This window comes from Streptomyces tendae, from assembly GCF_014650435.1.
GTDB classification, from domain to species: domain Bacteria; phylum Actinomycetota; class Actinomycetes; order Streptomycetales; family Streptomycetaceae; genus Streptomyces; species Streptomyces tendae.
On the sequence record NZ_BMUY01000011.1, the window covers coordinates 1 to 57,671 of the forward strand.

Below are 57,671 nucleotides of genomic sequence, written 5' to 3' on the forward strand. Positions count from 1 at the left end.
ACCACCCCTCACCACCGTCCGCCAACCCATCGAAGCCATGGGACGCGCCGCCGTCGACCTCCTCTGCGCCCAGATCCAGGGCACCGAAGTCCCGCACAGGGAGCTGCTCTTCGAACCGGAACTCGTCGTCCGCGGCTCCACCGCACAGGTTTCCGCCCGATAAGAGGCCGCAGTATCTACGTTCCGCTGTCAAATAATTACAGAATTTACGCGAGATACTGCGTTCACTTGTTTATGGTACTTGCGGGTCGCCGCTGAGCCCGGCCGCTCCGGGGGTACCGCCGTCGCCGGTCGTTCCGCGGCAGGGCAGAATCAGGACAGGAGCCCTTGGGAGGAGGCGACGCGTGCGGGAACGGCCGTGGCTGGGCGGGCTGCGCCGCCCTCCGAATCCCCTCGTGAGCGGACAGCGGGCGGCGCGCGGCGCGCTGCGGTCGATGTCCGAGGCGCTGGGCGCGCGACGGCGGCTGGCCTGGCTGAACGCGGCGGACCTGAGCATCGGCACCACGCTCGACGTGCGGCGGACGGCGGAGGAGCTGGCCGGCTTCACCGTGCCCGAGCTGGCCGACGGCGCCGCGGTGGACCTGCTCGACTCGGTGCTGCGCTTCCAGGACGGCGACCGGGCCACGGGAGGGGAGGCGCCGCGGCTGAGGGCCATGGCGGTCTCGGAGATCGAGGGTCTGAACCTGGCGCCGGATCCCGTGGGCGAGCTGTCCGTGCACACCGCCGACCGGCTGGGGCAGCGGTGCCTGACCACCCGCCGGCCGGTGCTGGTGTCCCGGATGACGCGCGCGGACTTCGCCGTGATCGCCCCCTCGCGCGAGTCGTCGGACATCATGCGCCGGGCGGGTGTCCACTCCTACCTGGCGGTGCCGCTGATCGCCCGTGGAGTGCTGCTGGGGCTGGCCGACTTCGTCCGGGCCGGCCACCGTGCACCGTTCAACCGGACCGACGTGGCGCTCGCCATGGAGCTGGCGTCCAAGGCCGCCGTGTACATCGACAACGCCCGGCTCTACGGGCGCGAGCGCGACCACGTGGTCACCCTGCAGCGGGCGCTGCTCCCCCGGTCCAGCCCGAGCACCCCCGGCCTGGACGTGTCCTCGTGCTACGACCCGGCCGCCGATCCGGCCGCCGTGGGCGGCGACTGGTTCGACGTGGTCGCACTGCCCAGCGGGCGTACCGCGCTGATGGTGGGCGACGTCATGGGGCGCGGTCTGGCGGCCGCCGCGACCATGGGGCGGCTGCGCACGGTGGCCCGGACCCTGATGGCGCTGGACATCGCGCCCGAGCGGCTGCTGGCCCGGCTGGACCTGGCCGCCCGCGACCTGGAGGAGGACCAGGTCGCCACCTGCCTGTGCGCGGTCTACGACCCGTACGGCGGCACCTTCCGCATCGCCAGCGCCGGGCACCCGCCACCGCTGCTGACCGGCCCCGACGGAACCGTCTCGTTCCTGGAGGTGCCCGCGGGGGCGCCACTGGGGACGGGGGTGATCCCGTACGACCCGGTCGAGCGGCCGGTGCCCGAGCGGAGCCGGCTGACGCTGTACACGGACGGGTTGATCAGGTCGCGCACGGCTGACCTGGGCACCCAGTTGGAGCGGCTGCGCGAGGCGCTCGGCGACGGTCTGCCCGAGGACGCCGCCGCCTGCCGGGCGGTGGCCGAGCGGGTCGGCGACGACCGGTCGGACGACGCGATCGTGCTGGCCGCCTTCGCCCGGCCGCTCGGCCCCGACTGCGACGTGTACGTGCGGGCGCTGCCGCCGGACGGCAAGGCCGCCGGGCAGGCCCGGGCGGCGGTGCGGGAGCAGTTGGAGCGGTGGGGGCTCCAGGAGCTGGTCGACACCACGGAGCTGGTGGTCAGCGAGCTGGTCGGCAATGCGCTGCGGTACGGGAACGCCCCCGGCGAGCTGCGGTTGCTGCGGCACGAGCGGCTGTCCGTGGAGGTCTCCGACTCCGGTCCCGACCTGCCGCAGATCCAGCACGCGGACGTGAGCGACGAGAGCGGGCGCGGGCTGCAGCTGATCAACATGATGTGCCGACGCTGGGGCTCGTGCCGCACGCCCGGCGGGAAGGTCGTCTGGGCCGAGCAGGACCTGCCGCTGCGGGCCGCGGCACCCGGCCCGCACTAGGAGGCGCCCGGCCCGCCCCGGATGCCGCGCGGCCCGCCCTACGCGGCCTTGTCCAGGGCCGGGCGTTCGAACTGGGTGCGGTGCAGCTCGGCGTAGCGGCCGTCGGCGGCGAGGAGCTCCTCGTGGGTGCCGCTCTCCACGATGCGGCCCGCCTCGACCACCAGGATGCGGTCGGCCGCCCGGACCGTGGACAGCCGGTGCGCGATGACCACGGCCGTCCTGCCCTGGAGGGCTTCGGTGAGGGCTTCCTGGACGGCCGCCTCGGAGGTGTTGTCGAGGTGGGCGGTGGCCTCGTCGAGGATGACGACGCGCTGGCGGGCCAGCAGCAGCCGGGCGATGGTCATGCGCTGGCGTTCGCCGCCGGAGAGCCGGTAGCCGCGCTCGCCGACCACGGTGTCGAGCCCGTCCGGCAGGGACCGTACGAGGTCGGCCAGGCGGGCCCGGCGCAGCGCCTGCCACAGCTCGTCCTCGCCGGCGTCGGGCCGGGCGAGCAGCAGGTTGGCCCGGACGGTGTCGTGGAAGAGGTGGCCGTCCTGGGTGACCATGCCGACGGTGTCGCGCAGTGACCGCGCGCTCAGCTCGCGCACGTCGACGCCGCCGACGCGGACGGTGCCGCCGTCGGTGTCGTACAGGCGCGGCAGCAGTTGGGCGATGGTGGACTTGCCGGCGCCGGACGAGCCGACGAGGGCGATCGTCTGGCCGGGTTCGGCGCGGAAGGAGAGGCCGTGCAGGACCTCTTCGCCGCCGCGGGTGTCCAGGGAGGCGACCTCTTCGAGGGAGGCCAGGGAGACCTTGTCGGCGGACGGGTAGCCGAAGCGGACGTCGTCGAACTCGACGGCGACCGGGCCGTCGGGGACGGGGCGGGCGTCGGTCTTCTCGTCGATGAGCGGGGTCAGGTCGAGGACCTCGAAGACCCGCTCGAAGCTGACGAGGGCGCTCATGACCTCGACGCGGGCCCCGGCGAGCGCGGTGAGCGGCGCGTACAGGCGGGTCAGCAGCAGAGCCAGCGCGACGACGGCGCCCGCGTCCAGGGTGCCGCGCAGGGCGAAGAAGCCGCCGAGGCCGTAGACGAGGGCGAGGGCGAGCGCGGAGACCAGGGTGAGCGCGGTGATGAAGGCGGCCTGGGCGGTGGCGGTGCGCACACCGATGTCGGCGACGCGGCGGGCGCGGTCGGCGAATTCGGCGGACTCCTCCTCGGGGCGGCCGAACAGTTTGATCAGGGTGGCGCCGGGCGCCGAGAAGCGTTCGGTCATGCGGGTGCCCATGGCGGCGTTGAGGGCGGCGGCCTCGCGCTGCATCCGGGCCATGCGGCGGCCCATCCGCCGCGCCGGGAGCACGAACACCGGGAGCAGTACCAGGGCGAGCAGGGTGATCTGCCAGGACAGGGTCAGCATGACGGCGAGGGTGAGCAGCAGGGTGACCACGTTGCTGACCACGCCGGACAGGGTGTTGCTGAAGGCGCGCTGGGCGCCGATGACGTCGTTGTTGAGACGGGAGACGAGCGCTCCCGTACGAGTACGTGTGAAGAACGCGACCGGCATGCGCTGCACATGATCGAACACGGCCGTCCGCAGATCGAGGATGAGTCCCTCCCCGAGCGTCGCCGAGAGCCTGCGGGAGAGGATGCCGAGCACCGCCTCGGCGACCGCGATGAGCGCGATGAGCAGGGCGAGGCGCACGACCGTGCCCTCGTCGCCGTCCGACACGATCGCGTCGACGACCTTTCCGGCCAGGACGGGGGTGGCGACGGCGAGCAGTGCGGTCGCCACCCCGAGCAGCAGGAAGCGGACGATGCGGCGGCGGTGCGGGCGGGCGAACGCGCCGATGCGGCGCAGCGTGGCACGGGCGAAGGGACGGCGCTCGTCTTTGGCGTGCATGACGCTGTACAGCTGCGTCCACGCCGTGGTCTCCATACTCATGCGGGTGACGGTAGGACCTCGACCAACCTTGAGGTCAAGGCGGCGCCGCCCGCGGTCCGTAAGACCGTGTCCGCGCGTCGGCCACCCGTAGTTGGCGCGTCTGGGGGAATGTCTTGTGCTGTGACGACAGCGCTTCGAGTCCCCGAGAAGCCACTCCTGCACCGCGTCCCGGTCCGCCGGGCCCTGTGCGTGCTTCCGCTGCTCCTGGTGGGCGTGGTCGCGGTCCGGCACCGGTCCGTGCTGGCGGACGGCTTCGGCCATCTCGCCACGGCGCGCTGGCCCTGGCTGCTGGCCGCGGCCGGCGCGACCTGTCTGACCTGGGTCGCCGCTGCCTGCACCCGGCAGGGCGCGGTGGTGGAGCGGCTGCCCCGGCGGCGGTTGCTGGCCACCCAGTTCGCGGCCGGCGCGGCCAACCACCTGCTGCCGACGGGGCTGGGCGCGAGCGCGGTGAACCTGCGGTTCATGACGGTGTGCGGGCTGCCGCTGGCCCGTTCCTCGGCCGCGCTGGCGCTGTACCTGCTGGCGGAGAGCGTCGGCCGCCTCGCCCTGCTGGGCGCCCTGCTGATCGCGTTCCCGGGCGCGCTGCGGCTGGGCACGCTGCTGCCCGAGGGGGCGGTGGGTCCGCTACTGGTGGTCGCGGGCGCGGTCCCGGTCGTGGCGGCGGCGCTGCTGGCGCTGCTGCCCCGGCTGCGCGGTGCGCTGGTCTCCTTCCTGCGGACGGCGCTGGGCGAGGCCCGCTCGGTGCACGCCCGGCCGGCTCGCGCGCTGGCTCTGTGGGGCGGTGCGCTGGCCTTCCCCGCGTTGCAGACCTCGGCGCTGGTACTGGTGGGCCGGTCGCTGGGACTGCCGGTGCCGGTCGGGCACATGGCGGTGGCGTACCTGGCGGCGACGGTGGCGGTGGCGCTGGTGCCCACGCCGGGCGGCATCGGCTCGGTCGAGGCGGCGCTGGTCGTGGCGCTGGTGGCGGCGGGCGGGCCGGCGGCCGTGGCCACGGCGGTGGCCCTGGCGTTCAGGCTGCTGACGGTGTGGCTGCCGCTGCTGCCGGGGGCGCTGACGCTGGCGGCGCTGGTGCGGGCGCGGGTGATCTGAGGGCCCCCGGGCCGGAGGGTCAGGCGACGGTGACGTGCACCGGTCCGCCGTCGGGATCGACCAGGTGCGTCCAGCGTGCCGTCAGGGTCAGCGGGCGGTGCGGGACGGCGGTGGTGCGGCGGCACCGCTCGCGGTGCAGGGGGCGGCCGTCCTGGGAGACGTACAGGACGGGGCGGGGCAGCGGGAGCGCCGTGCGCAGGAGGTACGGGAAGCGGTCTGCCGGAGCGACGCGGTTCGGGGAGATGCGCAGCAGGGGCGGATCGGCGACCAGGGGGACGCCGCCGGGCCGGTCCGGGTCCGTGGGGTCCCCTCCCGTGCCGTCCGTGAGCCAGTCGCGTACGGCGGCTGCGGCGTGGGCGCCCTCGCGGGCCGCCGTGGCGGCGCTCTCGACGGCGTGCAGGACGCTGCCGACCGCGAAGACGCCGGGCCGTGAGGTGCGCAGGGCGCCGTCCACGGCGGGACCGCGGGTTCCCGGGTCCAGGGTCAGTCCGCCGCGTCGGGCGAGTTCGTGCTCGGGCACGAAGTCGCCGGTGAACACGACGGTGTCGCAGGGCAGCGTGGTGGTGCGGCCGTCGCGGTGGCGTACCCGCACGCCCGACAGGCGGCCGCGGCCGAGGAGTTCGGTGACCGTGGTGCCGGTGAGCACCGGGGTGCGGTGCCGCAGTCGCGCGTGCAGCGTCCGTGCGGGGGCGGCGGGGGCCCGGGGCAGCTCCGTGACCAGTGCGACCACCTGGGCTCCGGCCGTCCGTACGGTGTCGGCGGCGGCGTGGGAGACGGCCTCGGCACCGACGATCACCGCCCGGGTGCCGATGTCCTGCCCGTACAGGTGGACCGCCTGCTGGAGTTCGCCGGTGGTGTAGACGCCGGCGGGCCGGGTGCCGGGGACGAGGCGGGCGGCGCGGGGGCGTTCGCGGGCGCCGGTGGCCAGGACGACCGCGCGGGCGGCGAGGATGCGCACGCCCTGGGGTCCGACGGTGCTGAGGGCGCGCGGGCCCGTCCAGTCGAGGGCGGTGACGCCGGTGCGCAGGTCGGCTCCGGCGTGGACGGCCGCGTCGGCGAGGAGCCGGGCGTAGGCGGGGCCGGTCAGCGCGTGCGGCCGGTTCCCGAAGCCCCGGTGCGCGCAGTGCCTGGGCACTCCCCCGGGTGACTGCTCGCGCTCCAGGACCTCGACGCGGGCGCCCGCCGTCGCCAGCAGGGAGGCGGCGGCGAGCCCGGCGGGGCCGGCACCCACCACCAGGACGTCGACGTGTCGACTTGTCACCGCTGCGCCTCCTCGAACAACGCGCGTACCGCCGCCCCGCAGTAGAAGCCCTGGCAGCGGCCAGCCCGGGCCCGGGTGCGGCGGCGCAGCCCGTCCAGGGAGCGGGGCGGGACCGGTCCGGCGAGCGCGTCGCGGATCTCGCCGCGCGAGACGCGTTCGCAGTGGCAGACCAGGGTGCCGTACTCCGGATCGGAGGCGACGAGGTCGGGCTGCTGGTGGGGGCGGGGGGAGCCCTCGCCGAGCCGGGGCATGCGGACCGGTTCGAGCGGGCGCCGGGGGCCGAGGTCGAGGCCGGTGCCGGCGAGCAGGCCGGTGACGTGCTCGGCGATGGCGAGGGAGGCGGTGAGGCCGGTGGAGCGGATGCCGCCGACGGTGACGTAGCCCTGGTGGGGGTGGGCGGCGATCCGGTAGTCGTCGTACTCGGTGGCGGCGCGCAGGCCCGCGTAGACGGCGGTGACCTCCTCCTCCAGCAGGGCGGGGAGGATGCGGCGGCCCTGTTCGCGCAGTCGGCGCAGGCCCTCGGCGGTGGTGCCGGTGTCGCGTTTGTCGTCCAGGTCCTCGGCGGTGGGGCCGAGCAGCACGTTGCCGTAGACGGTGGGGGCGACCAGGACGCCCTTGCCCAGGGCGGTGGGGACGGGCAGGAGGATGTGGTTGACGAGGGCGCGGGCGAACGTGTCGTGGACGAGAAGCTGGCCCCGGCGCGGGGTGACGGTGAAGTCGTCGTGGCCGAGGCTCCGGTCGAGGGTGTCGGCGTGCAGTCCGGCGGCGTTGACGAGCCGTCGGGCACGCAGCGTGCCGCGCGGGGTGCCGAGGCGGTGGACGCCGTCCGCGTGACCGGCGTGTGCGACGGGCGAGTCGAGGTGGAGGTCGACGCCTGCGCGGACCGCCTGAGTGGCGTAGGCGAGGGTGGTCGTCCACGGGCAGATGATGCTCTCGCCGGGTACGTGCAGGGCGCCGAGCGCGCCGGGGCCGAGGTGGGGTTCGCGGGCGTACAGCTCGGCGGGGCCGAGGAGGCGGGCGTCGTGGTACTCGTTGCGGCGGGCCTTCTCGGCGAGGCGGGGCAGCGCCGCGAGCTGCTCCTCGTCCCAGGCGACGAGCAGGGCGCCGACGCGTTCGAGGGGGATGCCCGACTCGGCGGCGTAGGCGGCCAGGTCGCGGGCGCCCTCGCGCACGAGCCGGGCCTCCAGCGAGCCGGGCACGGCGTCGAACCCGGTGTGCAGGATGGCGGTGTTGGCCTTGGAGGTGCCCTGTCCGACGTCGTCCTGCGCCTCGACGAGGGCGATGCGCAGCTCCGGGTGGTGGGCGAGCCGCCGGGCGATCGCGCACCCGACGACCCCGGCGCCGACGACCGCCACGTCGTAGGGCTCGACGGGCAGCGCGCCCGACACGGTGACGGTCATGCCGGGCCCCCGGCGAGCAGGGCGGCGACCGCGGTACGGAACCGGCTGCGGCGCTCGGTGGCCTCGTCGGCGGTGATGCGGGGCTCGTACACCGTGGTGGGTCCCACGTCGGGGAGCGCGTCGGCGAGGGCGAGGGAGGGGTCCGCGCCGAGCCGGGCCAGGGTGCCGACGCCGAGCGCGGTGGCGTCCGGCAGCGCCGAGACCTCGACCGGGTGTTGCAGCAGGTCGGCCTGGGTCTGCATGAGGAGCGCGGAGCGGGTGAGGCCGCCGTCGACGCGCAGTACGGTCAGCGGGTCGCCGAGGTCGGCCGCCGCGGCGTCGGCGAGTTCGGCGACCTGGGCGGCGAGGCCCTCGCACAGGGCGCGCACCAGGTGCCCCGGGGCGGTGTCCAGGCCGAGACCGGTGAGCGAGCCGCGCAGGTCGCCGCGCCACCAGGGGGCGGCGAGCCCGGCCAGCGCCGGGACGAAGGTGACGCCGCCGGCGTCCGGGACCGCGGCGCCCACCGGGTCAAGGTCGGCGGCCCCGGTGATGACGCCGAGGTCGGTGAGCCAGCGTACGGCGGAGGCGGCCGTGTACACCTGGCCGTCCAGGCAGTGGTCGGTGCGTCCGCCGAGCCGCCAGGCGACGCAGGCGGCGAGACCGGAGGTGCCCCGCCGCGGGGTGCCGCCGGTGTGGGCGAGGAGGAACGCGCCGGTGCCGTAGGTGCACTTGGCGGCGCCGGGTTCGGTGACGCGCTGGGCGAGCAGCGCGGCCTGCTGGTCGACGGCGAGGCCGGTGAGCGGCAGTTCGGGGCCGAAGACGCCGGTCGTGCCGGCGTGGGCGGCGTTGTCCACGATGTCCGGGAGCCGTTCGCCGGTCAGCCCGTACAGCTCCAGGGCGCGCGGTGACCACTCGGCGCGGTCGAGGTCGAGGAGCCCGGTGCGCGAGGCGGTCGCGGCGTCCGTGACGTGGGCGCCGGTGAGCCGGTGGACCAGCCAGGTGTCGGAGGTGGTGACATGGCCGGCGCGGGTGAGGTGCCGTCGGATCCAGGCCATTTTCGGCGCGGCGAAGTACGGGTCCAGCGGCAGGCCGGTGAGGTGACGCAACTCGTCGGCGTGCGGGTCCAGTTCGCCGCAGAGGGGTTCCGCGCGGCGGTCCTGCCAGACCAGCGCGTCGGTGAGCGGGCGGCCCGTGTCCGGGTCCCAGGCGAGCACCGTCTCCCCCTGGTTGGCCAGGCCGAGCGCGGTGACCGGCTCGTCCGCGTCGGCGAGCGCCCGGCGCCCGGCGTCGACCACCGAGCCGTACAGCTCCTCCGGGTCCACCTCCACCCGGCCGCCGGGCAGGTACCGGGGGCGGACCTCGGCGAAACCGGTGCCGATCACGCCGCGTTCGGGGCAGATCACCAGCGCCTTGGTGCCGGACGTGCCCTGGTCGACGGCGAGTACCGCGTCCGGCATCCACACCTCCCGGCTCCCGCGCCGACGGTCTCGGCGATCACTGCGCGCCAGCCTGCCTGCGCGGACACACCGCGTCAAGGGTGACTGACGGTCAGTCAGTTCACCCTGGTGGCAACGGTTTTGCGCCGGTGCCGCGAAAGCGGACAGAGGCGGAACCTCCGCCTCTATAGTGTGCGCCGACCGCTCGACCACCGCACCACCGCCCCCGGGGAGGGCTGTTTGTCACGCCATGCTGCCGTACGGTCCGTTCCGCTCGCCGCAGCGGACGTGTGATGGCCAGAGACGGCGCACAGCCCGCCTACGACCCCGCCGGCCACGACACCGCGCTGCGCTCCGCCCTCCAGGAGGTGCGGGCCGGTCGCTGGATGTCGATGCGCATCCTGCTGGAGCAGACCGGTTCCTGGTCGCAGTGGACGCGCCGCACCCAGGTGCTGGCCGCCTCGGCGGCCGGTACGGACGTGGTGCGGGCCTGGCTCGCGGAGGAGCCGCACAGCGTGGCCGCCGCGGTGATGCACGCCCGGGTGGTCGTGGAGCGGGCGCTGCGGGCCCACCGCGAGGACCATCCACGCACACGCGAACTGTGGCTGCAGGCCTGGCACGCCTGCGACGCGGCGACGCGGGCCGCGCCCCACGACCCGGTGCCGTGGGTGTGTCTGCTGGCGCTGGCCCGGCTGGACGAGGGGCAGCGCTGGGAGGAGCACCGGATGGCGCCGCCGGAGCCGATGCTGCCGCCGGGGCCGTGGGGGCTGCTCGCCGAGGCCGGCAAGCGCGACCCGTACAACCGGGAGGCCCACCACCGCATGCTGCAGTTCCTGTATCCGTACGGCGGCTCCGAACGCCTGGCCCGGGCGGCCGGGTTCGCGCACTGGGCGGCCGGTTCGGCACCGCCCGGATCGGCGCTGCACGTGCTGCCGCTGTACGTGCGGGTGGAGCGCTACCGCCGTTCGGGCGCGCGGGAGGCGGCGCTGGACCTGCACTGGGTTGCGGAGGACGCCGCCCGCGAGGCGGGGCAGGCGTTCGACTCCTGGTTCACGCTCTCCCCGCTGGACGATCGGTCCCTGCCGGACCTGAACCACCTGGCCCACGCGTTGTGGGGCGCCCTCCGGTTCCGGGAGGCGAACCAGGTGTTCGACGCGCTCGGCCCCTACTGGACACCGCTGCCCTGGGCCTGCCGGGCCCCGGGCGACGGCTCCGCCGTGCGGGCCGTGGAGGTGTTCCTCCAGGCCCGCACTCGCAGCCGTTCGGCCGCCCGTGGCCGCGGCCACGGCCGACGGCGCCCCTGACCCCCCACCCTTCCGTCCCGGAGGTCCGCCATGCCCCGCCCCTCGCAACCGTCCGCCACCGACGAGGAACAGCGCCTGCGCGAACTCGGCTACCGGCCGGTGCTGGCCCGCCGCATGGGCGGCTTCGGAAACTTCGCGATCAGCTTCTCGGTGATCTCGATCCTGTCCGGCTGCATGACCCTCTACGGCTTCGGCATGGGCACCGGCGGCCCCGCCGTGATGCTGTGGGGCTGGGCGGGCGTCGGCCTGTTCGTGCTGTGCGTCGGGATGGCGCTGGCCGAGGTCACCAGCGCGTATCCGACGTCCGGCGCGCTGTACTACATGGCCGACCGGCTCGGCGGCCGGCGCTGGGGCTGGTACACGGGCTGGCTGAACCTGCTGGGGCTGCTCGGCGCGATCGCCGGCATCGACTACGGGGCGGCGCTGTTCACGGGCGCGTTCCTGAACCTCCAGTGGGGCTTCGCGCCGACGCCGGAGAAGACGATGCTGATCTTCGTCGTGATCCTGCTGCTGCACGCCACCCTCAACCTCTTCGGCGTGCGGCTGGTCAGCGTGCTCAACTCGATCAGCGTGTGGTGGCACCTGGCCGGTGTCGCGCTGATCGTCGGCGCGCTGGTGATCGTGCCCGACCACCACCAGTCGCCGTCCTTCGTCTTCACCGAGTTCGTCAACGACACCGGCTGGGAGAACCCGCTGTACGTGGCCGCGATCGGCCTGCTGCTCGCGCAGTACACCTTCTCGGGCTACGACGCCTCGGCCCATCTGTCCGAGGAGACCTCCAACGCCTCGGTGTCGGCGGCGCGCGGCATCGTGCGGGCCATCTGGGTGTCGTGGCTGGCGGGCTTCGTGCTGCTGGCCGGGCTGACCTTCGCCATCCAGGACTACGACGCGACGCGGGACACCGCGACCGGGGTGCCGCCCGCGCAGATCCTCCTCGACGGCCTCGGCACGGACGGCGCGAGCGCGCTGCTCCTCGTGGTGATCGTGGCGCAGTTGTTCTGCGGCAACGCCGAGGTGGCCGCCGCCAGCCGGATGGTGTTCGCGTTCAGCCGGGACGGCGCCCTGCCCGGCTCGTCGCTGTGGCGCAAGGTCTCCGCCCGCACCCAGACCCCGGTGGCCGCGGTGTGGCTGTCGGTGGCGGTGGCCTGTCTGCTGGCGCTGCCGTCCCTGTACTCGGCCACGGCGTACGGCGCGGTGACCGCCATCAACGTCATCGGCATCACTCCGGCGTACGCCATCCCGGTGCTGCTGCGGCTGCGGGCCGGCGACCGGTTCACTCCGGGCCCCTGGAACCTGGGCCGGTGGAGCAGGCCCGTCGGGTGGGTCGCGGTGGTGTGGGTGGCGTTGGTCACCGTGCTGTTCTGCCTCCCCCAGTCGTCCCCGGTGACGGTCGACACGATGAACTACGCCGTCGTCGCCCTGGTCGTCGTACTGGTATTGGCCACGGTGTGGTGGTTCGTCGCCCGCCGTTCGTACGGCACTCCGACGACCGCGGCCTACGGCGACGACCGTGAGCAGGCGGAACTCGCCGAGGGCATCGTCTGAAACGCCCCGTTCCGCTCCTCGGCGCGGTACGGAACACCGCCCGGGATACGGCAGGATGAGCCCTCGCACCGGTCGAACTGCCTTGCGGTTCGGCCGGGTCGCGCATCCCGACATGCCGTAGTCATTCGTTGTTCCCTAGTCATTCGTTGGAGGCGGCCGGTGACCGAGGACCTGACCATGGACCATCTGCTGCCCGCCGGCATCGCGCTGGGGGCGGGTCTGCTGGGGGCGTTCCTGCTGCGGATGCTGCTGCGCTGGCTGGCGGGCCATGCCGGGCGCACCCGCTGGGGCGGCGACGACGTGATCGTGGCCGCGCTGCGCACGGTGGCGCCGTGGGCGGCGGTCGCGGCCGGGGTGGCCGGTGCGGCGGCGGCGCTGCCGCTGACCCGCGCGGTGCAGCACGGTGTCAACCAGGTGCTGACGGTGCTGCTGATCTTCGTGGCGACGGTGACGGCGGCCCGGGTGGTCGCCGGTCTGGTGCGGACCGTGACGACCTCGCGCTCCGGAGTCGCCGGGTCGGCCACGATCTTCGTCAACATCACCCGGATCCTGGTGCTGGCCATCGGCTTCCTGGTGATGCTGCAGACGCTGGGCGTCTCCATCGCGCCGATGCTCACCGCCCTGGGCGTGGGCGGCCTCGCGGTGGCGCTGGCGCTCCAGGACACGCTGGCCAACCTCTTCGCGGGCATCCACATCCTCGCCTCCAAGACCGTGCAGCCGGGTGACTACATCCAGCTCAGCAGCGGCGAGGAGGGCTACGTCGAGGACATCAACTGGCGCCAGACCACCGTGCGCGAGCTGTCCAACAACCTGGTGGTGATCCCGAACGGGCAGCTCGCGAAGTCGAACATGACCAACTTCATGCGGCCCGAGCAGCGGCTGACCGTGCTGGTCCAGGTCGGCGTCTCCTACGACAGTGACCTGGACCACGTGGAGCGGGTCACGACCGAGGTGATCGCCGAGGTGATGGCGGAGGTCAGCGGCGCGGTGCCGGACCACGAGCCGGCGATCCGCTTCCACACCTTCGGCGACTCGCGGATCGGCTTCACGGTGATCCTGGGCGTGGGCGAGTTCAGCGACCAGTACCGGATCAAGCACGAGTTCATTAAGCGGCTGCACCGGCGCTACCGCGCGGAGGGCATCCGGATCCCGTCGCCCGCCCGGACGGTCGCGCTCCAGCAGGGGGCCGTGGTCCTCCCGCAGCAGCGGGCGGGCGAGGAGATCGTCCCGCTCCCCTGAGCACCACGTGGCCGGAATCTCCGTGCGACCCCTGTCGAGCCCGGGTCGATCACGAGATATCTTGATGTCGAGCAATGTTGCAGACGTGGAGCGGAGCACCCGGTGACTGACTCGACCATCATCTATACACACACTGACGAGGCCCCGGCCCTGGCGACGTATTCGTTCCTGCCGGTGGTCCGGGCGTACGCCTCGCAGGCGGGTGTCGCGGTCGAGACCCGCGACATCTCGCTGGCCGGCCGCATCATCGCCCTGTTCCCGGAGTACCTGGCCGAGGACCAGCGCATCCCGGACGCCCTCGCGGAGCTGGGCGAGCTGGCCAAGACGCCCGCCGCCAACATCATCAAGCTGCCGAACATCTCGGCGTCCATCCCGCAGCTCAAGGCCGCCATCGCCGAGCTGCAGGGCCAGGGCTACGCGCTGCCGGCCTACCCGGACGACCCGAAGACCGACGAGGAGCGCGACGTCCGCGCCCGCTACGACAAGGTCAAGGGCTCCGCGGTCAACCCGGTGCTGCGCGAGGGCAACTCCGACCGCCGCGCCCCGGCGTCGGTGAAGAACTACGCCAAGACCCACCCGCACCGCATGGGCGCCTGGACCGGCGAGTCCAGGACCAACGTGGCGACCATGGGCGAGAACGACTTCCGTTCCACCGAGAAGTCCACGGTGATCGCCGAGGACGGCACCCTGCGGATCGAGCTGGTCGGCGACGACGGCACCACCACGGTGCTGCGCGAGTCGGTGCCGGTGAAGAAGGACGAGGTCGTCGACGCCTCCGTGCTGCGCGTCGCCGCGCTGCGCGAGTTCCTCACCGCGCAGGTCGCCCGCGCCAAGGCCGAGGGCATCCTCTACTCGGTGCACCTGAAGGCCACGATGATGAAGGTCTCCGACCCGATCATCTTCGGCCACGTGGTCCGCGCCTTCTTCCCGAAGACCTTCGCCCAGTACGGCGAGACCCTCGCCAAGGCCGGTCTCACCCCGAACGACGGCCTGGGCGGCATCTACAAGGGCCTGGAGTCCCTGCCGGAGGGCGCCGAGATCAAGGCCTCCTTCGACGCCGAGCTGGCCGAGGGCCCGGAGCTGGCCATGGTCGACTCCGACAAGGGCATCACCAACCTGCACGTGCCCTCGGACGTCATCATCGACGCCTCCATGCCGGCCATGATCCGCACCTCCGGTCACATGTGGGGCGCGGACGGCGGCGAGCACGACGCCCTCGCCGTGATCCCGGACTCCTCCTACGCCGGTGTGTACCAGGCCGTCATCGAGGACTGCCGCGCCAACGGCGCCTACGACCCCTCCACCATGGGCTCGGTCCCGAACGTGGGCCTCATGGCGCAGAAGGCCGAGGAGTACGGCAGCCACGACAAGACCTTCGAGATCCCCACCACGGGCACCGTCCGCCTGGTGGACGCCGCGGGCAACGCGGTGCTGGAGCAGACGGTCTCCGCCGGTGACATCTTCCGCGCCTGCCAGACCAAGGACGCGCCGATCCGCGACTGGGTGAAGCTGGCCGTCACCCGCGCCCGCGCCACCGGCGACCCGGCCGTCTTCTGGCTGGACGAGGGCCGCGCCCACGACGCCAACCTGATCGCCAAGGTGAAGGCGTACCTGCCGGAGCACGACACCGAGGGGCTGGACATCCGGATCCTCAACCCCGTCGAGGCCACCAAGCTGTCGGTGGAGCGCATCCGCCGCGGCGAGAACACCATCTCGGTGACCGGCAACGTGCTGCGCGACTACCTGACCGACCTGTTCCCGATCCTGGAGCTGGGCACCAGCGCCAAGATGCTGTCGGTCGTCCCGCTGATGGCGGGCGGCGGCCTCTTCGAGACCGGTGCCGGCGGCTCGGCCCCCAAGCACGTGCAGCAGCTGGTCAAGGAGGACTACCTGCGCTGGGACTCGCTCGGCGAGTTCTTCGCCCTGGTGCCGTCCCTGGAGCAGTACGCCGAGGCCACCGGCAACGGCAAGGCCAAGGTCCTCGCCGACACCCTCGACCGCGCCACGGCGACCTTCCTCAACGAGGACAAGTCCCCGACCCGTCGCGTCGGCGGCATCGACAACCGCGGCAGCCACTTCTACCTGTCCATGTACTGGGCGCAGGAGCTGGCCAAGCAGACCGACGACGCGGACCTGGCCAAGGCCTTCGCCCCGCTCGCCGAGACGCTCACCGCGAGCGAGCAGAAGATCGTCGAGGAGCTGAACGCCGTACAGGGCAAGCCCGCCGAGATCGGCGGCTACTACCAGCCCGACCCGGCCAAGGCCGCCGAGGTCATGCGCCCGTCGGCCACCTGGAACGAGGCGCTGGCGTCCCTCGCCTGATCCTCCCCGGGCCCGCACGGACCCCGGCACCCCGTCTCCGTCCCCTCGGAGGCGGGGTGCCGCCGCTTCACCACTCCCGCGGCGCGATCAGCTCCTCCGGGTCCGCGTCCGCGAAACCGTAGGCCCGGGCGACGAACCAGAAGGCCTCGCCGATCTCCTCCCGGGCCGTGGTCTCGATCTCGCTGCCCGCCTCCTCGAAGGCCGCCTCCAGCTCGTTGAACTCCTCGGTGGCCGCGTGGGTCAGCGCATAGAGCGCCGCCAGGTCGCCCGGCCGGTCCGCCTCCACGCTGGCGCACAGCCGGAGCAGGATGTCGCGGCCCCGGTCCACCACCCGGGCCGGGAAGTAGTCGTCCCCGTACAGTCCCGCCAGAAACCGGTGTGCGGCCACCCGCTGGTTGGTGATCGGCATGAAGCCCCCTGTCCTCGCTGCCCGGCACCGTCCCCGTGATCCTGCCGCACCCCGCTGACAACGCCCTCGGAGCCGCCCCGTGACCGACGCCCCGCCCGCCTTCGAACTGCTGCCGGGTGCCCCGCACTCCCCCGTGATCCTGCACGTCCCGCACTCCTCCCGCGAGATCCCGGCCGACGTGCGGAGCGGCATCGTCCTGTCCGACGCCGAGCTGGAGCGGGAGCTGGACCACATGACCGACTCGCACACCGCGGAGCTCGCCGGGCGGGCCGCCGAGCTGGCCGGCCTCACCCCCTGGCGGTTCGTGAACCGGGCGTCGCGGCTGGTGGTCGACCCGGAGCGGTTCCCGGACGAACGGGAGGAGATGACGACCGTCGGAATGGGAGCCGTGTACACGCGGACCTCGCACCGCGAGGTGCTGCGCCCGGACGGCACGGACCCCGAGCCGCTGATCGAGCGGTACTTCCGGCCGTACGCGCGGGCCATGACCGGGGCGGTGGCGGACCGGCTCGCGGCCACCGGACGGGCCGTGATCGTCGACGTGCACTCCTACCCGACCCGGCCGCTCCCCTACGAACTGCACGGCGAGGGCCCGCGCCCGCCCGTCTGCCTGGGCACCGACGCCTTCCACACGCCGCCCGGGCTGCTCGCCGCGGCCCGGGAGGCGTTCGCCCCGTGCGGCGGGACCGGGCTGGACAGCCCGTTCGGCGGGACGTACGTGCCGCTGGACTTCTACGGGACGCGGGCCGAGGTCGGCGCGCTGATGGTGGAGATCCGCCGGGACACGTACATGACGGAGCCGGGCGGCCCGGCCGGGCCGGGCCTGTCGCGCCTCGCGGAGTCGCTCGCGGCGCTCGTCGACGCCGTGTCGGGCTGAGAGCCACCCCGCCCTCCGCCCACCACCGGCTGGAGCACTCCCGCGCGACAGCCGGGCGGGTGCGCGGCGAGGGTGGAGGGATGACGCAGGAGACCACCACGCTCACCGGCCAGTCGCCGCCCCCGGTGCGGGACTGGCCCGCCCTCGACCTGGACGGCCCGGAGTTCGACCCGGTCCTCGCCGAGCTGATGCGCGAGGGGCCGCTGACCCGCGTCCGGCTCCCGCACGGCGAGGGCTGGGCCTGGCTGGCGACGCGGTACGACGACGTGAAGGCGATCACCATCGATCCGCGCTTCGGACGGGCCGAGGTGACGAAACGTCAGATCACCCGCCTCGCCCCGCACTTCAAGCCGCGGCCCGGCTCGCTCGCCTTCGCCGACCAGCCCGACCACAACCGGCTGCGGCGCGCGGTCGCGGGCGCGTTCACGGTGGGCGCGACCAAGCGGCTGCGGCCCAGGGCGCAGGAGATCCTGGACGGTCTGGTGGACGGGATCCTCGCCGAGGGGCCCCCGGCCGACCTGGTCGAGCGGGTCCTGGAGCCCTTCCCGATCGCCGTGGTCAGCGAGGTGATGGGCGTGCCGGCCGCCGACCGGGAGCGCGTGCACTCCTGGACCCGGCAGATCATCTCCACCTCCGGCGGCGCCGAGGCCGCCGAGCGGGCCAAACAGGGCCTGTACGGGTGGATCACCGAGACCGTACGCGCCCGGGCCGGCAGCGAGGGCGGCGACGTGTACTCAATGCTCGGCGCCGCCGTCGGCCGCGGCGAGGTCGGCGAGACGGAGGCCGTCGGTCTCGCGGGGCCGCTGCAGATCGGCGGCGAGGCCGTCACGCACAACGTCGGCCAGATGCTGTACCTGCTGCTCACCCGTCCCGAGCTGATGGCGCGGATGCGCGAGCGGCCCGAGGCGCGCGGCACGGCGCTGGACGAGCTGCTGCGCTGGATCTCGCACCGCACCTCGGTGGGCCTGGCCCGCATCGCCCTGGAGGACGTCGAGGTGCACGGGACGCGCATCGCCGCCGGGGACCCGGTCTACGTCTCGTACCTGGCCGCCAACCGCGATCCGGACGTCTTCCCCGACCCGGACCGCATCGACCTGGACCGCGAACCCAACCCGCACCTGGCGTACGGCAACGGGCACCACTTCTGCACGGGCGCCGTGCTCGCCCGGATGCAGACCGAGCTGCTGGTCGACACGCTCCTGGAGCGGCTGCCGGGGCTGCGGCTCGCGGTCCCCGCCGACCAGGTGGCCTGGCGCCGGAAGACCATGATCAGGGGTCCGCGCACGCTGCCCTGCACCTGGTAACACCGCATCCGAGGGGTGCGCTCAGGCCCGCAGCCACTCCGTCACGACCACCTCCCGGCCGGTCCGCAGCCGCAGCGCGAACGGACCCGCGGGCGGGGCCTGGCCGGTGAACCGGCCCATGTCGTCGGCCATCAGCCGGGCGTGCTCCCGCGGGCCGCTCAGCACCTCGATCCCGGCCGGGCCCGGCGGCAGCAGCTGGCCGATGAGGCCCTCGGCGGTCACCTCGACATCGACGGTCACGCCGCCCGACTGGAAGGTCAGCATCCGTGGGGGGTCAGTCTCCCCCCTGACGGGGATGCCGTCCACCAGCGAGTCGAAGGTCAGCTCGGCGACGCGGACGTCCAGGTCGCGCAGGGCGAAGGCGTCGACGGCGATCCGCCGCAGGTCGGCCGGGACCGGGTCCAGGATCGCGGCGGCCTGCCGCAGCTCCTCCTCCAGGAGATCGTCGTACAGCTCCTGGTCGCGCTCGTCCTGTGCGCCGCGCTCGTCGCGTGCCCCGCGTGCCCCGCGCTCGTCGCGTGCGCCGCGCTCGTCGCGTGCGCCGCGCTCGTCGTGCTGGTCGCGTTCGTCGTACTCGTCGTGTTCGCCGCGCTCGTCGTTCAGGTCGCTCATTTCGTCCCCCGTGCCTCGAGGCGGGCCCGCAGCCGGCGCAGACAGCGCTGGCGCATCGGCCCGATGCTGCCCACCGCGATACCCAGCGCGGCGGACACCTCCTGATAACTGGGCGGTGGCGAGGAGATCAGCACCCGCAGCAACTGGCGGCACCGCTCGCCCAGTTCCTCGAACTCCTGCCACAGCAGCCGGACGCGCTCGGTCTGCGCGGCGGCCTCCTCGGAGTCGAGCACCGACTCCTCCGGCGTGCGGTCCTCGCTCGGCCGGTCCAGCAGCTGCGGATCGTCGGTCGGCGTCCACCGCTTGGACGCCTTGAGCAGCTTCAGGCACTCGTGCCGTGCCGTGCTCGCCAGCCAGGAGCCGGTCTTCTCCGGTTCCCGGATCCGCCCCAGGTGCTGGGCGAAGCGGAACCAGGCGGTCTGGTACACCTCGTGCGCGTCGGCGTCGGACAGCCCGTGCGACCTGGCCACGGACCACACGAGCGGGCCGAGCCCGTCCACCAGTGACTTCCAGGCCGCCGCGTCCCCGTCGGCCGCCGACTGGACGAGCGCCCCGACATCTGCACGGTCCACGGTCCCACCCCTCGTGTACGACATGCCATCGTACGCCGTGGAGTGGATGGTTCCGACCGCCGGCAGGACGTTCACGACCCGCCTTCCGACGGGTCGACGGGGACCGGACGCCAGGTGGGCGGCAGCAGCGCGGGCACGTGCGCCCCGCGCACCTCCGCGTACTCGGTGGTGGTCGCGAGCAGTTGCCGGCCGGCCACGCGCGGGTCGGTCTCCTTGTGCGCCGTCATGTGGGAGGCGACCAGCCCCGCGACCACGGGGGTGGCGAAGGAGGTGCCGCTCCACTGGGCGTGCCCCTCGAACATCACCTGGTCCGGCTTGGCGGGTGCCTCGCCCGGCTCGCTCAGCACCCCGTTGTGCCGGGGGTACTGGCAGGTGCAGGCGTAGCCGAAACCGAACCGGCAGGCGTCGTAGGTGGAGTGCTGGTAGACGTACGGCACGGGTGTCCCGAAGCCGGTGAGGGCGCTGGTGAGGCGCTCGCCGGGGGCGTAGGCCCGCACCCAGCCGCCGTGGTTGCTGAAGCAGGCGCCGAACTCGCCGTCCGAGCGCAGCGCCCCGATCGACAGCACCGAGTCCTGCCAGCCGGGAAGGGTGGCGTAGGCGGCGGGCCAGAAGGGCGTGGCGCTGGCGTTGTTGCCCGCGGCGGCGACCAGCAGGGTGCGCCGGTCGCGGAGTTCCTCCATGAAGGCGTGCACGCCGAGCAGGCCGTCGGTACGGCCGTTGGAGGTGCCGGCGGAGAGGCTGAGGACCTCGGGCCAGCCGTCGCGGTCGACGGCCTCGAAGAGCTTCTCGCCCAGCTCGGACTCCAGGATCGCGCCCGCGTCGTTGAGGGTGTTGCGGACGGTCACCTCGGTGTTGGGCGCGACGGCGGCGACCAGCCCGGCGATGAACGTGCCGTGCCCGACGTACTGGCACAGGACGCCGTCGTCGTCGCACTCCCTGATCTGGGCGTCGCCGTCGGTGTGGGCCAGCAGCGGGTAGGACCGGTAGTCGTGCATGAGGCCGGTGTCGATGACGAGGACACCGACGGCGGTGGCGGCGTCGTACGGCGTCCCGTCGGCCGCCGGGTTCGGCGGCTCGCTCAGCGGCACGGGGACGGGCTCGTCGCCGGGGCAGGCGTTGACGGCGATGGAGACGACGTGGTTCCGGCTGATCAGCCGGCGGCCGGCCCGGCCCTCCGTCGTCCTGAGGGAGCGCAGGGCGTGGGCGACGGTGGGGTCGCCGCCGCCGTCGCCCACGCCGGGGTCGGCGACCCGGATGCGGGTGATGCCGGTGCGGTTGGTCTCGGGGCTCACCCGGCGCACGTGGTCGGGGGTCAGCCCGGCCATGGTGGTGAAGTGGTCGCGCACGGTGTCCTCGACGAGCCGGGCCTCCTCGCCGTCGCGGGCGAGGACGACGCCCTTCTCGTAGAAGAACTCGGCGGAGTCGTCCGGGCCCATCACCAGCGGGACGTCCGGCATCGAGCGCTGGATCTGGTCGAACTGCTCGCGGAATCTCTGTGGTGCCATGCTTGTCCTCCACTGAGGCGGCGGCGGGGCCGACGGTCGGGGCCGCGGTCGTGACCACGATGATGGCGGCGGTCGTCAATCAGAGTCCCCGGGCGGCCGATTGATACAGACTCGAACCTGTGTGGCGTGGTTGCGGAGCACTACCATCCGTGGAGTGACAGCGCGCAACGACTCGGTTCTCGAACTGCTGCCGATGGTGTTCGCCGCCCCGGGCGAAGCGCTGACGCGGGCGGAGGAGTTGCTCGGCGCCGATCCCTCGCCGCTGCACGCCTCGGTCGCCCATCAGGTGATCGGCATCTGGCAGCGGGACTTCGGGGACACCCGGCGGGCCCTGGCCCATCTGCGGCGCGCCCGCGACCTCGCCGCCCGCGCGGAGTCGGCCGAGCGGGAGGCGGACGTCCTGGCCACGCTCGGGGTCGCGCTGGTGCACGCCGGACGTACCCGGGCGGGGCTTGCCGCGTTCGAGCGGGGCGTGGCGCGCGGAAGCGGTCACACGCGCGCGCGGGTGCTCTTCCGGCGGGCGTACGTGTGGTGGGTGCTGGGCCGGCACGGGGAGGCGCTGGAGGACGTACGGCGGGCGATCCCGGTGCTGCGGCAGGCCGACGACGTGATCTGGACGGCGCGGGCGCTGACGCTGCGGGCGACCGTGCACCTGGCGCTGGGCTCGGTGGAGCGGGCGGACGCCGACTTCACCGCGGCGGAGCTGCTGTGGGACACCACGGGCCAGGAGCACGACAAGGCCGACGCGGTGGAGAGCAGGGGCCTGGCGGCGTTCCGGTCGGGTGACGTGCCGGCGGCGCTGCGGCTGCTCGACGAGGCGGCGGAGCGGTACGCGAAGCTGGGCACGCCGACGTTCATGCTGACCATCCGGCGCTGCGAGGTGCTGATGGCGGCGGGGCTGGCCACCGAGGCGCTGGCGGAGGCGGACGCGGCGGTGGCGGCACTGGACGGGATCGGCGGTCAGTCCACCCGCAAGGCGGAGTTGCTGCTGGTGGCCGCGCGGGCCGCCCGGCTGGCGGGAGAGCCGCAGACCTCTCTCGCCCGCGCCGCCGTCGCCGTGCGGCTGTTCGCCGGGCAGCGGCGTACCTGGTACGAGACGCACGCCCGGCTGGTGCTGATCGAGGCGCGGGTCGCCACGGGCCACGGGTCGGGCCGGCTGGTCGCGGACGCGGCGGCGGTGGCGGAGCGGCTGGCGGCCTTCGGTGCGCCGGCGGCGCCGGAAGCCTCGCTGCTCGCGGGCCGGATCGCGCTGGACCTGGGCTGGACGGCGGACGCGGAACGGCATCTGGCGGTGGCCGCGCGCAGCCGGCACGGCGGGCCGCCGCTGGCGCGGATGACGGGCTGGGCGGCGCAGGCGCTGCGGGCGCGGGCGGCGGGGTCGGCGCGGGGCGTCCTGGAGGCATGCCGGCGCGGTCTGGACGTCCTGGACGACCACCGGATGACGCTGGGCGCCTCGGAGTTGCGGGCCCGGGCCACCGCGCAGGGAGCGGAGCTGGCGGCGCTGGCGCAGCGGGCGTCGCTGGTCTCGGGCGGGCCGCGGCGGCTGCTGGGCTGGAGCGAGCGCTGGCGGGCGACGGTCCTGTCGGCACCGCCGACCCGGCCACCCGCCGACCCGGTGCTGCTGACCGCCATGACGGCGTTCCGGGAGCTCGCCGCCCGCGCGGAGGAGGCCCGCACGGACGGCGGCCGGCCCGCACCCGCGCTGGAGCGCGAACAGCGGCGCCTGGAACGGGAGATCCGCTCCCGGACCCTGCACATGCGGGGCGAGGCGCCCGGCGACGGCGACCGGTTCGACGTGGGTCGGCTGCTGCGGCGGCTGGGCGACGAGGTGCGGCTGGTGGAGCTGGCGGTGCTCGACGGGCGCGTGCACGTGCTGCTGTGCGGGCAGGGACGGGTGCGGCGGTTCGAGGCCGGGCTGCTGGCCGAGGCGGAGGTGGAGGCGGAGCACGTGCAGGCCGGGTTGCGGCGGTTGGCCCATCCCGGGGCCGAGGCGCGGCTGCCGCTGGTGGAGGCGGCGGGCGCGCGCCTCGAGCGGTTGCTGCTGGGGCCCGCCGCGGCCCACCTCGGCTCGGGTCCGGTCGTCGTGGTCCCGCCGGGCCGGCTGCACCGGGTGCCGTGGGCCCTGCTGCCCGCCCTGCGGGAACGCGTGCTGAGCGTGTCGCCGTCGGCGAGCAGCTGGCTGCGCGCGAGGGACACCGCTCCCCCGCCCGGCGGCCGCCAGGTCCTGGTCCGCGGCCCCGGCCTGGCGAGCGGCGGCGCCGAGGTCCCCGAACTCTCCGACCGGTACGCGGGACGGCGAGCGCCGGGCGAAGGGGGCACGGGGGCCCCGCCGCCCGGCGCCCGGACGGGGGGCGGCGCCGCCGGGCCGGGGGCGACCGTGGTGCTGGAGGGCGGGGACGCGCGGGTGCCGCGGGTCCTGCGGGAGCTGGACGGGGCCGCCCTCGCGCACATCGCGGCGCACGGGACCTTCCGTGCGGACAGTCCGTTGTTCTCGTCGCTGCGGATGGCGGACGGGCCGCTCATCGTGCACGACTTCGAGCGGCTCGACCGCAGCCCGTACCGGATCATCCTGCCCTGCTGCGACACCGCACGCTTCGCGTCGGTCGGCGCCGACGAGCTGCTGGGCCTGGTCACCGCGCTGCTGCCGTTGGGCACGGCCGGGGTGGTGGCGTGCACCGCGCCGGTCAACGACGCGGCCGTGGTGCCGCTGATGCTCGCGCTGCACAAGGGGCTGGACGCGGGCCTGTCCCTGGCGGAGGCGCTGCGCGACGCGCGGGCCGCGCTGCCCGGCGACGCGGTGCACCAGGCGACGGGGTGGGCCTTCTCCGCGTTCGGGGCGGCCTGAGCCGCCGGCCACCCGGCCCGCGCGTCAGGCGGGTTGGGGTTCGGGCAGTTCCACGAGCCAGGGCAACGCGCCGCGGTCGCCCGCGCCGAGTCGGGTGTAGGCGCCGTACAGGTGATTGCCGACGGTGCGCACGGACAGGGTCAGCCGCTCCGCGATCTGCCGGTTGCTCAGGCCCGCGGCGGCGAGCGTGACGATCTGCCGCTGACGGGCGGTGAGTTCGCCCAGCACCAGACCGGACAGCGCGGGGGTGCGGGCACCCTGGCAGCGCCGGGCGAGGGCGGCGGCACGGGTCCGGGCGGTGCGGGCGGCCCGCGGGTCGCGGTGGACGGGTACCGCCTGTGCGCTCGCCTCGGCCGCGAACAGCAGGAATCCGCGCCGCTCCAGCTCCTCGGCTACCCGGTCGAGGGCGGGTCCGTCCTCGCGCGCGAGGGCGTCGGCGTGCGCGGCGAAGACGCCGGTCAGGCGGCCCGCCGCCCGCTCGGGTGCGCCGAGCCGGACGGCGTCGTACGGGTCGCACCGGCCGGCCGTCCGGACCGCCTCGTCGAGGTCGCCGCGCGCGGCTGCGGCCCAGGTGACCGCGGCGGCCTCCGCGCCGCTCCGGACTCCGTCGCCCGACTGCGCGGTGGCCAGGGCGAGTTCGGTGCGGCAGTCCGGGTCGTCGTGGTGGGTCCGCAGGCCCTCGCGGGCCCAGGCCGCGGCCTCGCGCAGCCGTCCGCGCAGTCGCGCGAACCGGGCCCGCAGCGCCGCGTACGAGGTCGGCAGCGGCGCTCCCTCGGCGACCAGCCACTCCCCCACGGGGGTCTCCAGCGCCCGTACGTCGGCCTGTTCGATGCGCCGGGCGAGCGCGGCCCGCTCCGCCTCCAGGGCGGGGCCGGTCCGGTCCGGGGTGCGGGCGGCCAGGCGCCGGGCCCTCAGCCGGCCGGCGGCGGCGCGCAGCACCGGGCCGTGCAGGGGGTGCGCGAGACGGGTGGCGCCGCGGTCGTCGACGGTGACCAGGCCCTCGGCCTCCAGGTTCTCCAGGATCCGTACGTCGAGGAGGTCGAGGTCCAGGGAGAGGGGCAGGGGCTCTGCGAAGGCGAGGCGTTCGAGCGTCTCCCGTTCCTCGGCGCCGGTGCGGTCCAGGACGTGGGCGGCGCGTTCGCGGACCGGCTGGGTGATCGGCACCGGTCCCCGCCACGCCCGCTGGTCGGTGCCGGGCACCGGCACGAGCCGGCCGTCCTCGCGCACGGCGGTCAGCAGTTCGCGCAGCAGCCGCAGGTCCCCCCGGCCCAGGCGGTGCAGCCGGTCGACGGTGAGCGGCTCCAGGACGGTGCCGGTGCCGGCCGCGAGCAGTTCGGCGGTCTCCTCTCGGGGCAGCGGTTCCAGGGCCAGGCGCGGCAGCAGCTCACCGGACCACAGCCGGGAGACCGCGCCCGGTACGGGGGCGCCGTCGGTGGCGACGACCAGGAGGCGGGTGCGGCCGTGCACGGCCAGCTGGTGCAGGAGGGCGGCCGAGGCGCCGTCGAGCAGGTGCGCGTCGTCGACCAGCAGCAGTCGTACGCCGGACAGGTGCTGCACGGCGCGGTGCAGGGTGACTCCCTCGGGCAGCAGGTGCGCGAAGGCGGCGAAGGGGATGTCCCGGGTCTCGGGCGTCCCGGTGGCGCGGACGCAGTCGGTGCCGCGCACGGCCTCCGTCACCAGCCGGGTCTTGCCCGCGCCCGCCGGGCCCGTCACCACCAGGCCGCCGCGCCCGGCCGCCACGGAACTGCGCACCAGCTCCAGTTCGTCCGCCCGGCCGGTGAACGGCCAGGGGGTCGCCGGCCTCGTCGCGTCCCGCAGAGAAGTCGTCACGGCAACATGAGTCGGCGTACTCACCCCTGATACACGGTGACTTGAGTACCCCCTGACTCAGGCGCCGGGGCCGGGCCGGACGGCACCCTGATGCCCATGACCGCACGCTACTGCTCGCTCGCGCAGCAGCCCGCCCCCGTGCTCGCGCCGGGGCTGGCCGCCGAGCGCGTCGCCGCGCTCGTCGGCGGGCAGCGGATGTGGGTCAACGGGACCGTGCTGCACTACTGCTTCCTCGGGGGCGACACCGATGCCTCGGTGGTCCCGATGCCGGGCTCCGGACGGCCCCGGCGGGGGTCGTGGGTGGGGACCGAGGAGCAGCGGGACGTGGTCCGCGACTGCTTCCGGGAGTGGCGCGACCTCGGCATCGGCCTCGACCTCGTGGAGGTCCGCGACCGATCGGAGGCGGAGCTGCGCATCGGCTTCCAGCCCGGCGACGGGTCCTGGTCGGCGGTGGGCAAGGACGCGCTGCGGGTCGGTCTCAACGACCGTACGATGAACTTCGGCTGGGACCTGACCGCACCGGGTGAGCGAGCGACGGCCCTGCACCAGATCGGGCACGCGCTCGGCATGCTGCACGAGCACCAGAGTCCGTTCGCGGGCATCCTCTGGGACGACGAGGCCGTCTACGCCGAGCTGGCGGGCCCGCCCAACCACTGGAGCCGGGAGCGGACCTTCCAGAACATCCTGCGCAAGCTCGACGGCGACGAGGCCAACGGTCCGGTCTGGGACCCGCAGTCGATCATGGAGTACCCCTTCTCGTCGGGGCTGATACTGGAACCCGAGCACTACCGTTCCGGCCTGCGCCCGCCCGGTACGCTCTCCGCCGCCGACAAGGAGTTCGCCCTGCGCTGGTACCCGCCCACCGGCCGGCCGGGTCCGCTGGTGCCGTTCCGTTCGGTGCCCCTGGGTCTCGGGCCCGGCGAGCAGGCCGACTTCCGTGTGGATCCGCCGGAGACCCGCGAGTACACCGTGGGCACCTTCGGTGACAGCGACGCCGTCGTCGTCGTCTTCGAGGAGCGGGACGGCGTGCCCCGCTACTTCGTCGGACAGGACGACGGGGGAAGCCCCCGCAACGCCACGATCAGGGCCCGTTTCGTCAAGGGCCGCCGCTATGTCGTCCGGGTGCGCCTGTACTCCTCGTGGGGTGCGGGCGAGACGGCGGTCATGTACTGGTGACCGCTCGGCTCACGAGCACCCGTGCGCCGTGGCCACGGACCGGCGCCGGGGGCCGGCCGCGGTGTGCGCCGCCTTCGGGGGAGGGCGACGCGCGCCGCGGCACACGCCGTGTCCGCCGCTGGGGGGCGGCGGGCACGGCGACTTCCGGAAGTCTCGTCCCGTCAGGCGGCGCGGTCGGCGAGGTGGCGGCCGAAGGCCGGGTGGTCGGTCAGACGCCGTACGTGGGTCCTCAGGGCGGGGTGGCCGTCCGCGAGCCGGGCGGCGTCGTGTCGGACGAGGGCAGCCCACACCTCGATGTCGGCGGCGGTGAGCCGGTCGCCGACGACGTGGGAGTGGGTGGTCAGGCGCCGCTCCAGCAGCTCGAGCACGCCGGGCAGCGCCGCGGGGTCGGCGGCGAGGCCGCACAGCTCTTCAACGGCGGCGATCTCCGCCTCCGCACCGCGGGGATACAGCACCGGACCGGCAGCGGGGGTGAAGGACCGGGCGAGGTCGCGCATGATGTCGCGTGCGTGCGTGCTCACGATCCGCCCCGACCAGCCGTCGCTGAGGACCGGTGCGACGGCCGGGCCCCGGTAGTGGTGGGCGCTCGCCTCGTACAGCGGCCGCAGGGCGGCGTATCCGCCGTCGGGACAGTCGGGGTTCGGGTCCAGGAGGGTCACCGGACAGATCTCGTCCAGGCCGAGGAGTCGGTGCACGACGGCGATGCCCAGACAGTCGTCGTGGCCGGGCGAGAGGTGAAGGCGGTAGCGGCGCGGCACGGCGTAATGGCCGCTGCTCGGGTCGCGGCCGATCCGACCGCGGAAGGCGGGGGCAGGGACGAGCGGTGTGACGGTCATGGTTCTCCCGGATGTTTCCCTACCTAATCACTAGGATTACTGGGGAAGTGTCGAACGGCGCCGGGGACGCGTCAAGAGGGTGTCCGCCTGCCGGGCAGGGCTGTGGCGGCCGCGCGCGTGCCGACCGTCCTGCCGTGGCGGACGGCGGTCAGTGAAGATCCGAAGGCTCTCTCCGGACCGACGGCGTGCTCTCGGGGCTGGTGTACACGCAGGTACCGAAGTCGCTCCAGCCCGGCTGGAGTTCGCCCCAGTCACCCTTGCCGTAGTAGCCGGTGCCGGCTTCGCTCAGGGTCAGGCCGCCGTCCTGCTGACGGCCGACGTACTCCGTGTAGCCCCCGTCTCCGGCAGACTGGAACACGTGCAGCTCGGCGCGCCCGTCCTGGTCCTCGTCGGTCGCACGCACCGCGGCGACGAAGAACGAGACCCGAACGCGGATGGTGCCGCTCCGGCTGCCACTCAGGTCCCGGGCGAGCGGTCCGTAGCGCACCTCGTGCACGAGCAGGTTGGAGCGGGGGCTGTCCCCGCTGTCCTCCTGGCTGCGGAACAACGCCAGATCGAGGTAGCCGTCGCCGTCGAAGTCACCGAACGTGCCTCTGGTCTCCAGGTCCGACGTCAGCAGGCCACGGGCCTTCTGCCATACGCCGAGAGCCTCGCCGACACCGACCTCGACACGGTCGTCGTCTCGGCCGAAGAGGACGGATCCCTCTCCCGAGCGGTCGGGGTCGTGTATCTCGTCCAGCCGCCCGTCCGCGTCCAGTCGGCGGTCAGGCTGGTGTTGCCGGTGTCGGAGCACACCACCGTCGGTGCGTGATCACCGGGCTCGGGCCCGGAACAGAGGGCGACCGTCGTGGCGACCGCGGTCAGAGCGGCTCCCGCGCCGATGACGAACCGCCTTCGCCCGCGTCTGTACGGTGGTCTCAGCCGGGCGGCGAACACGCTGCTGACACTGCCCTGTTGTGGACTCACGGGTTCCGCCATGGCGGGATCCTAGTGTCCCGTGCCAGAAGCTGATCGTCAGTGACCCGTTTCGGCCGAGAGGGGCCCCGAAGGACCCCTCTGACCTTGTACTTCACCGTCGGGACGACAGGATTTGAACCTGCGACCCCTTGACCCCCAGGAATGGGGGTCAAGAACATTTTCTGGATATAGCGGACTTAATCCGGGCGCAGGTTGTGCGTGGAAGCATGCATTGTGCACCACCGCGCGTACCGGGCGGTCCCCGACTGGTCCCCAGGATCACCGTGCTGGTGGTGAGGACCGCTCTGGCATCTCTGGTCACTGCAGGGTGGAGAGGACAGATTGACCGGCGGACTGTCAGTGCCCGCGCGTAGCCTGCCGACGTGACCTCGACTCGCGATGAGCTTCGCCATGTCATGCTCGGTTCCCTCTTCACACCTGAGGTTCCCCTGGGGCCGACCCGGGACATCCTCATCACCTGCCACCTCTCGGCGACAGGCAAGGGCAAGCTCCACGGAAGCCCCGAGTGCCGCCCGCTGCGGTCAGCCGCCTCCGTGAACCAGATCGACGTCCCCTTCGGCGAAGCCGTGGCGCGGCTCTGTGCGAGCTGTCGGTGGCCTCTGCCCACAGACAGCCTCATCCTCGCGCTCGGCGCCGCTGTGAGCGAGGTGGATTCACTCGCCATCTGGCTCGACCGGGAGTCCAAGGACGAGGAGGACCTTGAGGCCGAACGTGACGCCGCCATCGCCCTCGCCGCCGGCGAGTACCCGCTCCGCGCCACTGAATCCGGCGACGAGGAGGAGGAAGACGACGAGGCCGGGCGCGACGAGGAATGGGAGCGATACGACCGCGCCCGCAACTTCCGCTCCCGACGTCACGAGCACTGGCGTCGGCTGCACTCCTACCTGACACGGAGCAACGAGGCCGTGTCCGAGTACCCCTTCCTCGCCCCGTGGGCCGATAGTCTGCAGAGTCGCCTCGCCACGGTCCTCGACGAGGAGCGTCGGGCCTTCGCGGCCCTCGTGCAGCCGATTCGCCTGCTGGAGGCGGCTGCCGTGCGTATCCTGCCCGAGCCGAAGTTCTCCGCAGACCCTGGCTTCGCCGGGTTGGGAGCGGATGCGGAGAAGACCTTCCGGCGAGCGTGGTACGAGTGGAGTCGGCGAGCCATCTGGTCCTGGCGCCGCCTGGAAGATCAGGGCTTCTCGGTCTACACCGTCGTCAGCGACGCCTTCGGACGTCGCCGTAAGGGAAAGACCGAGGCCCACGCCGCCTTCCGCCAACTCACTGCCGACTGGATCCGCCAGGCACGCGAAGAAGCCGGCCGTCCCGTCAGTACGCCATGGCATCTGGTGGCGGTGAAGGCGCCCGCCCTCGTCCGGACCCACCACAGCGAGCCGGAACGCGACCCCCTCACCTTGTGGGAAGCAGCGGTCATCGCCACCTACCAGGTGGCCATCAACCGGAAGGCCGGCACCACAGCGCTGCTCGTTCCCCACCTCGTCGCCGAGCAACTGCTCGCATGCGCCTCGGACGACATGCCGGTCCAGCGCCTGGCTCCCGACGGCAGCGCGCTACCCGCAGAGGTGCTGCTCGATCAGTGGGACCACGCGGGGCTCAACCTCTCATGACCGCCTTTCACGTACTCAGGGGAGCCGAGCAGACGGCCAGCCGTCCGGGCCGGACCGCACGGCTGCGACCACCACGCCCCGGGACGCGCGAAAGGCCGCCCTCCCGCCGGATGAGAGAACGGCCTCCGACCTGCGTAAAGCATGGTCGAGATGACAGGATTTGAACCTGCGCACCCTTGACCTCCAGCGGGCCCTCTCGGCCCTGAGGCGGTCGCGCATCACGTCTGCCCGCCGCGATCGTGGGTGGGCAGCTACTCCACCGCGCGGGGCTCACGACGTTCCCGCCGACAGCACGCCCGTTGTCAGTGGTGTGGGAGAGAATCCTTGCGTGGCGACTTTCCCTGAGACCGAACGCTATATCCAGTTTCTGCTTGGGCAGTTGGCGGGCCGCAACGAGCACCATGTTCGAGCAGATCGTGTTTCAGATTGCGCTGCGCAGGCTGAGCAGCAACATCGTGCCGGCTACCGGTCCGGTAAGTGCCGGCGGGGACCAGGGACGTGATGCCGAGTCGTACTACACAAACCTGCCACACGAGTTGCCTGGGGCGGGCGGGTTCGTCGGGCGTGCCACCACGGAGCCCTGGGTCCTGGCGGCATCCGTGCAGAAGCCGCCGTTGGACGGGAAGATCCGCGACGACCTGAAGTCGATCTGCAGCCGGGGCGAACCCGTGCGCAAGGTGGCCTTCTTCGCGGTGCACGAAATCCCGGTGGCGGCACGGCACCGGTTGCAGCAGCACGCGCGGGATACCTACGACGTCGCCTTGGACGTGTTCGACGGACAGGCTGTGGCCGGCATGCTCACCCAGGGCGACCTGGTCTGGATCGCCCAGCGGTTTCTGGATCTGGCGTCGGCGATGATCCCGGACGAGCCGGCCGAGGCACATCCGGACTGGTACCGCTCCACCCTGACCGCTTTGCGGGAGCGGCCCGGCAAGCGTCTGACGCCGGGAGCCCTGTCCGAGGTCCGGGACGGATTGCGACATGCGCCCTTCGACGACGAGGCGCGGGTGGACCTGCCCGAGTGGCTCGGCTACGTCGGGGAATTCATCGACGCCGGGGACGGAGAGCTCGCCCTGCGGGCGCGCTACGAACGAGTGCTGGCCATGCTGCGCGGGAAGAATAGCCTGGACGGTGTCGAAGCGGATATCCGTGGGGTCGTCGACGCCGCCCTGTCCTCCGAGCGTGTCGCGCTCCTGGATGACGCGGGCCAACTACTACTGTTCTGGGGCGGCGCCTGGCTGCGTCACCTGAGTACGACGAACGCCGAGGAACTGCGCGAGCTGGACCTGCGCCTGCGGCAGCGCGTGGCCGTCTTGACCGAGGCCACCGACGCCGCTGCCTACCCGGTACGCAAGGTGTCGCTCCTCGACGTGGCCGCCCGCCTGTGTCTGCACCCGCGTTGGCCGCAGGTCACACGCCCGGTCGCAGGGACGCTACCCACCCCGCAGGGGACGACACGGCTGCGGCGGGCGGGTGAGATCGTGCCCGATGTCAACCCGGCCAGCCGCCCGGTGGACGTCACCGACGCGATGGACTGTCTGGAACAGCTGGTCGACCTGCTGCCGCAGGCCCGTGCCTTCCCGGTCAGCGGTGTGAGCGACACGTTCCAGATGTTCGCACCCGCCCTCACCGAAGACCCTCGCTACGAGAAGGTCCGCGACGCGCTTGATGCCGCGCAGGCGGACCTCGCAGGCGACAGCAGTGTCGCCGCACGCTGCCGGGACCGCGCGATGGCATTCCTGCGTGCGGGCAGACCGCTGGACGCGCTGCACGAACTGCACCAGGTCAAAATCAACTGGTGGCACGGCGACACCCTGCGCGGCGCGCTGCTCACCATGCACATGATCGGGAAGATCTACGGCGACCTGAACCTGCAGCAAGCCGCCCGGCAGTACGCGCTGACCGCCGCCGCCGTCGCAGCCTCACCCGCGGGCCAAGAACATGAAGACCTGCTGCCCGCCGCATTGACCCAAGCCATGACCCATACCCACGCGGCGGGCCACTGGGGCGACGCCCTCGCTCTCGGCGGACTCGCCTTCATGGCCCACCACCTGTTCGCCGACACCCCCGAGGACTACCCCTCTCACGGCTACATCCAACAACTCGATTTCCACGCCAGCATGGTGATGCTCAGCGCAGAGCGGTTCCGCCCCGCGCTCATGTCGGCCCTGCGTGAGCTGACCGATGCGGTCTACCTGGCCGACCTGGACGAACACCTCCCGCTGATCCGGCCCAGCTTCACGCAGACCGAGCAGCAGTTCATCCAGAACGCAGACGACCAGCTCCCCGGAAGACCGTTCTCGGACGTGGGAGCGCACCGGGATCTGAACTTCGCAGCCCTGGGCACGACATGGCGTGTCCGGTGCGACAACACCCACGCCACCGTCCTGGCAGCCGAGCGTTTCACCGCCGCGGTGCAGATCTCGCTTGCGGAACTCGTCCCGCACGATCCTCTGTTGTTCCCCCAGGACATCCTGGTCCGGGTAATCACGGGCACACCGTTAGGCGGAGGGGACAGAGTCACCTTCCGGCCCAACAATCACGCCGCCGACTGCACCGTCATCCTCAGCCCTTACAGTGCCTCGACCGACCACACAGCTTTCGAACGCGAACTGTCCGCCACGGTGGTGCACCTGCTGGCTCGCCTCAGTGCCAGGCCCACCGAGGCGTTCATGTCCCTGGTGGAGACGACATTCGCCCACGGACTCCTGCACAAACTGACCAGCGGCCGCCCCTACGACGAAGCCGCCGGTCTGCTGACCGAGGCCCACTACGACACCCTGCGGCAAACCGCCATGCCGCCGTGGTCGGACACGACATTCCAGCCGCCCACCGCCCCGCAACTCGCCCAGCCCACGACACCGGGCCCTGGCTACGACCGCACCAGAGCACTCGACATGATCCGCGACAACTACACCGACCTGCCCCATGTACTCAGCGAGACACTGCCTCGAATCCTGGCCGCCCCCGACACCCGCACAGGATTGCAGGAACTGCGCGAGGAAGGATGGCTCGACTGGCAGATCCTGCTGGCCCTGGCCAACATCGCCGCTAACCTGCGACTGCAGCAGGCCAGCCCGGGCAGCATTCCCCGGGACTATCCCACCCGCTTCTTCCAGACACCGGAAAGCCACTACGCAACCGCACTGCCCCTGAACGCCTTTACCGCTGACAGCCTACGCGCACAGATGGACGTGACCCTGCTGGCCGTAGCCCAACGCCGCTGGAAACTGGGCTCCGCCATGACGACCCCCAACCCGCAGGCGTTCAAGGAGCTGTTGACCACCCGCTACAACTATGCGGCAGATGACGTTCCGCACCGCGACCTGCTCAATGGCGCCCCGGACGAGCGTCGAACCCTGATTCCTCCTGGCACCTGAGGAATAGCTGAGCTGACTCGACTTTCATGGAGCCCGCGATCGTGTGATCAAGTGGTCTGTGGGACCTCCGCCTGGTGTTTCCAGTGCGACTGTTCGTACTCGTCCTATGAGATGTAGCCGAGGGCGGAGTGGAGTCGTTCACCGTTGCACCAGGCGACCCACTGGAAGACGGCCCGTTCGACCTGATCGAAGCCCCGCCACGACCCGATCCAGCCGGCCTCCGTGTCGCTATGAAAGTGATCCACCCCGCGCAGGCCGAGGACCCAGCGTTCCGGGCCCGCTTCCGCCGAGAGACCCAGCCCTCCGCCCGCGTGCAGGGACCGTACCTCACCAACACGATGCGGTATGAACGTAGATTTTCCGATGCTCGACCAGGGAGGGCACATGGGCAACAGCGGGGGTGCGGCCACGCACTCGGGCGTCGACTTTCAGCAGCGGATCGCCGCTTTGGCCATAGCCCACATGCTCTGTGGGCTCGAATTCGGTTCCTTCGGACCCACCATAGCGACCAAGATCACGGAGTTGCGCTTCGAAACGGCCGACGAGATCGACGACCTGGTCGTCATCGGCCCGGATACACGGCTCTTCGTACAGGCCAAGAACACACTGAGCGTGTCCCCGGACCCCGCGTCGGAGCTCGGTTCCGTCCTAGCGCAGTTCGTCGCGCAATACGTGTCGGATAACCGACCCGGCGACGCCTATGTCCTCGCTACGTCACTAGGAGCATCCGGGCGGATCCGCAAGCAACTGCGGAAGGTGACGAACGCCGCCCGGCTTAATACGGCTGGCGGCCAAGGTCTGCCGCTCTCCGAGCAGGAGCGGGATGTCCTGACGAAGACCGAGGAGATCATCAGATTCCACTACCGTGACCGTACGCAGAGGGACATCTCCGCGTTCGATCTACAGCGGATCATGGCGAGGATCCACATCAGCGCGCTCGACCTGGGTGAGGGTGGTTCGCAGGAGTCCGCAATCCTCCTCGTGCTCAGCAGCAAGGTCTCGGCCCCCGCCAACCCCCTCTGGTCCATGATGATCACCCTGGCCATCACACTTGCCCGCGAGCGGCATTCCCTCGACACGGATGCTGTGCAGGACCGCTTCGGCAAGTACCTCAACCCCCTGTCTCCGACCCTGCCGACACGCTCCCCCGGCCCGATCACCGCCGAGTTCGTGGCCGACCTGCCCTTCGGATGGGACGTAATCCTGGCCAAGTCTCCCTATAACGAGTGCGACTTCATCATCACCGATGTCAAGCGGTTCGACGAGGCGGGCGCGAAGCGCCACACGTTCTCGTCGGGGCAGGTGAAGATCGGGGGAATCGAGCAGTGGGACGTGGTCGGGCGCTGGGCCACCTGGGCTGGCTGCGAACGCCACATGGAAGCCCACGCCGACGACTACAAAGACAAAAAGGTGGTGCTGCTCGCCGCCAACCTCCCGAACGATCCCAACCAGTCGAGCGCGGCCCTGACCCACGCGGCCCACTGCGCCGGCCTCGCAGCGGCGCACGAGGACCCTTACGCCTGTCGACACTGCGGCGAACCGGTCTCCGAGGACGGAGCACCGCTTGTCGAGGTCGACGAGGAAGGGAAGGCAGAAGACCTGGGTTTGGTCCACCGAGCGTGCTGTACGCCGACCGACCGCGTACTCGGCGTGATCGACGCAGCGTTCCTCCGGGACCATCATCGGCTGCGGAACTTCGACTACGCCGGGTGGCTGTCGTCACTTCAGGGAGGACAGTGGCTGTTCGGAGGTCTCTCGGAGTCCCAGGTCAAGGGCGGTCTCATCACCTGGCGGTCCGAATACGACGACTTCTCCCGCGGTAGTTGGTGCGTCCGGATGTCCTTGGAGGATGGCCAGAACACCTACGTTTCTGCGCGGGGCCAGGTGAAGCGCATGTCCGCGGAGAGGGCCGCGCAGGCCGCCCAGGAGATGAACAACATGCTGGCGAAGCAGCAGGCGGAGGGTGATCCGTTCTGTTACACCGCGAGCAGGGCCGAGTGGGGTCCGTACTCGCTCCTCCTGGAACAAGGACATGATCCGATTGCTTGCATGAGCGCCAAGGCCGCGCCCTACACCCGGGCCATCGGAGAGGCGTTCTCCGAGTGCAAGCAGTACTACGCACCTCTGGCGTACCTCGTGGACGCCAAGACCGGAGACCCGGTGGTCGTCGAAGGCGTAATCTCCCTACTCACCGACCCGTTGGCTCTCGATTCCTTCCTTAAGAACTGGGAGCGGGCCGGCCTTGAGCCGCCGGAGTTCACCGTGTCGGCGCTCCTGACGGACGCACAGTTCGACCGCTTCGTGCGGCTGGCCATGACCCGAGGCCAGGACGTAGTCGTCGACCCCAAGTGGGCGCTCAACGGTTCGCTGGTCAGCGGCTTCCAGGTAACCAGCTTCGAGCAGATGGTGTACGCGGCGGAGCAGGAACGAGCGGCGGCCCAGGGTGCTCATCCCCAGGAGGCGTGACCCTCCGCATTGGTGCAGCTGCAGCTACCGCCCTTATCGTTGCTACCAAGAGTGAGCTCAAGTGCCGGGCCCCTGACACGTGGCCTCCCAGTCGGCCGATGGACACGGATGCACGGCCCGTGTGGCCCGTCGATTGCGGGTGACAGGCCCTGAACCCAAGCCACTCGAGTATGGAGGTAGGACAGCACGAAACTCGCCTGGCGTTGCAACCCATCTCAGTGCGCTCCGCTCTGGCGCCGACGGTGACCCGAATAGTCGCAGGTCACCAGGATAGGGATGGCTTGGACGATGCGACTGATACGTCGGTACTGGATCTCGGAGTCATTGACCACATCGACGTAGTCGGATTCCATCGCCTGGAACTCTCGACCGAGGCGCTCCTTGCGAGTGGGACAGGCTCTTGTTCTGTGGATTTCTGGATAAGTTCGGTCCTGACAATGTCCGGTGACCAGGAGGTGTGGGCATGCAGCGGCCGCAACCCGCCAAGATCCTCCCAAGGAGATGTCACAGTGCCTCGGTCGGGGCTGCCGTGAGTAGGGCGCTGCACCGGCTCACCCGGTGTCGAGTCCCAGTTGATGATTGACAGGTTGGCGTCGGGTGATGCTTGACGTCTTCCCTAGACGATCTTCCGGCGGTTGTGTTCGCCGGACTTGCGGACCACCACCTCCTTCCTGGTGACACGCGGGACGGTGGTGATCAGGCCCTAGCCGTGGAAGACCCTGATCGATGTCTCGTCCAGATGGGCGGTGACGACCTGGTGGGCATAGCGGCGGCCGAGCTGGACGCGCTGTCCGGCGACCATGAAGCCGCCGACGCTGCTGACGGTCCGCTCGGCGATCTGCTGGCCGGGCGGAGGCAGCAGCGGTGGCGGCCCGGCCGGACGGCCCCCTTGCAGGCGACTGCAGGCAGAGGGCGGCAGCGGGCTGGGCAGGGTGGCCTGCAGGACACGCTGCTCGTCCAGGACCTGCAGGACCTTCCCGTCGAGGCGGAGGGTGACCCGCTGTCCGGCGAACGGCCAGCCGACCAGGACCTTGTCGCCGCCGAGGCCGACGTAGCCGACCGCGTTCACGGTCCGGTCCACCTCCACCACCCCCTTCGCGTCGTGCGCCGGTCCGGGATCGTCCGCCCAGGGTCCGGCGGGTCGGGCGTCCCCGCCTGCCAGCAGGGTCTTGAGGTCCCGGCCGGACAGCTTCGAGGGCCAGGGTCTTGTGCCGGCCGCCGCCGATCAGGACGTGCAGCCGGTTCACGTCGATCCGCAGGGTCACCGTGATGCCGGCCAGGGCCGGGCCGAACCAGATCTGCTGCCCGCGCAGGCCGCTAGGGCCAGTTAGCCCCGCCCTTCCGTGACGTCCTTGGGCAACGTGTTAGGTGATGGGGACGGCCGGGGCGGCTTCACAGTCAGGTCGGCCAACTGAGCCGCAAACTCGTTCAGTTCGGCCAGTGAGCGCTGCAGGGGGGTCTCGTAGGGCTCATCTGGGGGTGCTGCGAAGGGCACCAGGTCGAGAAGCGGTGTGTCGCGGCGGTGCTCCACCTGCTGATGCATCCCCTCGATCTGGATCAGCAGCCGACCGCGGTATTCCTGGTGGAATTGCCGCAGGTCTTCGGACTTCGGGTCCAGCGGGCGCAGCTTGGCCGGGAGGCTGTGCTCCGAGAGCATGCGGCTCTGCGACTCCAGATACGCCATCAGTCTGGTCTCGGCTTCGTGCTTGAAACTTTCCAGGTCTGTGTGCAGCGTGGCGTCCGGACCGAGGCCGTCCAGCGTCTCCAACTGATGCTGCAGGCTCTCCGCGTACGACTTCACGCGGGTCCGCATTTCCCGCTCGAAGGCCCGGAGTTCCTCCACCCCGCGGATGAGTGCCGCCACAGTCGGCATGTGATGCACCCCGTGACGGATCCAGACCTTCAGGACGGGGCCCGTCGACGGGATCCGGACCACTTCGAACTGTTCATGGTCCCCAAGCCCGGAACTGGCGGTGAGCTGTTCGTGGAGCGTGTTCGACAGGACCACGTTCATCTGGCCGGTGGACCGGCGTAGCTTCTGCCGGACGGCGTCTGCCGTGAGCATCTCGCCCGCCTCGGCAGTCGCCTTCTTCCTGGGAAAGTCCGTCCTCACGTTCCACGGGACGACCGTCATGGCGATGTCCACTCCCCTGCCGCTGAGCGGCTCCTCCGCACCGCCGTCGGAACGGCGGTCCTGGGAGTCGTCCGGGAGCGTCAGCGCAGACTCCAGCTCCAGGAGACGATCGGGCAGTTGGGCCAGAGTGATCCGGTCCAGGCGTTTGACCGCGAGGAGATCCACCCGGCCCCTATTACCCACCCGGGCCTCGGTGTGCATCTCGTCCGGGCTCAGGATGTTCGTGACCAGGGTCCGCACATGTCTCAGGGCTTCGGCGTCCGTCCGTAGCGTACGGTCCGTGATTCTGAGGTCGACCGCGACAGCCAGCGCGTACTGCCTCTCGGCCCTGACCGGCTGGTCCACCGTGTCCCTGGAGCCCGGGCGAGCCTCAGAAAGGCGGGCCAGGAGCGGGGCGATGCCGTCCCGGCTAAGGGAGTTGACCACGACCGGATTGAGGCTGCCGAGGAAGGCGGGAAGACCGTCGACAGTGCCGCCGGGCAAGACCACGGGAACGACCAGTCGGCTCCGCGCCTCGTCAGCGATGCGGAAGAGCCACTCGGTCACCTGGTTCCTCAAGTAGATGTCGTCGGCTTCGGCCTCCCCTGTGTGGTGCTCGTACCCAGGTGAGCCGATCATCAGAATCACGTCGGCCAGCCTCAGCTCGTCGTTCAGCCACGCCACCAAGTCACGGTGGGACAGGTGAGAAGCCGCCCGGTCGAGGCGTGCGTCGAATCCTTCACGGTCCAGCAACTGGTACAGCCGGCCGACCTGTTCGACAACAGCTGTGTCGTGGGCGTAGGAGATGAAGACTCGTGGCGCCTGGTGTCCGTGCGGCCTGGTGTCTGGCTGGTGGTCGTCGTCCGGGCGAGCCGCCGCGGACGGCAGGGAGACCAGGCGTGGCACGCCCCCCAGGTAGCGGCGGCAGGCGTTACTGAATCCCTTGTGGTTGAGCAGGGTGTTGAGCCCCACGACCGACAGGCGTGCGCGCTCGACGTGCTCCACGGCGAGGCTGAAGCCCAGGAGGAATCCGTCACACAGCGCGGGGGCACCGGACAAGGCAGTGATGAGGGAAGGCGGGATGGGGGCGGAGGTCTCGAATGCGTACGCGACACCGGGGCGGGGAGAGGTGGCAAGCAACCTCCCGCGCACACGGCCACTCAGGCGTTGATCGGGTCTCTGCGGGGTGAGACCGATGACGTGGCAGGACTCGAGTGACGCGCCATCGGTCAGCTGCGCCCACTGGGGGGTGGCGAGGAAGCCGTCCGTCTCGGACGCGACGAGACCCTCCTCTGCGAGGAGCAGCGCCGCGTCGAGGGTGTCGTGCTTCCACACAACGGAGCAATCGGCCCAGCCCTCGGCTGTGATGGTGCCGCGTCTGTTGCTGACCTTGATGCCCCGCTTCACGGCGTGTTGGGGCAGGTTATGGGCAGCAGTTAGGACCAGCCGGGGCCCCAGCAGGTAACCGGTGCCCAGGTACCTGATCCTGCTCCCGGCGCGCGCGGGGATCGAGATGTCGGCGATCATGACGATCCGTGCGTCCGAGGGTTCGCCCATCGGCAAGGGCAGTCGGGCGCCGACGCCCGGTAGCGACACGACTTCGGCCTGGGCGACCAGAGGGGTCCAGCTCCCGTACTCGCCGGCAGGATTGGCCATGGCCGCGAGGCCGCGCCAGGTCTCGGCGGTCATGGTGCCTAACACGAGGACAGGGGCCCGTCCGCTGTTCTCGACCAGTTCGGACACGACGCGCGCGAGGTCCTCGATGGTGAGGCCCGGAAGGGCCGTGTATGTCTCCAGATCCTCGAGCACGACAACCGTGCGGGGGCCGACACGGGGTGCGCCCTGCGTCAGGGTGAGGGAAAGGTCGGGCGACCACACCCTCCAGTCGGCCGGCATCCGGTCCAGGACGCGCCCGACGGCGGAGGTCTTGCCCGAGCCTCTTTCTCCGATCAGCAGCACAAGTCCGCTCGCGCCGTCGACTGCCCGGTCGGCGGCTGAGCGGAGCCGGGCGTCCGCACTCTCAAGGCCGGTAGGGGGATACTCCTCGTCGGGGCGCGGGAAATTCCGGACAGGGAGCCCCACCGGGCTGGGAGTGGTCGTCCGGTCGGCGAACGGCAGGGCGTCCCGGTCCAGGGTCCGGCTGCCGCCGCCCGAAGTGCCGCGTGCGGCGAGGAAGTCACCGGCCGGACCGGGGCCGCTCTCGGTGACGAAGGCCCCCATCTCGCGGCGTACGAGTTCCTGCACCGCCGTGACCTCGTCGCGTCGCTGGGAGCCGAGGAGCGCCTCACGGATGCCGGTACGGAAGCGGAACGGCATCCGTTCCAGGTCCGTGAGCCCCGTGTGCACTTCGTGCTCCCACGGCTCAAAGAGGCCTCCGAGCACGACCTCCGCCAGGTGTCCGGGGTCGGAGTCGGGCAGCATGATCTGCCGTACGAGGTTCATCACTGGCAGGTTCAGTGGTACAGCCGACAGGTAGCCCGCCAGCGCCTGGGAGAGCGGAGACGCGTCGGCCCGGAAGCGGCGAAGGCTCTCATCGGCGACGGCCGGCCCTTCCCGTGCCGGGCCCGGCGGGCCCGGCGTCGCGAACCGGGACTCACGCACGGTGTTCGGTGTACGGGGGAGGGAAAGACAAGGCAGGCGGCTCCACAGGCCGCCGCCTCCCACGAGCCGGGCCAGAGCGGAGATGGCGTCGGGGCTCGCCTCGACGACGGGGACCGCGATGCTCTGGGCCAGGGCGGCACGATGGCGCTGGCGACGGCCGCCCGCAGCGCGTCCCAGCCGCCAGGACGCGTTGGGCGCGGCCGGCCTGGGTGCCCTGACCAGATGCGGCTGAGGCCGGACGGCCCCGCGGTCCCACAGTCGCCGGGGCAGGACGTTGAGCAGGGCAATGGGGTTGTGTGCTGCCCAGTGCCGCAGGACGTCGTGGAACGAGGAGGTGCTCCAGCCGCCCGCCACCGTGTCCGTGACGACCAGGACTAGCTGGCGGCCGGACGGGTCGGTGACTTCGTGGACACTGCGTGGCTCGCCTCCGGCTCTTGCCACACGAGGGGCCTCCTGGGGGCCTGTGCCGCTCAGATGCCAGGTCCGCACGTCGCGGAAGATGCCGGTCTGGACGAAGACCCGTCGGAGTTCGGTCACCAAGTCGTGCCAAAGCAGCATCGAGTGGTGCGTGTCGATGACGAGCGCGAGGTTGAGCCAGCGGCCGCGGCGGGGACGGAAGACCGGGCTGGGCAGGCACTGTTCGATGGTGCTGCGGACGGTGAGTTCCTCGTCGAGTTCGCTCTGCGCGAGGTCGCCGTGCCCGATGGTGGGCCGCCCGAGCGGCCGCAGCGCGCGCATCACGTCCAGCGGGTCGCGCAGCGATGCGGCACGCCGGATGCGGACCAGATCGACAGCACGCACGGCACTGTTCGCAGCGTCGGCCATGTCGGCGGCGCTGTAGAACTGTTCCGATGGCCCCGCATCGCCGGCGGTCGACGGCGCTGACGAAGACTCCGGGGCATGGGGCGAAGGGGCGCTCGGACCATGTGTCCTGTCCTGCGGGTACCCCGGCGTGCGACCGCTGCCGCCGTCGACGCGGGCGGCCAGCCACAGGATCTCCGCCAGTTCCTCGGCTCCGGCGTTGGCACCGGACTGTTCGAAGGCCGCAAATAGATCCTCGATCATGCCAAGGGGCCGGTCAGCCGTTGCAGGACGGTATTGAGGAACTTGGTTCGGTCGCCGTCGTCCGTCCATGCTCCGCTGAGTCTGAGCTGTACGGCGTTGAGGAGCTGGTCGGTCGCAAGGTCGCCCTCCACGCGCCGCTCGAGGAATGCCTCGACGAGGTCCCGGTAGGGAGCGTCGTCCGCCCCTTCCTCCAAGGCGAGCCGCTGGCGGACGATCTGATTGAGCTTTTCCTGGCCCGGCGGCTTCAGGTTCAGCTGGATACAGCGTCGCAGGAACGGTGGTGGGAAGTCGCGTTCGCCGTTGCTGGTCAGGACGACGACGGGGAAGGCGAGGCATTGGACGCGGCCGCGTTCGATCTCGACCTGCGGTTCAGGGGCGTCCTGTGTGCCGATCTTGACCTTGGGATGGCGGGCGGCGATCCGGGAGAGCTCCGGGATTTCGAAGGCGCCTTCCTCGAAGACGGTGAGCAGATCGCCGGGAAGGTCGATGTCACTCTTGTCGATCTCGTCGACGAGCAGTACACGAGGTCGTTCCTGGGCCACCAGCGCGGTGCCCAGGGGGCCCAGGCGTAGATACGGTGCGATGGTGCCGTCGGCTGGCCGATCGGCGGACGCGGGGACCGCCGGGAGTCCGGACGCATCCGGCCGGGGGGCCGCGTCGGCGGCGGAAGGCCGGTCCTCGGTGTGCGCGGCGGCCGCGTCGAGGTGCCGCAGGTTGGCGTCGTGCAGTCGCCCGATGGCGTCGTACTGGTAGAGGCCGTCGCGCAGCGAACTGCGGCTGGTGATCGGCCAGTGCAGTACCGAGCCGAGTTCCAGGTCGGTGGCAATGCTGTGGGCGAGCGTCGACTTGCCCACGCCCGGCTTGCCGGTGACGAGCAACGGCCTGCGCAGATACAGCGCCGTGTTGACGGCGTCTCGCTCCTCCTCGTCGGGTACGTAGCCTGCACCGCGGCGGTGGGTTTCCTCCCAGGCATCGCCCGAGGTGCCGGGCGGTGTGTACTTGAGGTCGGGCTTTCCTTTGAATGAGCGCCACGGCGGAAGGTGTTCGGCCAGGCGCGCCTGCTTCTCGGCGGCGCTCCCCGCACCCCGGTAGATCCACCAGTCCTTGACAACGTCAGATGCCACCACGGGGTCCTCATTCATGATGTGAGCGTCTGGCTTTCGGGAATGCGCTCGGGATCGTCCCACATCAGTGCCAGGGGACGCCGCCTGATCCGCGCTGTGCGCAGCTTGGCGGGCAGAGTGTGCACTTCGAACGGGCCAGGGTCCACGGCCAGCGCGGTGCGGATCCGCTCGGCCGTCCCTTCCTGGTCGGCGACCGGCCGTCGCCAGATGGCGATCGGCACGCCTCCATCGAGTACGGCGTCCAGGGTGTCCATGATCATGGGCTCGCTGACGTCGGCGAGGACAACCACGGGCGGCTCAGCCGCCTGGAGCGAGGAGCCCAGATAGTCGGACACATCACTGTCGCACACCTCGCGTACGGCCTGCGGGTGCCGGCCGCCCTGGGCCTGCAGCCACTCCCATTTGCGGTACCAGGGAGCCTCCGCGGGCCCCTGACGTTCCTCGGGACAGCGCAGCACCACGTCGTAGAAGCAGCCGAGTTCTCTCATCCTCCCGCCGCGCCATGGGATTTTCCAGGATTCGAAAGGCTCGTCCAGGAGGTCGTACGGGAGGTGGAACTCGATACGTGTTGGGGGGTGCGAGCGGCGGGTGGCCAACTGCTGGCCAAGTACGTCCCGGATCGATTGCAGGTCCAGCGACTGACCGGACTCCCAGATACTCTCGAACTCGTTCCGGTAGAGCCAAATTCGGGTCCAATACCGGTTGTTTTCGTCGGGCACCAGCCGCAGGTGGAGGGCGGGACTCTCAGCCGGAGGTTCCGGCGGCGCGTAGATGGTCCCCGCTCCGAGCCGTTCGCGGGTGTGATCCACCCAGGCTTCGGCTTCTTCGGCCCAGGCGGCATTGCTCTTCCTAGCCCGGGCGGCCAGGAAGTGGATGAAGGGCAGGGCGAGCGGGAGGTCGAGGCGTCTGCCCTGCCGGTTGTCGAGGTCCCGAACGACATCCAGAAGCTGGGCCCCCGGGAGTTCGTCACCGGGCGGAGCGGTGCAGCCAGTGGCTTCGAAAGCCCACCTGTAGGCGTCGTAGGAATATGCGGGCAGCCGCTGGCCTTGAAGGAGGCGCCCGAGTTCGGACCAGGCATCCTGGTCGAGGGTGGGAGCGCTGGACGGTTCGGATCCGGTGCTGCCCGTGTGGTCGCTCCATCGGTCGCCGAAGAGGGCCGATCCGTCCCAGCCTTCGCTGATGACGAACTGGGGCTCCTGCCACGCCGTGCCGTTCGCACGCATGACTTGGAAGTCCGTCCGGACGGCGCTGACGATGTCGACCAGACCCTCGACGACTTGGTCGACGGGCCGGCCCTGAAGGTGCTTCAAAAGCGTGTCCGTGAACTGGCCGGCCTCCAGATCCGCCTGGTTCTTGGCCGCTTCACCGGCGCGTGCCGCATAGAGCACGAACTGACGCCGCTCGGGGGTCAATTCCCCGGCTTCGGGTTCGTTGGTGCCGAATCTCAGCATTCGCGCTTTTTGAGCCTCGACGCGGCACGTGTCTCCCACGGCGACAACGCGGCGGAAACGCTTCCCGTGGACGTTCGTCGACTGCCACCAGCGAAGGGCGGCCTGGAGATTGAGATGGCGGGTGAAGGCGATCGTGGCATCGGCGCACGGGAGGAGCAACTGACGCCGGAAATCCAGGAAGCCGTGTCCTGCCCAGTAGATCCACAGGAGATCCCCGTCGCACTCGGGTAGTTCCTCGAAGAGCGCACGGTGAACGTTCTCCGACGTGGCCGGAGGATGTGCCGGGGGTTCCTGCTCGGCGAGGGGCGAGAGCAGGACGTGAACGTGCGTCTGCGGCACACCGGCCGTGCCGGTGAGCCAGTCGGCGAATCGGAGGGCGTCCCTTGCCGGGCCGGGAAGCGACCAGCCGCGGACCTGGTACGACTCGATGCCGACGACCAGCGCGAAGACCTTCTTGGGATCGAGGCCGTCGATCACCGCAGAGCCTCACTGATCCGGTCGTAGACGGCACCGAGTTTCCAGTACGCGCTGTGCGACACGGGGAAGGGCTGACGGCTGCGCACCTCGTGGTCCGTCACCCGTGGATCGCCGGGGAAGACCGTCGCGGCCAGGTAGGAGAGCAGATCCCTGCGGTCGTAGATGTTCAGCCACTGGGGGAAGTCAGGCGGCAAGGTGGCGCCGGGCGGGAGGCCGGCGAGGGCGCCGAGCTCGTGGAGGAACGGTGCCTGGGAACCGACGGTGACCAGCAGCCGTACGGGCAGGGGCTCCTGACGGATGGCGGCCAGGGCGAGCGCGTCCACGAGGGCGATGCCGCCGAGGCTGTGGCCGATCACGACGGGCGGCTCCGGGCTCTCCGCGATGAGCTGGGTCAGGTGGTCGCGGAGCGGGCCACCGCGTGCCTGGTAGCGAAGGATGTCACCGACCGCGGAGGCTCCGGCCGAGGTGGCCTCACCGCGCTTGCGATCCAGTACGGACTGGGGAGCGAGGCGCTGTCCCAGTTTGAGGAGCACACCGGAAGCCCGGAGCAAAGCCCCTCGCGCCGTGCCGCCGATGCAGCCGCTGAGAAGGTCGACCATCCGGTCGCGTTCGTCGCCCGTGCAGACCACCGCTTCCCCGGCGCCTGCGAGCAGGAGCGCGACGACGGCACGACTGACGGCGGTGGTGAGATCGGCAGCCGAGACGTCGTCCTGGACGACCGCGTACGCGTCACGGAACTCATCGGAGTCGGCGACCTCGTTCAGCGCGCCACCGTAGCCGTCGAGGAGACCGGTGTCCTGGAGCAGGCGGGTCAGTTCATCGTCGTCGTGCGAACCGCACGAGAGGTCTCTGGGCAACTTACGGAGGCCGTCGGCGACCCGGTCACCCGCTGATTGCAGGCCCGGCATCGCGAGCCCGTCGTCCGTGGTGCCCAACGCGGCGAGGACCCTCAGTTCGCACAGTGGGTCGGTCAGGAGCAGCAACCACTCGGCGGCGTCGGCCTCTTCAGGATCGTCGGTGCCACGGGTAGTGGCCGTTCCCGGGATGGACGCACCGCCTGCGCCGAGGCTCGAGCCGAAGGTGTCACCCCAGTAGTACGGCACGACCTCCGCCTCCTGGAAACGCTCCTCCAAGCCCTCACGTACCCACCGGAACAGGTCATCATAGCGTTCCCGGCGCACGCCGGTCCCATGGACGAATATGAAGCGCATGCAGCCCCCAATTTTGCCGTGTGCTGTGGTGAGAATAAAACGCACAGCGAGGGGGAGATGCCTGTTCTCCTATTCAGGATCTTGGAGGTGCAAGTACGACCGCAGGATGGCCGGATCGAGCGGGGCACAAGATCAAGCGGGGCACAAGGCAGGTTCGCGATGGCGATGCGGTGAAGTGATAGTGCGATGCGCGGACACCTGACGTACGCGGTGGCATGAGAGCTCTGGATGAGGCGGGATGGCGGGCGGCTGCGGACGGCTAAAGGGTGTTGCAGAAGGCCGTGATCAGGCAGGTTGGAGCGGTGTTCGGGCGTGTGTGGTCATCCGGTGAGGGCGAGGTTGTGATGCGGGCGACGGCCTGGACGGCGTGGTGGAGGCCGTCGCCGCGTTGCCGGCAGTCGCGAAGGACCTTGTAGTTCTTCATCCGGGAGGAGGTGTACTCGACACGGGTGCGGACCTTGCGATGCTGCGCGTCGTCCTCTTCCTCGCCCTTGAGCAAGGGGCGTCCGGGGCGTTTGCGGTGCGGGACGATCAGGCCGGTGTTGACGTAGGCGCCGTCGCCGAGGACGGTCACGCCTTCCCAGTGTGCGGCCAGGCCGGAGTCACGCCAGGCTTTCGCGTCGGCCGTGTTACCGGGCACCGGACGTGCCGCGGCCACTACCAGCCGTGTCTCGGCATCCACGATGACCTGCACGTTGGCCGAGAACCGGTAGTTGCGCGAGGACGCGCCGACCGTGCGGTCGCGGACCGGGACGAGGGTGCCGTCCACGATCCACAGCCGCTCGACAGGGTCCTGGGAGGTGCGGGCCAGCTCGAGCGCGAGCAGCGGACCGAGCCGTTGGATCACCCGGCACACGGTCGCCGGCGAGACACCGAACAGCGGGGCCAGCTGCCGCATGGTGAGATTCGTGCGGTAGTACGCCGCCACCAGCAGCACCCGCTCGGCCAGCGGCAGCCGCCACGGACGACCCCACCCACACCCGCTCGGCCCTCAACACCCCAGCCATACAACGGGTATGCCCTGATTACGGCCTTCTGCAACACCCTTTAGACTATGTCTCTTTGGTCAGCGTCGGGTCCAGATGAGGATGCCTGCGAGGTGGAGTGCGGCGTGGTAGGCGATCGCGAGCTTGTCGGTTCGTACCAGACCGCGCCATCTGTTTGAGGCGGTTGATGCACCGTTCGACGGTGTTCCGCTGCTCGTAGCCTCCGCGTCGAAGCCAGCGTCAACCGGGTGTCACAACTGGCCAGAGCGGCAGACGGCCGAACGGGCGCTCTCAGTGAGAATCTCAACCGAAACGGCGCGGCTCGGGGCCGTAAGGGCTCCAGCCCTTCAGGTACGGCTTCAGATCCTCCAGTGTCGGCTCGCGGCGATTCGGCGGGCGACGCGAAGAATCTGTGCGAGGCGCTCATCGACGGACTCCGCCAAAGAGGCCCCTACCAAGCCTGGTGCGGTGTGGGCGTTACGGGCGATATCTTGACGCTGAAATGACGCTCATTTGACGCTCGTCCTGATGGGCCGTCAGTCCGCTGCATAATGCGCACGCATAAAACCGCAGGTCAGGACCCCTTCACCGCCGGTTCGAGGATCGCCACGCACTCCACATGATGAGTCATCGGAAACACGTAAACGACTCCGCGAGCCACCCGCGCTGCGCCTTACCGTCCACTCCGTGGCGCACCTTGACCCGGTCAAGGTGCGCCACAACCCCTGTCAAGCGTCCTGGTCCCCAAGTGGTCCCCAAGAACGATCAAGAGGCCGCTTCAGATATTCTCTGAAACGGCCCCTGACCTGCGACTTCGTAAAGTCGGGACGACAGGATTTGAACCTGCGACCCCTTGACCCCCAGTCAAGTGCGCTACCAAGCTGCGCCACGTCCCGGTGCGCGATCCCGTGAATTCCGTGAACTCCGTGATCGTGCAGGTCAAGCCTACCCCATCCGTGCGGCGCGGCGGAGTCGCCGGCCGGCCGTCGGCGGCGCGTCACTTCGGATCGGTGCGACCCAACGTCGGTCGTCGCGACCCGTTCGCGGCACACGCGACACATTCGCGAGACACAGTGGAGAGGAGAGGAATGCCGGGATGATCACATCGCGAGACGCCTTTGCGTCACGCCGCCCACCAGGCGTTACCTCGCACGGTGCGAACCGAAAGTACTGCGAACAACGAACGCGACGAACACCTCGGTGACGACGTCACCGGCGACCGCTCCGCGCGGCGTGCCGTGACCGTCTTTCCGGCCCTCGTCCTCCTGGCGGGCGCCCTCGGCCTGCTGCTCCCCGGCGGTTTCACCGGGTGGAGCGAGGCGGTGCCGTACCTGCTGGGCGTCGTGATGTTCTGCATGGGCATCACGATGACCCCGGAGGACTTCCGCGGAGTCGTGAGGCGCCCCTGGGCGGTGGCGCTCGGGCTCGTCGCGCACTACGTCATCATGCCGGGGCTCGGCTGGGCGATCGCCCACCTGCTCGACCTGCCGCCGCAGCTCGCCGCCGGCGTCATCCTGGTGGGCTGCGCGCCCAGCGGTACGGCCTCCAACGTGGTGACCTACCTGGCCCGCGGCGACGTCGCGCTGTCCGTCTCCGTCGCGACCGTCTCCACGCTGGTCGCCCCGCTGGTCACCCCGCCGCTGACGCTGCTGCTGGCCGGCGAGTACCTGCCGGTGGACGCCGGGTCCATGGTCACCGACATCCTCAAGACGGTGCTGCTGCCGGTCCTCGCGGGCGTCGTCGTACGGCTGCTCGCGGGGCGGTACGTGCAGCGGGCGCTGCCCGCGCTGCCCTGGCTGTCCGCGCTGACGATCTCCGTGATCGTGGCGGTCGTCGTGGCGGGCAGCGCGGACGCCATCAAGTCGGCCGCGGGGCTGGTGTTCGTCGCCGTCGTGCTGCACAACGGGCTCGGTCTGGCGCTCGGTTACGGCGCGGGGCGCCTCGGGCGGCTGGGCGAGCCCGGCAGCCGTGCCATGGCCTTCGAGGTCGGCATGCAGAACTCCGGCCTCGCCGCGTCGCTGGCCACCGCGCACTTCAGTCCCCTGGCGGCGCTGCCCGCGGCGGTCTTCTCCGTGTGGCACAACGTGTCCGGCGCGGTGGTGGCCGCGTGGCTGTCGCGACGGGGGCGGTGACCTGCGGTCGGCTGAGCGGGGGAGCGCCGTTTCGCCGGGGGCGGTGGCCGGGCGCGGGTGCGTTGTGGCTGGTCGCGCAGTTCCCCGCGCCCCTTCAGGGCGCGTTCAGTGGGCCGGGATCAGCTTCTCGCCCGAGTCGGCGGTGACTGTTCGCCTTGCCGTGCGCAGGGCGGCGATGCCGATGAAGACCATGGAGGAGAAGCCGGCTATCGCGAAGGCGGTGAAGCCCCAGTCGCCCTGGTCGGCGGCGAGGAGCTGGCCGCCGAGCCAGGGGCCGAAGACCGCGCCGAAGCGGCCCATGCCCGAGGTCCAGCCGACGGCGGTGGCGCGGTTGGCCGGGGCGGAGCCGATGGAGACGGTCGCGTAGATCATGGTCTGGGCGCTGTTGAGGAAGACGCCGGTCAGGAAGACGACCGCGAAGGTCAGCGCCAGCGGCATGTGGACGCTGAGCAGGAAGACGCCGCAGGCGGTCAGCGCGAACCAGATCGCCGAGATGCGCGGGGCGCCGAACCGGTCCGAGGCGCGGCCCGCGACCAGCATGCCGACGATGCCGCCGAGGTTGAACAGGACGACGAAGGTGAGCGCGGAGCCCAGTTCGTAGCCCTCGCTGCGCATCAGGGTGGGCAGCCAGGTGGCGACGCCGTAGACCAGGAGCAGTCCGCCGAAGGAGGCCAGCCAGTACAGCAGGGTCTGGATCCACTCGCGGCCGCGGAAGAGGTTCGCGAGGTTCTCCCAGCGGGCGGTGGCGGGCCTGTCGGCCGGGGCGGCGGGGAGTTCGGCGTCGTAGCGGCCGGCCAGGGTGCGGGCCTCCTCGGTGCGGCCCTGGGCGACGAGGAAGCTGAGCGACTCGGGCAGGAACTTCAGGAGCACCGGGACGAAGAGCAGCGGGACCACGCAGACCCAGAAGGCGGAGCGCCAGCCGAGCGGTTCGACGATCCACAGGGCGACGTAGGCGGACAGGATGCCGCCGGCGTGGTGGGCGGTCATCAGCAGTCCGATGGTGATCGCGGCGCGGCCCCGGGGCGCGTAGTCGGAGACCATGCTGATGGCGGTCGGCAGCAGTCCGCCGAGGCCGACACCGGCCAGGGTCCGGCCGAGCCCGAAGACGCCGACGCTCCCGGCGATCGCGCACAGGCCGGAGGCCAGGGAGAAGAGCGCGACGCAGGAGACCATCAGCTTCTTGCGGCCGATGCGGTCGGCGACCGTGCCCGCGGCCAGCGCGCCGACCAGCATGCCGAAGGTGGCGTAGCTGCCGAGGTCGCCGGCCTGGCCCGAGGTGATACCGAGGGCCTTCTCCTGAAGCATGTGGGGCAGCACGGAGCCGTAGATGAACATGTCCAGGCCGTCGAAGAGGACGGCCAGCCAGCAGAGGCCGACCACCAGCAGGGCCAGTCTGCTGCCGCGGGCGGACAGCGCGGGTGAGGAGGACATCGTTGTTTCCTCTCGTCCAGGAGGCGGTGCCTGGAGGGGACGTGTGATGGGGCGACGCTAAGGACCGGGCTCCAGGAGTGTCAACGCTTTTGTTAACAATCTCAGCAACGATTTTAGGGTGAGTCGCGCACGCGGACGTGCGCGGCCCACCCCCTGGGGACAAGGCTGTGAGAAAGCTGTCGGGAAGGCGTCAGAAAGGCGTCACGCGACCGGCGGAGTGCCGTGGGTGTGGAACGACTCGATCGTCTTCAGACCCCACGCCTGGCCCTTCTTCCGCTCCTCCTCGGTCCAGGTGATCAGCGGCCAGTCCGGCGCCAGCACCAGGCGGGTGAGCGGGTTGCACAGCTCGATGCGATTGCCGCCGGGCTCGTAGACGTACAGGAAGAACGTCTGCTGGATGGCGTGCTTGTGCGGGCCGGTCTCGATGAACACGCCGGTGTCGATGGCGAGGTCGGCGGCGCGCAGGATGTCCTCGCGGGTGTCGGCGGCGAAGGCGATGTGGTGCAGCCGCCCTGAGGAACCGGTCCAGTCCTCGGTGTAGACGACGTCGTACGACTTGTTCGTGAAGGTCAGCCAACGGGCCGCGATCTTCCCGGAGTCGAGCCGGATCTGCTCGGTGGGCCGGGCGCCGAGGAGGTGTTCCTGGAACTCGGCGCTGGCGAGTACGTCGGCGGCGAGGAAGTTGACGTGGTCCAGGCGGCGTACGCCGACGCCCCGGTTGGGTTTGGCCTGCGGCTGGTTCTTGAGGGCGGGCCTGAGGTCCTCGGGTGCCCGGTAGTGCTCGCTCTCCCAGTACAGGGCGTGTTCGTGGCCGTCGGGGTCGGTTGTGACGTACAGCTTGCCGAGGCCGGGCTCGTCCTCGACCCAGGTGCCGGGCCGCCCCGCCGCCTCCAGGGCCGCGACCCTGCGCCGGAGCGCGTCCTCGCCGGAAGTACGCAGTGCGAGGCGGCCGAGGCCGGGTTGCTCACGGGCGGTGAGGACGAGGCTGTGGTGTTCGTAGTCGTCGTAGGTGCGCAGGTAGACGGTGTCGCCGTGCTGTCCGTTGACGGTCAGGCCCAGGAAGTCCGTGAAGAAGGCGACGCTCGCGTCGAGGTCGGGCGTGAAGAGCTGGGCGTGGCCGACGTGCGCGATGTCACCGAGCGGCGGAGTCATGGTGGCCTCCAGGGCGTTGTGCGGGGATCGGTGCCGTCGCGGCGGACCGGGGGAAGACGGTGCCGTCGAAGATCTTGCGCGCGGTGCGTACGACGGCGGTACGCCGGACCACGAGCGGGCCCGGGTCGAGCCGGACGTCCACCTCCAGGAAGCCGGTGGGGTGTTCCACCCGGACCCGGTCGCCGGCCGGGGCGAGGCGGGCGATGCCCTCCCCCACGCCGCCGGGAACGCGCAGCCCGGCCGCGACGCTCGCGGCGCCCAGGACGCCGATGGAGGTGTGGCAGCGCACCGGGATGAAGGTGCGGGTGCTGACCGCACCGCCGTCCCGGGGCGGGGCCAGGAGGGTCAGCTTGGGCACGGTGGCGCCCTTGACGTCACCGAGGCCCATCAGGTGCCCGGCGGCCAGCCGGATCTCGCGCAGGCGTCCGGCGAGTGCCGCGTCCGCCTCCAGCTCCGCCGGTGTCTCCTGCCCGGTGACCCCCAGCGCGGCGGCCGGGATCAGGACGACCGGCATGCCGTTGTCGACGCAGGTCACCTCGGTGCCGGCGACGGTGTCGCGGACGTTGCCGGTGGGCAGCAGCGGCCCGGCGCCCTGCGGGAACTCGATGACGACCGCGGCGGCGGTGCCGGGCACGCCGGATATCGCCGTGTCCCCGTCGTACTCGACGCGCCCGCCCGGGGTCGGGAAGGTCGCGACGGCCAGTTCGCCGGTGTTGAGCATGCGGATGCGTACGGACGTCTCGGTCTCCCCGGCCGGCACGAGCCCGCGCTCGACGGCGAACGGGCCCACCCCGGCGAGGATGTTGCCGCAGTTCTGCCGGTCGGTGACCTCGGGGGTGTCCACGGCGACCTGGAGGAACAGGTAGTCGACGTCGGCGTCGGGGTCGGCCGAGCCGGACACCACGGCGACCTTGCTGGTCAGCGGGTGCCCGCCGCCCAGGCCGTCGATCTGCCCCGGGTCGGGGCTGCCCATGGTCCGCAGCAGCAGGTCGTCGCGGGCGGCGGGGTCGGCGGGCAGGTCGGCGGCGAGGAAGTAGGCGCCCTTGGAGGTGCCGCCACGCATCAGCGTGCAGCGCACCTCCTCGGGCCCGATGCCAATCTCGATACCGGTGCCGGTGCCGGTGCCGGTGCCGGTCACGGCCTCTCCCCCGCGGTGTACGCGTCGTACGACTGGTAGGTGACCCCGAGTTCCTTCAGCTTCTCGCGCAATCCGTAGCGGTCCAGGCCGAGTTGGCCCTCCACGAAGGCGGCGCGGGTGGCCGCCTCCTTCTGCTCGCGGGCCTCGGACGCCTCGGCGACCTGCCGGGCGCGCTCGCGCGGGACGACCACCACGCCGTCGTCGTCGGCGACGACCACGTCGCCGGGGCGGATCACCTGGCCGTCGACGGCGATCGGGACGTTGACCGAGCCCCCGGTGGCCTTGACCGTGCCCTGGGCGGACACGGCGCGGGACCAGGCGGCGAAGCCCATCTCGCGCAGTTCCTGGGTGTCGCGGATGCCGGTGTTGGTGACGATGCCGCGCACCCCGCGCCGCTGGAGGGCGGTGGCGAAGAGTTCGCCGAACAGGCCGTCGGTGGACGGGGAGGTGGTGGTGACGACGAGGACGTCGCCCTCGCCGCACTGCTCGACGGCGGCGTGGATCATCAGGTTGTCGCCGGGCCAGCTGAGCACGGTGACCGCGGTGCCCGCGACCCGTACGCCCTGCTGGACGGGGCGGATGCCGGGCCCGAGCAGTCCGGTGCGGCCCATGGCCTCGCTGACGGTGGCCACGCCGTAGGCGGCGAGCGCCTCGACGTCCTCGGCATCGGCCTTGGGCGGGTTGGTGACGACGACGCCGCTCATGCCAGCTCCTTCGCGATCTGGGGGTAGGGGCGCATGAATGCCTCGGCCATGGTCCGGTGCGCCAGGCCCAGGTTGGGACCGGCGTTGCGCTTGAGCTGGACGCCCCGGCGGACGGCCAGGTCGGTGTAGTAGTCCCACAGGTGCTGCTGGGCGGCGAGGCACTCCATCGCCTTGCGCTTGGTCTCCCACACCTCGGTGATGTCGAGCAGCACCTCGGGGCGGAAGCCGCTCATCTCGGGCTGGTGCGGCTCGAAGTAGAAGACCGGCGGGGCGCCGATGATCTCGCCCTCGCCCGGGTAGCCGATGGCCTGTGCGAGGACGCGCGCCTCCAGGGCCATGCGGTTGGCGGCCGGGTGGTCGCCGTTGTACGGGTCCTCGACCGGGTGGGTGAGCACGACGTCGGGCTGGGTGGCCCGGTAGACCTCGACGAGCCGGTCGGTCAGCTCCGGGGTGACGGTCAGCGGATAGTCGCCGGCGTCGAAGAAGCGGACCTCGGCGCCGAGGGTGGCGGCGGCCTTCTCGGCCTCCTCCCGGCGCAGCGCCTTGATCTCCGCCAGCTTCTTCCCCTCCCGCCATGCCTTGGCGGACTCGCCGCGCTCGCCGAAGGTCAGGCACGCGATGGTGACCTTCTCGCCGCGCGAGGCGGCCAGGGCGATGGCGCCGCCCGCCCGCCACACGAAGTCCCCCGCGTGCGCGGTGACGACGAGGGTCGAGCGGGGGACGGCGGCGGGCGCGTTGCCGTGCGTCATGGGTGACTTCTCCTTGGTGGACAGGTGGCGCCCGCCTCGGTGCCGTTTCTCAGGCGCGTGTCTGTGGCGCGTGTGTCAGTCGCGCAGCGCCTCGATCACGCTGGTGAGGTGGGCCCGGACGGCCGCCTCCGCGGCCTGCGGGTCCCTGGCCTCGATCGCCTCGATCATGGCCAGGTGCTCGTTCAGGGATTGCTGCGGGCGTCCCGGGCGCAGCGCCAACTGGAAGCGGTGCCTGACCAGTTGGGCGTTGAGCCGTTCCAGCAGTTCCACGGCCGTCAGCTGGCCGGAGAACTCCCGGATCCGGGCGTGCAGTTCGTGGTTGAGGTCCGAGTAGGTCAGCGGTTCACCGCCGGCCACGGCCTTGCGCATCGCCGAGCCCAGCTCCTTCAGCCGGGCGACCTGCCCGTCGTCGACGGCAGCGGCGGCCTTGGCCGCGCACAGCCCTTCGAGCACCAGGCGGCACTCGGTGATGGCCACGGCCTCCTCCACCGTCACCACCCGCACCCGTGAACCGCGGTTGCGGATGCGCTCGACGAGCCCCTGGGACTCCAGGTCGATCAGCGCGGCCCGGATACTGGCCCGGGTCACGCCGAACTGCTCGGCGAGTTCGTTCTCCACCAGCCGCTGCGCGGGTGCCATGTCGCCGCGCAGGATCGCCTGCCGCAGCTGACCGAGCGCAAGCTGTTTGGCCTGCTCCCCGGTGCCCGGACGGGCTTGGTTCGGCATGGTTGCCCTCCCTGAGTGAGTGCCTGTCGAACGTAAATCTAGCCAAACAACATTGTCAACAATTTTGTTTGCGTTATTCGCCCCGCCTCAGGCCGCGACGAAGTGTCCGCCGGCCGGGCCGGATGCCCCACACCCTGTCTCCCCCGGCGCCCCGCGGGGTCCGGTTAACGTCGCACCATGACCCACAGCTTCGTTGTGCACGTCCCCGATGCCGAGCTCGAACCCGAGCCGCTCGACCCCGGCCAGATCGTGTCCGGCACTCCCGAGGTGACCGGCAGGGTGGTCTGGGAGTCGCCGGACGGCCGTCGGGTGCGCGGTGTCTGGCAGATCACCCCCGGCGTGGTCACCGACACGGAGGCGGACGAGATGTTCGTCGTGCTCAGCGGCTCGGCCACCATCGAGGTGGCGGGCGGCCCGACCCTCACGGTCGGACCGGGCGACCTGGCCGTACTGCGCGAAGGCGACCGTACGACGTGGACGGTGCACGAGACGCTGCGCAAGGCGTACGCGATCGACCTCGGTCGTCCGTGATCCGGGCCCCCGGTCTTTGTCCTGTCAAAAGGTTGACATGATGCCGACGCCCGCCCAGGGTGGCCTCGGACAGATCACTCAGACAGATCACGCAGGACAGATCACGGACAGATCCGAAGAGGGGCGCTCATGGTCGAGGCACTCGGTGTCGCCGTCGTAGGTTTCGGCTGGATGGGCCGGGTGCACACCCAGGCGTACGCCCGGGTCCGCCACCACTATCCGCACCTGGCGCTGCGCCCGGAGCTGGTGACGGTCGCCGAGGAGGTGCCGGGGCGGGCCGAGGAGGCCGCCGCGCAGTTCGGGTTCGCCTCGGCGACCCGCGACTGGCGTGAGGTGGCGGCGGACCCGCGGGTGCACGCGGTCAGCATCACGGCCCCCAACTTCCTGCACCGCGAGATCGCCGTCGCGATGGCCGGGGCGGGCAAGCACATCTGGGTGGAGAAGCCGGTCGGCCTGTCCGCCGACGACGCGCGGGCGGTGGCGGACGCGGTGGCCGGGGCCGGGGTGCAGGGCACGGTCGGCTTCAACTACCGCAACGCCCCGGCCGTGGAGACCGCCCGCGATCTGATCGCCACCGGGGAGATCGGCACCGTCACCCATGCCCGCCTGCGCTTCTTCAGCGACTACGCGGCCCACCCGGAGGGTGCGCTGACCTGGCGTTACGAGCGGAAGCGCGGCGGCAGCGGGGTGCTCGGCGACCTGGCCTCGCACGGCGCGGACCTGGCCCGGTTCCTGCTCGGCGACATCGCGTCGCTGACCGCCGACACGGCGGTCTTCCTGCCGGAGCGGGCCCGTCCCGCCGCCGCCACCGCCGGTCATGCCCGGGCCGCGGGCGGCGAGCCGGGCCCGGTCGAGAACGAGGACTACGTCAACTGCCTGCTGCGCTTCGCCTCAGGGGCGCGCGGAGTCCTGGAGGCATGCCGGGTCTCGGTCGGCGAGCAGAACAACTACGGCTTCGAGGTGCACGGCACCAGGGGCGCGGTGTCCTGGGACTTCCGCCGCATGAACGAACTGCGCGTCAGCCGCGGCACGGAGTACCAGGACCAGCCCGTGAGCACCGTGTACGTCGGCCCCGGGCACGGCGAGTTCGCCGCGTTCCAGCCGGGGGCCGCGAACGCCATGGGGTACGACGACCTGAAGGTGGTGGAGGCCCACCGCTTCCTGCGCTCGATCGCCGAGGGCACCCCGTACGGCGCCACCCTCACGGACGCCGTGCGCAGCGCGGCCGTGCTGGAGGCCATGGCGCGCTCGGCGGAGCACGGCACCTGGGTCAGTCCCGAGCCGGCCGGGTGACGGCGCGGCGGCGGGCCCGCATCGCCCACCGGCCCAGCAGCGCTTTGACCGGGACCAGCACGAGCCAGCTCCACATGGCCGCCGGACCGACCGCCAGGGCGAGCGGGACGCTCAGCGCGAAGACCGCCACCGACGCCGCGACGTCCGCGCCGTAGAGCAGGAACCCTTCCTCCGGCGCGGTGTCGCCGCGCAGCCAGGGCCGGTTGGCCAGCACGGCGAGCAGGGCGAGGTGGGAGGCGCCCAGGGCGGCGACCGCCGCCGCGTAGACGGCGACGGAGACCGGCTCCTGCCCGTACTCGGAGATGAGTTTGGTGGGGAAGGGAACGAGTGCCGCGACGCCCAGGCCGATCAGCGACAGGGTGATCACCTGGCCGTCGACCCGCTCGACGAAGCCGAAGATCCGGCGATGGTCGCGCCAGAAGAGCCCGAGCACGAGGAGACTCAGTACGTACGCCCCCAAGTTGGGTGCCAGATCGCGCAGTTCGGCCCGGTAGGCCGCGGAGTCCAGGTCGCGGGGCACCGAGAAGTCGAGGACGAGCAGGGTGATGGCGATCGCGAAGACGCCGTCGGCCAGCGCCACCACCCGCTCGGGGCCTCCGGCCGGAGTCGATTTCCACATGGCACCGACGGTAGGAGCCAGGGCGCGCCCGGCCGCGTCACACGCCCGGGGCGGCGGGGCGCGTCACACGGTCGCGGTGTCGGGCGGCATGTTGTACGGGGTGACGACCTGTATCGGCGACGGGCGCGACGGGCCGGCGGGCGGCAGGGCT

40 protein-coding genes, 2 tRNA genes and 3 pseudogenes (1 of these 45 running past the window's edge) are annotated in these 57,671 nt (G+C 71.5%); 17 read left to right on the forward strand and 28 right to left on the reverse strand.

The genetic code is table 11. From position 1 onward, the window contains the following. Positions 1-163, forward strand: a 163-nt coding sequence (locus IE258_RS27090) for a substrate-binding domain-containing protein (protein WP_189747660.1), incomplete at its 5' end; no start/stop codon positions are given. Positions 164-344: 181 nt separating this feature from the next. Then, positions 345-2,126, forward strand: a complete 1,782-nt coding sequence (locus IE258_RS27095) for an ATP-binding SpoIIE family protein phosphatase (protein ID WP_189747663.1) — start codon at positions 345-347, stop codon at positions 2,124-2,126. A 38-nt stretch (positions 2,127-2,164) separates the two neighbouring features. Here the strand turns inward: IE258_RS27095 and IE258_RS27100 are convergent, their stop codons facing one another. Beyond that, on the reverse strand, positions 2,165-4,039 hold the full coding sequence (locus IE258_RS27100) for an ABC transporter ATP-binding protein (RefSeq protein WP_189748133.1): 1,875 nt from the start codon (positions 4,037-4,039) through the stop codon (positions 2,165-2,167). A gap of 195 nt (positions 4,040-4,234) precedes the next feature. Here IE258_RS27100 and IE258_RS27105 point away from each other — a divergent pair, with 195 nt between their 5' ends. Beyond that, on the forward strand, positions 4,235-5,134 hold the full coding sequence (locus IE258_RS27105; RefSeq protein WP_159326167.1) for a lysylphosphatidylglycerol synthase transmembrane domain-containing protein: 900 nt from the start codon (positions 4,235-4,237) through the stop codon (positions 5,132-5,134). Between the two features lie 19 nt (positions 5,135-5,153). Here IE258_RS27105 and IE258_RS27110 read toward each other — a convergent pair whose 3' ends face one another. From IE258_RS27110 to IE258_RS27120, 3 genes are read right to left on the reverse strand one after another with little or no spacing between them, the layout of a single operon-like run. Further along, positions 5,154-6,395 (reverse strand): NAD(P)/FAD-dependent oxidoreductase, encoded by a 1,242-nt coding sequence (locus tag IE258_RS27110; protein ID WP_189747665.1) that lies wholly within the window; start codon positions 6,393-6,395, stop codon positions 5,154-5,156. Further along, the gene (locus IE258_RS27115) at positions 6,392-7,795 is read right to left on the reverse strand and encodes an NAD(P)/FAD-dependent oxidoreductase (protein ID WP_189747667.1); all 1,404 of its coding nucleotides are present in this window, start codon (positions 7,793-7,795) and stop codon (positions 6,392-6,394) included. Before IE258_RS27115 ends, IE258_RS27110 begins: the two co-directional genes overlap by 4 nt. After that, positions 7,792-9,231, reverse strand: coding sequence for an FGGY family carbohydrate kinase (locus IE258_RS27120; protein ID WP_189747669.1), 1,440 nt, complete (start codon positions 9,229-9,231; stop codon positions 7,792-7,794). Before IE258_RS27120 ends, IE258_RS27115 begins: the two co-directional genes overlap by 4 nt. Positions 9,232-9,503: 272 nt before the next feature. Between IE258_RS27120 and IE258_RS27125 the strand changes: the two genes are divergently transcribed. The 4 genes from IE258_RS27125 (at position 9,504) to IE258_RS27140 (ending at position 15,620) form a co-directional block, all read left to right on the forward strand. After that, a complete protein-coding gene (locus IE258_RS27125; protein ID WP_189747671.1) occupies positions 9,504-10,514 on the forward strand; it encodes a hypothetical protein in 1,011 nt (336 codons plus the stop codon). Positions 10,515-10,544: 30 nt separating this feature from the next. Beyond that, positions 10,545-12,059: an amino acid permease gene (locus tag IE258_RS27130; RefSeq protein WP_189747674.1), complete on the forward strand. Its 1,515-nt coding sequence runs from the start codon at positions 10,545-10,547 to the stop codon at positions 12,057-12,059. Positions 12,060-12,236: 177 nt separating this feature from the next. After that, positions 12,237-13,298 carry a mechanosensitive ion channel family protein gene (locus IE258_RS27135; RefSeq protein WP_109028986.1) on the forward strand — a complete coding sequence of 354 codons (1,062 nt, stop codon included), beginning with the start codon at positions 12,237-12,239 and terminating at the stop codon, positions 13,296-13,298. 102 nt (positions 13,299-13,400) lie between these two features. Further along, a complete protein-coding gene (locus IE258_RS27140) occupies positions 13,401-15,620 on the forward strand; it encodes an NADP-dependent isocitrate dehydrogenase (RefSeq protein ID WP_189747676.1) in 2,220 nt (739 codons plus the stop codon). A 67-nt stretch (positions 15,621-15,687) separates the two neighbouring features. On the opposite strand, the gene IE258_RS27145 is transcribed toward IE258_RS27140, so the two are convergent. Further along, positions 15,688-16,029 carry a DUF5713 family protein gene (locus IE258_RS27145; RefSeq protein WP_189747678.1) on the reverse strand — a complete coding sequence of 114 codons (342 nt, stop codon included), beginning with the start codon at positions 16,027-16,029 and terminating at the stop codon, positions 15,688-15,690. 79 nt (positions 16,030-16,108) lie between these two features. On the opposite strand from IE258_RS27145, the gene IE258_RS27150 reads away from it, so the two are divergent. Together IE258_RS27150 and IE258_RS27155 are read left to right on the forward strand one after the other, a co-directional pair. Next, on the forward strand, positions 16,109-16,906 hold the full coding sequence (locus IE258_RS27150) for an N-formylglutamate amidohydrolase (RefSeq protein WP_189747680.1): 798 nt from the start codon (positions 16,109-16,111) through the stop codon (positions 16,904-16,906). An 80-nt stretch (positions 16,907-16,986) separates the two neighbouring features. Further along, a complete protein-coding gene (locus tag IE258_RS27155; RefSeq protein ID WP_189747682.1) occupies positions 16,987-18,210 on the forward strand; it encodes a cytochrome P450 in 1,224 nt (407 codons plus the stop codon). Between the two features lie 21 nt (positions 18,211-18,231). Here IE258_RS27155 and IE258_RS27160 read toward each other — a convergent pair whose 3' ends face one another. From IE258_RS27160 to IE258_RS27170, 3 genes are read right to left on the reverse strand one after another with little or no spacing between them, the layout of a single operon-like run. Further along, positions 18,232-18,822: a hypothetical protein gene (locus IE258_RS27160; protein ID WP_229892461.1), complete on the reverse strand. Its 591-nt coding sequence runs from the start codon at positions 18,820-18,822 to the stop codon at positions 18,232-18,234. Next, on the reverse strand, positions 18,819-19,418 hold the full coding sequence (locus IE258_RS27165) for an RNA polymerase sigma factor (protein WP_179235350.1): 600 nt from the start codon (positions 19,416-19,418) through the stop codon (positions 18,819-18,821). The genes IE258_RS27160 and IE258_RS27165 overlap by 4 nt, the downstream gene beginning before the upstream one ends. 47 nt (positions 19,419-19,465) lie before the next feature. Then, positions 19,466-20,899, reverse strand: coding sequence for a S8/S53 family peptidase (locus IE258_RS27170; protein WP_189747684.1), 1,434 nt, complete (start codon positions 20,897-20,899; stop codon positions 19,466-19,468). 193 nt (positions 20,900-21,092) lie between these two features. On the opposite strand from IE258_RS27170, the gene IE258_RS27175 reads away from it, so the two are divergent. Next, positions 21,093-23,744 (forward strand): CHAT domain-containing protein, encoded by a 2,652-nt coding sequence (locus tag IE258_RS27175; RefSeq protein WP_189748136.1) that lies wholly within the window; start codon positions 21,093-21,095, stop codon positions 23,742-23,744. 24 nt (positions 23,745-23,768) lie between these two features. Here IE258_RS27175 and IE258_RS27180 read toward each other — a convergent pair whose 3' ends face one another. After that, positions 23,769-25,574, reverse strand: coding sequence for a LuxR family transcriptional regulator AbsR2 (locus tag IE258_RS27180; protein ID WP_189747686.1), 1,806 nt, complete (start codon positions 25,572-25,574; stop codon positions 23,769-23,771). A gap of 96 nt (positions 25,575-25,670) precedes the next feature. On the opposite strand from IE258_RS27180, the gene absR1 reads away from it, so the two are divergent. Beyond that, a complete protein-coding gene (gene absR1, locus IE258_RS27185; protein ID WP_189747689.1) occupies positions 25,671-26,750 on the forward strand; it encodes a beta-glucuronidase AbsR1 in 1,080 nt (359 codons plus the stop codon). A 161-nt stretch (positions 26,751-26,911) separates the two neighbouring features. On the opposite strand, the gene IE258_RS27190 is transcribed toward absR1, so the two are convergent. Then, entirely contained in the window at positions 26,912-27,586 is a 675-nt protein-coding gene (locus IE258_RS27190) for a glutathione S-transferase C-terminal domain-containing protein (protein ID WP_189747691.1), read from the reverse strand. A 148-nt stretch (positions 27,587-27,734) separates the two neighbouring features. After that, positions 27,735-28,379, reverse strand: a complete 645-nt coding sequence (locus IE258_RS27195) for a hypothetical protein (protein ID WP_189747693.1) — start codon at positions 28,377-28,379, stop codon at positions 27,735-27,737. A gap of 547 nt (positions 28,380-28,926) precedes the next feature. Here IE258_RS27195 and IE258_RS27200 point away from each other — a divergent pair. Next, the gene (locus IE258_RS27200; RefSeq protein ID WP_189747695.1) at positions 28,927-30,171 is read left to right on the forward strand and encodes a hypothetical protein; all 1,245 of its coding nucleotides are present in this window, start codon (positions 28,927-28,929) and stop codon (positions 30,169-30,171) included. Between the two features lie 142 nt (positions 30,172-30,313). Here IE258_RS27200 and IE258_RS27205 read toward each other — a convergent pair. Then, positions 30,314-30,385, reverse strand: a tRNA-OTHER gene (locus tag IE258_RS27205). Positions 30,386-30,572: 187 nt separating this feature from the next. Between IE258_RS27205 and IE258_RS27210 the strand changes: the two genes are divergently transcribed. Together IE258_RS27210 and IE258_RS27215 are read left to right on the forward strand one after the other, a co-directional pair. Continuing rightward, positions 30,573-33,551 carry a hypothetical protein gene (locus IE258_RS27210; RefSeq protein WP_189747697.1) on the forward strand — a complete coding sequence of 993 codons (2,979 nt, stop codon included), beginning with the start codon at positions 30,573-30,575 and terminating at the stop codon, positions 33,549-33,551. 384 nt (positions 33,552-33,935) lie between these two features. Next, positions 33,936-36,017 (forward strand): hypothetical protein, encoded by a 2,082-nt coding sequence (locus IE258_RS27215; RefSeq protein ID WP_189747699.1) that lies wholly within the window; start codon positions 33,936-33,938, stop codon positions 36,015-36,017. Between the two features lie 616 nt (positions 36,018-36,633). Here the strand turns inward: IE258_RS27215 and IE258_RS27220 are convergent. The 8 genes and pseudogenes from IE258_RS27220 to IE258_RS27255 all read right to left on the reverse strand — a co-directional run. Beyond that, a pseudogene (locus tag IE258_RS27220) lies at positions 36,634-37,345 on the reverse strand (IS481 family transposase); the annotation flags it as partial. Continuing rightward, a complete protein-coding gene (locus IE258_RS41935; protein WP_189747701.1) occupies positions 37,345-41,796 on the reverse strand; it encodes an SAV_2336 N-terminal domain-related protein in 4,452 nt (1,483 codons plus the stop codon). The gene IE258_RS41935 and the pseudogene IE258_RS27220, both read right to left, overlap by 1 nt. Further along, positions 41,793-42,938, reverse strand: coding sequence for an AAA family ATPase (locus tag IE258_RS27230; RefSeq protein ID WP_189747703.1), 1,146 nt, complete (start codon positions 42,936-42,938; stop codon positions 41,793-41,795). The genes IE258_RS41935 and IE258_RS27230 overlap by 4 nt, the downstream gene beginning before the upstream one ends. Next, entirely contained in the window at positions 42,935-44,848 is a 1,914-nt protein-coding gene (locus IE258_RS27235) for a VMAP-C domain-containing protein (RefSeq protein WP_189747705.1), read from the reverse strand. Before IE258_RS27235 ends, IE258_RS27230 begins: the two co-directional genes overlap by 4 nt. Beyond that, on the reverse strand, positions 44,845-45,981 hold the full coding sequence (locus IE258_RS27240; RefSeq protein WP_189747707.1) for an alpha/beta fold hydrolase: 1,137 nt from the start codon (positions 45,979-45,981) through the stop codon (positions 44,845-44,847). Before IE258_RS27240 ends, IE258_RS27235 begins: the two co-directional genes overlap by 4 nt. A gap of 398 nt (positions 45,982-46,379) precedes the next feature. Further along, positions 46,380-47,050: pseudogene (locus IE258_RS27245) on the reverse strand (transposase family protein); the annotation flags it as partial. 75 nt (positions 47,051-47,125) lie between these two features. Next, positions 47,126-47,264: pseudogene (locus IE258_RS27250) on the reverse strand (IS5/IS1182 family transposase); the annotation flags it as partial. 603 nt (positions 47,265-47,867) lie between these two features. Then, positions 47,868-47,941, reverse strand: a tRNA-Pro gene (locus tag IE258_RS27255). A 258-nt stretch (positions 47,942-48,199) separates the two neighbouring features. Here IE258_RS27255 and IE258_RS27260 point away from each other — a divergent pair. Beyond that, on the forward strand, positions 48,200-49,177 hold the full coding sequence (locus tag IE258_RS27260; RefSeq protein WP_189747709.1) for a bile acid:sodium symporter family protein: 978 nt from the start codon (positions 48,200-48,202) through the stop codon (positions 49,175-49,177). Between the two features lie 105 nt (positions 49,178-49,282). On the opposite strand, the gene IE258_RS27265 is transcribed toward IE258_RS27260, so the two are convergent. The 6 genes from IE258_RS27265 to IE258_RS27290 form a co-directional block, all read right to left on the reverse strand. Beyond that, the gene (locus tag IE258_RS27265) at positions 49,283-50,608 is read right to left on the reverse strand and encodes an MFS transporter (RefSeq protein ID WP_189747711.1); all 1,326 of its coding nucleotides are present in this window, start codon (positions 50,606-50,608) and stop codon (positions 49,283-49,285) included. Between the two features lie 201 nt (positions 50,609-50,809). Next, a complete protein-coding gene (locus IE258_RS27270; RefSeq protein WP_189747713.1) occupies positions 50,810-51,760 on the reverse strand; it encodes a VOC family protein in 951 nt (316 codons plus the stop codon). After that, a complete protein-coding gene (locus tag IE258_RS27275) occupies positions 51,741-52,898 on the reverse strand; it encodes a 4-oxalomesaconate tautomerase (protein WP_373309937.1) in 1,158 nt (385 codons plus the stop codon). Before IE258_RS27275 ends, IE258_RS27270 begins: the two co-directional genes overlap by 20 nt. Further along, positions 52,895-53,602 carry a 4-carboxy-4-hydroxy-2-oxoadipate aldolase/oxaloacetate decarboxylase gene (locus tag IE258_RS27280; RefSeq protein ID WP_189747715.1) on the reverse strand — a complete coding sequence of 236 codons (708 nt, stop codon included), beginning with the start codon at positions 53,600-53,602 and terminating at the stop codon, positions 52,895-52,897. Before IE258_RS27280 ends, IE258_RS27275 begins: the two co-directional genes overlap by 4 nt. Beyond that, on the reverse strand, positions 53,599-54,351 hold the full coding sequence (locus IE258_RS27285) for a PIG-L deacetylase family protein (RefSeq protein ID WP_164418144.1): 753 nt from the start codon (positions 54,349-54,351) through the stop codon (positions 53,599-53,601). The genes IE258_RS27280 and IE258_RS27285 overlap by 4 nt, the downstream gene beginning before the upstream one ends. 75 nt (positions 54,352-54,426) lie before the next feature. Further along, positions 54,427-55,077, reverse strand: a complete 651-nt coding sequence (locus IE258_RS27290) for a GntR family transcriptional regulator (RefSeq protein ID WP_109028771.1) — start codon at positions 55,075-55,077, stop codon at positions 54,427-54,429. A 177-nt stretch (positions 55,078-55,254) separates the two neighbouring features. Between IE258_RS27290 and IE258_RS27295 the strand changes: the two genes are divergently transcribed. Together IE258_RS27295 and IE258_RS27300 are read left to right on the forward strand one after the other, a co-directional pair. Continuing rightward, positions 55,255-55,608: a cupin domain-containing protein gene (locus IE258_RS27295; RefSeq protein ID WP_109028770.1), complete on the forward strand. Its 354-nt coding sequence runs from the start codon at positions 55,255-55,257 to the stop codon at positions 55,606-55,608. Between the two features lie 129 nt (positions 55,609-55,737). After that, a complete protein-coding gene (locus IE258_RS27300; protein ID WP_189747717.1) occupies positions 55,738-56,901 on the forward strand; it encodes a Gfo/Idh/MocA family protein in 1,164 nt (387 codons plus the stop codon). On the opposite strand, the gene IE258_RS27305 is transcribed toward IE258_RS27300, so the two are convergent. After that, positions 56,879-57,520, reverse strand: coding sequence for a TMEM175 family protein (locus tag IE258_RS27305; protein ID WP_189747718.1), 642 nt, complete (start codon positions 57,518-57,520; stop codon positions 56,879-56,881). The genes IE258_RS27300 and IE258_RS27305 overlap by 23 nt on opposite strands. A 63-nt stretch (positions 57,521-57,583) precedes the next feature. Continuing rightward, positions 57,584-57,671: the 3' end of a LacI family DNA-binding transcriptional regulator gene (locus IE258_RS27310; protein ID WP_189747720.1), read on the reverse strand. 947 nt of this gene lie beyond the right edge of the window; the window shows 88 of its 1,035 coding nt (coding positions 948-1,035); the start codon falls outside the window, past its right edge; its stop codon occupies positions 57,584-57,586.

Coding starts and splice junctions, on each gene's coding strand:
- IE258_RS27115 (WP_189747667.1), bottom strand. CDS start 7,795: ATGACCGTCACCGTGTCGGGCGCGCTGCCCGTCGAGCCCTACGACGTG.
- IE258_RS27230 (WP_189747703.1), bottom strand. CDS start 42,938: ATGAATGAGGACCCCGTGGTGGCATCTGACGTTGTCAAGGACTGGTGG.
- IE258_RS27290 (WP_109028771.1), bottom strand. CDS start 55,077: ATGCCGAACCAAGCCCGTCCGGGCACCGGGGAGCAGGCCAAACAGCTT.
- IE258_RS27265 (WP_189747711.1), bottom strand. CDS start 50,608: ATGTCCTCCTCACCCGCGCTGTCCGCCCGCGGCAGCAGACTGGCCCTG.
- IE258_RS27120 (WP_189747669.1), bottom strand. CDS start 9,231: ATGCCGGACGCGGTACTCGCCGTCGACCAGGGCACGTCCGGCACCAAG.
- IE258_RS27170 (WP_189747684.1), bottom strand. CDS start 20,899: ATGGCACCACAGAGATTCCGCGAGCAGTTCGACCAGATCCAGCGCTCG.
- IE258_RS27300 (WP_189747717.1), top strand. CDS start 55,738: ATGGTCGAGGCACTCGGTGTCGCCGTCGTAGGTTTCGGCTGGATGGGC.
- IE258_RS41935 (WP_189747701.1), bottom strand. CDS start 41,796: ATGATCGAGGATCTATTTGCGGCCTTCGAACAGTCCGGTGCCAACGCC.
- IE258_RS27165 (WP_179235350.1), bottom strand. CDS start 19,418: ATGTCGTACACGAGGGGTGGGACCGTGGACCGTGCAGATGTCGGGGCG.
- IE258_RS27280 (WP_189747715.1), bottom strand. CDS start 53,602: ATGAGCGGCGTCGTCGTCACCAACCCGCCCAAGGCCGATGCCGAGGAC.
- absR1 (WP_189747689.1), top strand. CDS start 25,671: ATGACCGCACGCTACTGCTCGCTCGCGCAGCAGCCCGCCCCCGTGCTC.
- IE258_RS27135 (WP_109028986.1), top strand. CDS start 12,237: ATGGACCATCTGCTGCCCGCCGGCATCGCGCTGGGGGCGGGTCTGCTG.
- IE258_RS27210 (WP_189747697.1), top strand. CDS start 30,573: ATGTTCGAGCAGATCGTGTTTCAGATTGCGCTGCGCAGGCTGAGCAGC.
- IE258_RS27160 (WP_229892461.1), bottom strand. CDS start 18,822: ATGAGCGACCTGAACGACGAGCGCGGCGAACACGACGAGTACGACGAA.
- IE258_RS27100 (WP_189748133.1), bottom strand. CDS start 4,039: ATGGAGACCACGGCGTGGACGCAGCTGTACAGCGTCATGCACGCCAAA.
- IE258_RS27285 (WP_164418144.1), bottom strand. CDS start 54,351: ATGACGCACGGCAACGCGCCCGCCGCCGTCCCCCGCTCGACCCTCGTC.
- IE258_RS27190 (WP_189747691.1), bottom strand. CDS start 27,586: ATGACCGTCACACCGCTCGTCCCTGCCCCCGCCTTCCGCGGTCGGATC.
- IE258_RS27270 (WP_189747713.1), bottom strand. CDS start 51,760: ATGACTCCGCCGCTCGGTGACATCGCGCACGTCGGCCACGCCCAGCTC.
- IE258_RS27125 (WP_189747671.1), top strand. CDS start 9,504: ATGGCCAGAGACGGCGCACAGCCCGCCTACGACCCCGCCGGCCACGAC.
- IE258_RS27295 (WP_109028770.1), top strand. CDS start 55,255: ATGACCCACAGCTTCGTTGTGCACGTCCCCGATGCCGAGCTCGAACCC.
- IE258_RS27175 (WP_189748136.1), top strand. CDS start 21,093: ATGGTGTTCGCCGCCCCGGGCGAAGCGCTGACGCGGGCGGAGGAGTTG.
- IE258_RS27215 (WP_189747699.1), top strand. CDS start 33,936: ATGGGCAACAGCGGGGGTGCGGCCACGCACTCGGGCGTCGACTTTCAG.
- IE258_RS27305 (WP_189747718.1), bottom strand. CDS start 57,520: ATGTGGAAATCGACTCCGGCCGGAGGCCCCGAGCGGGTGGTGGCGCTG.
- IE258_RS27130 (WP_189747674.1), top strand. CDS start 10,545: ATGCCCCGCCCCTCGCAACCGTCCGCCACCGACGAGGAACAGCGCCTG.
- IE258_RS27155 (WP_189747682.1), top strand. CDS start 16,987: ATGACGCAGGAGACCACCACGCTCACCGGCCAGTCGCCGCCCCCGGTG.
- IE258_RS27145 (WP_189747678.1), bottom strand. CDS start 16,029: ATGCCGATCACCAACCAGCGGGTGGCCGCACACCGGTTTCTGGCGGGA.